General features: G+C 66.6%; 53 protein-coding genes, 1 tRNA gene and 1 rRNA gene (2 of these 55 cut by a window edge). 21 read left to right on the top strand and 34 right to left on the bottom strand.

Annotation, left to right across the window (positions count from 1 at the left end; all coding sequences use genetic code 11):
• From G9465_RS01915 to G9465_RS01875, 9 genes are all read right to left on the bottom strand, one after another.
• A protein-coding gene (locus G9465_RS01915) for a non-canonical purine NTP pyrophosphatase (RefSeq protein WP_166967020.1) crosses the window boundary here: on the bottom strand, nt 1-551 show its 5' portion. 100 nt of this gene lie to the left of the window's left edge; the window shows 551 of its 651 coding nt (coding positions 1-551); its start codon is at nt 549-551; the stop codon falls past the left edge of the window.
• A gap of 71 nt (nt 552-622) precedes the next feature.
• Nucleotides 623-901, bottom strand: a complete 279-nt coding sequence (locus G9465_RS01910) for a DUF5808 domain-containing protein (protein ID WP_166967018.1) — start codon at nt 899-901, stop codon at nt 623-625.
• A gap of 241 nt (nt 902-1,142) precedes the next feature.
• On the bottom strand, nt 1,143-1,559 hold the full coding sequence (locus tag G9465_RS01905; RefSeq protein WP_166967016.1) for an EamA family transporter: 417 nt from the start codon (nt 1,557-1,559) through the stop codon (nt 1,143-1,145).
• A 38-nt stretch (nt 1,560-1,597) separates the two neighbouring features.
• Complete coding sequence (locus G9465_RS01900) at nt 1,598-3,229, bottom strand: bifunctional N(6)-L-threonylcarbamoyladenine synthase/serine/threonine protein kinase (protein ID WP_166967014.1); 1,632 nt, start codon at nt 3,227-3,229, stop codon at nt 1,598-1,600.
• Nucleotides 3,230-3,238: 9 nt separating this feature from the next.
• Nucleotides 3,239-3,370 (bottom strand): 30S ribosomal protein S27ae, encoded by a 132-nt coding sequence (locus G9465_RS01895; RefSeq protein ID WP_135303338.1) that lies wholly within the window; start codon nt 3,368-3,370, stop codon nt 3,239-3,241.
• The gene (locus G9465_RS01890) at nt 3,371-3,679 is read right to left on the bottom strand and encodes a 30S ribosomal protein S24e (RefSeq protein ID WP_166967012.1); all 309 of its coding nucleotides are present in this window, start codon (nt 3,677-3,679) and stop codon (nt 3,371-3,373) included.
• 97 nt (nt 3,680-3,776) lie between these two features.
• On the bottom strand, nt 3,777-4,781 hold the full coding sequence (locus tag G9465_RS01885; protein WP_166967010.1) for an AAA family ATPase: 1,005 nt from the start codon (nt 4,779-4,781) through the stop codon (nt 3,777-3,779).
• A 202-nt stretch (nt 4,782-4,983) separates the two neighbouring features.
• Entirely contained in the window at nt 4,984-7,398 is a 2,415-nt protein-coding gene (locus tag G9465_RS01880) for a bacterio-opsin activator domain-containing protein (RefSeq protein ID WP_193571727.1), read from the bottom strand.
• A gap of 223 nt (nt 7,399-7,621) precedes the next feature.
• Nucleotides 7,622-7,692: transfer RNA gene (locus tag G9465_RS01875), tRNA-Gly, on the bottom strand.
• 274 nt (nt 7,693-7,966) lie between these two features.
• Between G9465_RS01875 and G9465_RS01870 the strand changes: the two genes are divergently transcribed.
• The 3 genes from G9465_RS01870 to thsB all read left to right on the top strand — a co-directional run bounded on the left by G9465_RS01870 (nt 7,967) and on the right by thsB (nt 11,108).
• On the top strand, nt 7,967-8,800 hold the full coding sequence (locus tag G9465_RS01870) for an NAD+ synthase (RefSeq protein WP_166967008.1): 834 nt from the start codon (nt 7,967-7,969) through the stop codon (nt 8,798-8,800).
• A gap of 73 nt (nt 8,801-8,873) precedes the next feature.
• Nucleotides 8,874-9,263 carry a hypothetical protein gene (locus tag G9465_RS01865; protein ID WP_166967006.1) on the top strand — a complete coding sequence of 130 codons (390 nt, stop codon included), beginning with the start codon at nt 8,874-8,876 and terminating at the stop codon, nt 9,261-9,263.
• Between the two features lie 174 nt (nt 9,264-9,437).
• A complete protein-coding gene (gene thsB, locus G9465_RS01860; protein WP_394353974.1) occupies nt 9,438-11,108 on the top strand; it encodes a thermosome subunit beta in 1,671 nt (556 codons plus the stop codon).
• A 219-nt stretch (nt 11,109-11,327) separates the two neighbouring features.
• Here thsB and chrA read toward each other — a convergent pair whose 3' ends face one another.
• Both chrA and G9465_RS01850 read right to left on the bottom strand, forming a co-directional pair.
• Nucleotides 11,328-12,710, bottom strand: coding sequence for a chromate efflux transporter (gene chrA, locus G9465_RS01855; protein ID WP_166967004.1), 1,383 nt, complete (start codon nt 12,708-12,710; stop codon nt 11,328-11,330).
• Nucleotides 12,711-12,785: 75 nt separating this feature from the next.
• Nucleotides 12,786-13,358 (bottom strand): hypothetical protein, encoded by a 573-nt coding sequence (locus G9465_RS01850; RefSeq protein ID WP_166967002.1) that lies wholly within the window; start codon nt 13,356-13,358, stop codon nt 12,786-12,788.
• A gap of 397 nt (nt 13,359-13,755) precedes the next feature.
• On the opposite strand from G9465_RS01850, the gene G9465_RS01845 reads away from it, so the two are divergent.
• Nucleotides 13,756-15,153 (top strand): selenium-binding protein SBP56-related protein, encoded by a 1,398-nt coding sequence (locus tag G9465_RS01845; protein WP_166967000.1) that lies wholly within the window; start codon nt 13,756-13,758, stop codon nt 15,151-15,153.
• Nucleotides 15,150-15,467, top strand: coding sequence for a 2Fe-2S iron-sulfur cluster binding domain-containing protein (locus tag G9465_RS01840; protein ID WP_166966997.1), 318 nt, complete (start codon nt 15,150-15,152; stop codon nt 15,465-15,467). Before G9465_RS01845 ends, G9465_RS01840 begins: the two co-directional genes overlap by 4 nt.
• 1 nt (nt 15,468) lies before the next feature.
• Here the strand turns inward: G9465_RS01840 and G9465_RS01835 are convergent, their stop codons facing one another.
• Nucleotides 15,469-16,293, bottom strand: coding sequence for a hypothetical protein (locus G9465_RS01835; protein ID WP_166966995.1), 825 nt, complete (start codon nt 16,291-16,293; stop codon nt 15,469-15,471).
• Between the two features lie 105 nt (nt 16,294-16,398).
• Here G9465_RS01835 and G9465_RS01830 point away from each other — a divergent pair, with 105 nt between their 5' ends.
• Nucleotides 16,399-17,394: an ornithine cyclodeaminase family protein gene (locus tag G9465_RS01830; protein ID WP_166966993.1), complete on the top strand. Its 996-nt coding sequence runs from the start codon at nt 16,399-16,401 to the stop codon at nt 17,392-17,394.
• On the opposite strand, the gene G9465_RS01825 is transcribed toward G9465_RS01830, so the two are convergent.
• Complete coding sequence (locus tag G9465_RS01825; RefSeq protein WP_193571726.1) at nt 17,391-17,606, bottom strand: hypothetical protein; 216 nt, start codon at nt 17,604-17,606, stop codon at nt 17,391-17,393. The two genes, G9465_RS01830 and G9465_RS01825, sit on opposite strands and share 4 nt — an antisense overlap.
• Before the next feature lie 112 nt (nt 17,607-17,718).
• Here G9465_RS01825 and leuS point away from each other — a divergent pair, with 112 nt between their 5' ends.
• Nucleotides 17,719-20,424, top strand: coding sequence for a leucine--tRNA ligase (gene leuS, locus G9465_RS01820; RefSeq protein ID WP_166966989.1), 2,706 nt, complete (start codon nt 17,719-17,721; stop codon nt 20,422-20,424).
• A gap of 22 nt (nt 20,425-20,446) precedes the next feature.
• Here the strand turns inward: leuS and G9465_RS01815 are convergent, their stop codons facing one another.
• From G9465_RS01815 to lpdA, 7 genes are all read right to left on the bottom strand, one after another.
• Nucleotides 20,447-20,905, bottom strand: coding sequence for a peroxiredoxin (locus G9465_RS01815; protein WP_166966987.1), 459 nt, complete (start codon nt 20,903-20,905; stop codon nt 20,447-20,449).
• Between the two features lies 1 nt (nt 20,906).
• Nucleotides 20,907-21,311 carry an Hsp20/alpha crystallin family protein gene (locus tag G9465_RS01810; RefSeq protein ID WP_166966985.1) on the bottom strand — a complete coding sequence of 135 codons (405 nt, stop codon included), beginning with the start codon at nt 21,309-21,311 and terminating at the stop codon, nt 20,907-20,909.
• 49 nt (nt 21,312-21,360) lie between these two features.
• Nucleotides 21,361-22,176 (bottom strand): prephenate dehydratase, encoded by an 816-nt coding sequence (pheA, locus tag G9465_RS01805; protein ID WP_166972847.1) that lies wholly within the window; start codon nt 22,174-22,176, stop codon nt 21,361-21,363.
• 20 nt (nt 22,177-22,196) lie between these two features.
• Entirely contained in the window at nt 22,197-22,688 is a 492-nt protein-coding gene (locus G9465_RS01800) for a hypothetical protein (protein WP_166966983.1), read from the bottom strand.
• A gap of 55 nt (nt 22,689-22,743) precedes the next feature.
• Complete coding sequence (locus tag G9465_RS01795; protein ID WP_166966981.1) at nt 22,744-23,583, bottom strand: aldo/keto reductase; 840 nt, start codon at nt 23,581-23,583, stop codon at nt 22,744-22,746.
• A gap of 42 nt (nt 23,584-23,625) precedes the next feature.
• A complete protein-coding gene (locus tag G9465_RS01790; RefSeq protein WP_166966979.1) occupies nt 23,626-24,267 on the bottom strand; it encodes a hypothetical protein in 642 nt (213 codons plus the stop codon).
• Between the two features lie 88 nt (nt 24,268-24,355).
• Entirely contained in the window at nt 24,356-25,774 is a 1,419-nt protein-coding gene (gene lpdA / locus G9465_RS01785; protein WP_166966977.1) for a dihydrolipoyl dehydrogenase, read from the bottom strand.
• A gap of 130 nt (nt 25,775-25,904) precedes the next feature.
• Between lpdA and G9465_RS01780 the strand changes: the two genes are divergently transcribed.
• Nucleotides 25,905-26,234, top strand: a complete 330-nt coding sequence (locus G9465_RS01780; protein WP_166966975.1) for a carboxymuconolactone decarboxylase family protein — start codon at nt 25,905-25,907, stop codon at nt 26,232-26,234.
• Here G9465_RS01780 and G9465_RS01775 read toward each other — a convergent pair whose 3' ends face one another.
• From G9465_RS01775 to G9465_RS01740, 8 genes are all read right to left on the bottom strand, one after another.
• A complete protein-coding gene (locus tag G9465_RS01775; RefSeq protein ID WP_166966972.1) occupies nt 26,235-27,863 on the bottom strand; it encodes a 2-oxo acid dehydrogenase subunit E2 in 1,629 nt (542 codons plus the stop codon).
• A gap of 3 nt (nt 27,864-27,866) precedes the next feature.
• The gene (locus G9465_RS01770; RefSeq protein ID WP_166966970.1) at nt 27,867-28,850 is read right to left on the bottom strand and encodes an alpha-ketoacid dehydrogenase subunit beta; all 984 of its coding nucleotides are present in this window, start codon (nt 28,848-28,850) and stop codon (nt 27,867-27,869) included.
• Nucleotides 28,847-29,953, bottom strand: a complete 1,107-nt coding sequence (pdhA, locus tag G9465_RS01765) for a pyruvate dehydrogenase (acetyl-transferring) E1 component subunit alpha (protein ID WP_166972845.1) — start codon at nt 29,951-29,953, stop codon at nt 28,847-28,849. The genes G9465_RS01770 and pdhA overlap by 4 nt, the downstream gene beginning before the upstream one ends.
• 131 nt (nt 29,954-30,084) lie before the next feature.
• Nucleotides 30,085-30,855, bottom strand: coding sequence for a PHP domain-containing protein (locus G9465_RS01760; RefSeq protein WP_166966968.1), 771 nt, complete (start codon nt 30,853-30,855; stop codon nt 30,085-30,087).
• A gap of 3 nt (nt 30,856-30,858) precedes the next feature.
• Nucleotides 30,859-31,608: a 2-phosphosulfolactate phosphatase gene (locus G9465_RS01755; protein ID WP_166966966.1), complete on the bottom strand. Its 750-nt coding sequence runs from the start codon at nt 31,606-31,608 to the stop codon at nt 30,859-30,861.
• Nucleotides 31,609-31,755: 147 nt separating this feature from the next.
• A complete protein-coding gene (locus tag G9465_RS01750) occupies nt 31,756-32,565 on the bottom strand; it encodes an energy-coupling factor transporter transmembrane protein EcfT (RefSeq protein ID WP_166966964.1) in 810 nt (269 codons plus the stop codon).
• On the bottom strand, nt 32,562-34,295 hold the full coding sequence (locus G9465_RS01745; protein ID WP_166966962.1) for an ABC transporter ATP-binding protein: 1,734 nt from the start codon (nt 34,293-34,295) through the stop codon (nt 32,562-32,564). Before G9465_RS01745 ends, G9465_RS01750 begins: the two co-directional genes overlap by 4 nt.
• 6 nt (nt 34,296-34,301) lie before the next feature.
• Nucleotides 34,302-35,159 (bottom strand): hypothetical protein, encoded by an 858-nt coding sequence (locus G9465_RS01740; RefSeq protein ID WP_166966960.1) that lies wholly within the window; start codon nt 35,157-35,159, stop codon nt 34,302-34,304.
• Nucleotides 35,160-35,403: 244 nt separating this feature from the next.
• Between G9465_RS01740 and G9465_RS01735 the strand changes: the two genes are divergently transcribed.
• The 3 genes from G9465_RS01735 (at nt 35,404) to G9465_RS01725 (ending at nt 39,292) form a co-directional block, all read left to right on the top strand.
• Complete coding sequence (locus G9465_RS01735) at nt 35,404-36,525, top strand: sensor histidine kinase KdpD (RefSeq protein WP_166966958.1); 1,122 nt, start codon at nt 35,404-35,406, stop codon at nt 36,523-36,525.
• 33 nt (nt 36,526-36,558) lie between these two features.
• A complete protein-coding gene (gene rdfA / locus G9465_RS01730) occupies nt 36,559-37,194 on the top strand; it encodes a rod-determining factor RdfA (RefSeq protein WP_166966956.1) in 636 nt (211 codons plus the stop codon).
• 196 nt (nt 37,195-37,390) lie between these two features.
• Complete coding sequence (locus tag G9465_RS01725; protein ID WP_166966954.1) at nt 37,391-39,292, top strand: archaea-specific SMC-related protein; 1,902 nt, start codon at nt 37,391-37,393, stop codon at nt 39,290-39,292.
• Nucleotides 39,293-39,315: 23 nt separating this feature from the next.
• Here the strand turns inward: G9465_RS01725 and lipA are convergent, their stop codons facing one another.
• From lipA to G9465_RS01710, 3 genes are all read right to left on the bottom strand, one after another.
• Complete coding sequence (gene lipA / locus G9465_RS01720; protein WP_227015674.1) at nt 39,316-40,266, bottom strand: lipoyl synthase; 951 nt, start codon at nt 40,264-40,266, stop codon at nt 39,316-39,318.
• Nucleotides 40,267-40,294: 28 nt separating this feature from the next.
• The gene (locus G9465_RS01715; protein ID WP_166966950.1) at nt 40,295-40,462 is read right to left on the bottom strand and encodes a hydrogenase maturation nickel metallochaperone HypA; all 168 of its coding nucleotides are present in this window, start codon (nt 40,460-40,462) and stop codon (nt 40,295-40,297) included.
• A 245-nt stretch (nt 40,463-40,707) separates the two neighbouring features.
• Entirely contained in the window at nt 40,708-41,070 is a 363-nt protein-coding gene (locus G9465_RS01710) for a winged helix-turn-helix domain-containing protein (protein ID WP_166966948.1), read from the bottom strand.
• Nucleotides 41,071-41,223: 153 nt separating this feature from the next.
• On the opposite strand from G9465_RS01710, the gene G9465_RS01705 reads away from it, so the two are divergent.
• The gene (locus tag G9465_RS01705; protein WP_166972843.1) at nt 41,224-43,593 is read left to right on the top strand and encodes a DEAD/DEAH box helicase; all 2,370 of its coding nucleotides are present in this window, start codon (nt 41,224-41,226) and stop codon (nt 43,591-43,593) included.
• 198 nt (nt 43,594-43,791) lie between these two features.
• Complete coding sequence (locus G9465_RS01700) at nt 43,792-44,040, top strand: hypothetical protein (RefSeq protein WP_166966946.1); 249 nt, start codon at nt 43,792-43,794, stop codon at nt 44,038-44,040.
• Nucleotides 44,041-44,118: 78 nt separating this feature from the next.
• Here the strand turns inward: G9465_RS01700 and G9465_RS01695 are convergent, their stop codons facing one another.
• Nucleotides 44,119-44,772 (bottom strand): HAD family phosphatase, encoded by a 654-nt coding sequence (locus G9465_RS01695; protein WP_166966943.1) that lies wholly within the window; start codon nt 44,770-44,772, stop codon nt 44,119-44,121.
• A 77-nt stretch (nt 44,773-44,849) separates the two neighbouring features.
• Between G9465_RS01695 and G9465_RS01690 the strand changes: the two genes are divergently transcribed.
• The 6 genes from G9465_RS01690 to pheT all read left to right on the top strand — a co-directional run bounded on the left by G9465_RS01690 (nt 44,850) and on the right by pheT (nt 53,472).
• Nucleotides 44,850-45,584: an endonuclease NucS domain-containing protein gene (locus G9465_RS01690; protein WP_166966941.1), complete on the top strand. Its 735-nt coding sequence runs from the start codon at nt 44,850-44,852 to the stop codon at nt 45,582-45,584.
• 146 nt (nt 45,585-45,730) lie between these two features.
• Complete coding sequence (endA, locus tag G9465_RS01685) at nt 45,731-46,729, top strand: tRNA-intron lyase (RefSeq protein ID WP_166966939.1); 999 nt, start codon at nt 45,731-45,733, stop codon at nt 46,727-46,729.
• A gap of 221 nt (nt 46,730-46,950) precedes the next feature.
• The gene (locus G9465_RS01680; RefSeq protein ID WP_193571725.1) at nt 46,951-48,582 is read left to right on the top strand and encodes a tryptophan--tRNA ligase; all 1,632 of its coding nucleotides are present in this window, start codon (nt 46,951-46,953) and stop codon (nt 48,580-48,582) included.
• A 159-nt stretch (nt 48,583-48,741) separates the two neighbouring features.
• On the top strand, nt 48,742-49,974 hold the full coding sequence (locus G9465_RS01675; protein ID WP_166966935.1) for a hypothetical protein: 1,233 nt from the start codon (nt 48,742-48,744) through the stop codon (nt 49,972-49,974).
• Nucleotides 49,975-50,227: 253 nt separating this feature from the next.
• On the top strand, nt 50,228-51,739 hold the full coding sequence (locus tag G9465_RS01670; RefSeq protein ID WP_166966933.1) for a phenylalanine--tRNA ligase subunit alpha: 1,512 nt from the start codon (nt 50,228-50,230) through the stop codon (nt 51,737-51,739).
• Nucleotides 51,739-53,472 (top strand): phenylalanine--tRNA ligase subunit beta, encoded by a 1,734-nt coding sequence (gene pheT, locus G9465_RS01665; protein WP_166966931.1) that lies wholly within the window; start codon nt 51,739-51,741, stop codon nt 53,470-53,472. Before G9465_RS01670 ends, pheT begins: the two co-directional genes overlap by 1 nt.
• 43 nt (nt 53,473-53,515) lie before the next feature.
• On the opposite strand, the gene G9465_RS01660 is transcribed toward pheT, so the two are convergent.
• Nucleotides 53,516-54,568 carry a quinone-dependent dihydroorotate dehydrogenase gene (locus G9465_RS01660; RefSeq protein ID WP_166966928.1) on the bottom strand — a complete coding sequence of 351 codons (1,053 nt, stop codon included), beginning with the start codon at nt 54,566-54,568 and terminating at the stop codon, nt 53,516-53,518.
• Nucleotides 54,569-54,619: 51 nt separating this feature from the next.
• Complete coding sequence (locus tag G9465_RS01655; protein WP_004516407.1) at nt 54,620-54,817, bottom strand: hypothetical protein; 198 nt, start codon at nt 54,815-54,817, stop codon at nt 54,620-54,622.
• Between the two features lie 249 nt (nt 54,818-55,066).
• Between G9465_RS01655 and G9465_RS01650 the strand changes: the two genes are divergently transcribed.
• A complete protein-coding gene (locus G9465_RS01650; RefSeq protein WP_166966927.1) occupies nt 55,067-55,375 on the top strand; it encodes a non-histone chromosomal MC1 family protein in 309 nt (102 codons plus the stop codon).
• A 641-nt stretch (nt 55,376-56,016) separates the two neighbouring features.
• A 16S ribosomal RNA gene (locus G9465_RS01645) occupies nt 56,017-57,451 on the top strand; it runs 35 nt beyond the window's last position.

The raw sequence follows: 57,451 nt of genomic DNA, 5'->3' as shown, positions 1-57,451 counted from the left end.
TCGTGTTCGAAGATGGGGTCGAACCCGAACCCGCCGTCACCGCGCGGCGCGACGATTTCGCCGGGGACACGCCCCTCGAACAACTTGACCGGGAGCGACTCCTCGCCGCCTTGTACCTGTTCGTCGGTGGTCGCGGCCCCGCGTTCGTCGCTGGCGAGGTCCTGTCCCCGTCGCTCGTCCCTATCGACCGGTTCCGGCGTCGCCGCGAAGTCCTCGCCGTCGCAGTAGGCGATGACCGTCTTGAACGCGGCGGCGTGGTCGTCTTCGGGTTCGGTCATCCGCCAGACGCCCTCGACGCCGACGGTGTCCTCGACGTACGAGGAGTACGGACCGGGGAAGCCGTCGAAGGTATCGATGAACAGGCCGGCGTCGTCGACGATGACCGGCCCGTCGGCGGCCCGGTAGGCCGACCGTGCGCCGTGGGCCGCGACCGCCCCCAGATCGTCGGCCTGAATCTCGGGGTAGTCGAAGTCGAACTGAACCACCTCGTCGTCCAGATACTCGGTCGCCTCCCGGACCTTCCCGGGGTTGGTCGTCACGAAATTGAGCATACCGAGACAGGGCGGGCGGCGACAAAAGAAGCGTCGGTCCGTCGTGTGGACCGCTCTCGGTCGACTCTGTCTCAGTCGACGACGACTTCGACGGGTTCGTCCTTCTCGTCTCCGTCCTCGAAGCCCTCGGACCCGCTGTTGCGTTCCAGATACAGCATGGCGCCGGCGACGAGGAGGACGACCCACGACCGCCAGTTGGCGAGGTTCAGCGTGTAGCCGATGCCGAACGGTTTCTCGACGAGCATCCCGTCACCGGGCTGCCAGTACGACGACACTAACCGCTTGAGACTCGGTCGCTCGAAGTTGTACGGCACGCCAAACAAGGTCCCTGACTGCGGTTTGTCTGCCATACGCCCGTGTACTCACCCCGACGTTAAGTCGTTTGTCACTACCCACTTTTTACTGCGGTGGATGTCCTCGCTCACTCCGTTCGCTGCGGGCACCCCCCTTGCAAAAACATGGGAAAAACGGCCGGCCGCTCACTCCGTTCGCGGCCGGTGAACCGCCTCGCTTCGCTCGGCGGACTGTTCGATGGCACGCCTCCCCCGTCTTCGCGGCACTGAGACCGCTCCCGGCCACCGTCCGGCGTGTTCACTCGACGGACGTGAGATACACGGCGAGCACCGCCATCCCGATGCCGGCGGCCTTCCGCGCTGTCAGGGACTCCTCCAGAAAGAGGATGCCGATGACGGAACTGGTCGCGATGAACATTCCGAAGATGGGGACGACGACGCTGACCGGGCCGGCCGCCAGCGCCCGGTAGTACGCGATGATGCCGACGGTCAGTGCGATGCCGGCGCCGTAGGCGTACACCGCGTCCTCGTGGCTGAGGTACTTCGCCACCGAGAGGTCGGTGGCGACGACGAGGCCGATGGCGGCGACGATTAGTATCCCGTTGGAGATGAGGAGGACGACGTCGCTGGGAATCTCGGCCGTCGCCAGTTTCGCCAGCGGCGGGACGAGCGTGTAGCCGACGAGCGCGAGCACCGCCCACGCGATGTAGTTCATACGCTGGGTGACAACTGGGAGGCCCGTGTGCGTTCCGGTTACTGGTACCGGCCGCGCCCCTCGATGTCCTCGAGGCTGGCGAAGACCGACTCGGCGTGGTCGCTCTCTGCCCGGTAGGCGTCCTCGGCCGCGGCGAGCAGCGTCTCGGGGTCGTCGGCGGTGCCCGAGAGCGACTGGGCGAGGACGTGGAGGTCCATCGCGTGGTCCTCGGGTTCGTCGGTGTAGTAGCCCAGACCGAAGTCGATGAGGAAGACGCGGCCGTCCTCGCCGGCGTCGACGCGGACGTTTCTGGTCGTCGGGTCGCCGTGGACGAACCCGGCGTCGTGGATGCGGGCGAGGTGGCGGCCGACGGCGGCCACGCGCTCCTCGGTCAACGCCTCCCGCAGGTCCGACTCGCCGACTCGCTGGAACACGAGTCGGGCCTCGTCGGGGTCGGTGTCCAGTACCAGCGGCGTCGGGACGCCGTGTCGTCGGGCCTCGCTGGTGAGACGGGCTTCCTGTCGGGTCCGTTCGATTCGCAACCGTTCGTCGAGCGCCGGATGGCGGTAGCTTCGAGGGACCCGGTCCTTGACGACGCGGTCGGCCTCGATGGTGACCGTCGCCTCGGCGCCCTGTACCTCGGTCTCCGTCTCGACCACGCGGTCGACGGATTCCTCGGGACCGCGCCACGACACCGCGACTTCGTCGGGTCGGAAGTTCGAGTCGATACCCGATTCCTCGATAGCGAGGGTGTCGCCTGCGGCGTACATCTTCGCGCCGAGGATGGCTATCATCCCAGCGTTGTCCCGCAGGAAGCGGTCCTCCGGCGCGAAGAAGTCGGCGCCGCGCTGCTCGCACATCTCGCGGAGCATCCGCTGGAGGCGGTCGTTCTGGCCGACGCCGCCGCCCAGCACCAGTTCGTCAGCGCCGGTCAGCGACAGCGCTCGCTCCGAGACCTCGGTCAACATGGCGAAGATGGTCTCCTCCAGTCCGCGACAGACGTCCTCGACCGGCACGTCGTCGTCGTACGCCTGCTTCGCGGCGCTCATGATGCCCGAAAACGAGAAGTCCATCCCCTTGACGACGTAGGGAAGCGGGTGAAAGTCGCCGTCGCGGGCGTGTCGTTCGACCTTCGGACCGCCGGGGTGTTGCCAGCCGACGTGCCGGGTGAACTTGTCGATGGCGTTGCCGACGCCGGTGTCCATCGTCTCGCCCAGCACGCGGTAGCGGCCGTTCCGGTAGCCCAGCAAGTGGGCGTTCGCGCCGGAGGCGTTCAGACAGACCGGCGACTCGAACCCGGAGCGGTGGCGTCCGACTTCGAGGTGGGCGACCATGTGGTTCACACCCACGAGGGGGACGTCGAACCGCTGGGCGACGGCGCGGGCGGCGGTGCCGACGATGCGGAGACAGGGACCGAGACCGGGCCCGCGTGAGAAGGCCACGGCGTCGATCGGTGGGTCGTCGCCACCTGCCCGTTCGCGGGCGTGGGCGATGGCCGTCTGGACGACCTCGGGAATCGCCTCGCCCATGTGTTCGGCGGCTTCGCGCGGGTGGATGCCGCCGCTCTCGGGTTGGTAGGCGTCGCTCTCGATGAAGACGTGTTCCTCGTCGGTTGCCCGGGTAGGGTCGTCAGTCTCGAACAGCGCAGCACTGGCTGCCCAGGCGGTACCTTCGATACCGAGAACGCGCATGGAGTGGCCTTACTTCCACTCGGTGTAGCCGCACTTGCCGCAGTGCTTGCGGTCGTCGTGGTCGGCCAGCACCGTGTCACCGCAGCGCGGGCAGTTCTCCTTGACCAGTTCGCCGTCCTCGTAGTACTCGTTGCGGGCCATCTATGCTTCCTCCGCCTCTTCCTCGCCGTCGGCGACGATCTTGTTGCGTTCGAGCATGTGGTCCTGCTCGACGTCACGGGCGTACTCGGGGCTGTCGTAGACCTTCGCGTAGCCGACCGTCTTGCGCATGCCGAACTTCGTGTCGAGTTCGTGGATGACGACTTCCTCGGCGTCCTTGTTCAGCGTCGCCGCCAGAGAGTCACGCACAGAGAGACGGGACGGCGTCGCTTCGTCGTGGACGACCTCGAATCGGACGTCCGTTCGGTGCAACATGGGATTCGTTTCTTCCTCGATGATGTCGATATCCATGGTTCGTTGTCCATAGATTCCCGCCGAAGCGCCTAAAAGGATTTCGAAGCCGCAACTCTCGGTTCTCGGGGATGTCACTGGTGTGCAGTTCACACGGCTACGTCTGTAGCTGAGCCAGCAGCCGCGAGAGGTGAATTCGCTCGTTGGCCGCGTCGGTCAGCGCCATGTCCGTCTCGCCGGCCAGTCGGTGGACTTCGGCGAGCCGCTGGCCGGAGTACCGCGACCGGGCGACGCCGAGCAGTTCCTCCAGTACGTCGTCGGCGCCGTACCCCTCGTCGACGAGCAGGTCGTCCAGCGTCGAGCGCGCGTCCGAGAAGCGCCCCTCCTCGGCGGCCTCGACCATGTCTTCGACCGCGTCGTCGGCCTCGACGTCGGCCAGCACCTCGTAGGCCGTCTCCATCGTCACCTCGCCGGCCTCCTCGTAGGTGGTCTGTGTGGCGAGGATGGCCTGCCGGAGGTCGCCCTCGGCGTACCCGGCGACGTACTCCAGTCCGTCGTCGTCGTGGTCGGCGTCCTCGGCCGTGACGACGTCTCGAAGCACCGACACCGTCTCCTCGTGGGTCGGCGCCCGCATCACGACGGGGAAACACCGCGAGCGGATGGGCGGAATCAGTGCCGAGGGCTGGCGGGTGGCGATGACGAACTGCGTGGCCTCGTAGTACTGCTCCATCACCCGGCGCAGGGCCTGCTGGAAGTCCTCGCGCATCCCCTCGGCGTTGTCGAGCAGGATGGTCTTGTAGGTGCCCGACATCGGCGTGTAGCTGGCCGACTCCTTCAGGACGTGGTTGATGAGGTCGGCCTTCGAGGACTCGCGCCGGCGCTTACTGTCGATAAAGGACGAGAAGCGCGGGTCGTTGGCCACCTCCTTCTTCGTCATGTCGAAGACGTCGGCGACGTTGAGTTCGGTGAAGTCGGCGTCGGGGTTGTCGTGGACCGTCTCGGCGAAGGCACGGACGCCGGCCGTCTTGCCGGCCCCCTTCGGCCCGTGGACCAGCAGGTTCATCGGCTCCTCGACGGCGCCCTGCAGGTGCTCGCGGGCCTTCTGCTGGGGGATGTCTTCGAGTGCCGGCGCGTGGGTCTCGGTCCACAACGGGGCGTCCATCTGTCGGCCGTGGGTAGGCGAGGCCCCGACAAGTATCCCGCGGTTGCGAGGATAGCGAGGGACCGAACACAGTGCAGTCCCTCGACAAAGCGCAGCGGCGAGTCCTGCGAGCCACGAGCAGTAGCGGGGGTCACGCTACTGCTCACGGGTCACTTCGTTCCCCGTTCGCTTCGAGGGCCGCTCACTTCGTTCGCGCCGCTCGCTAGCCCTCGAACAACTCCTCGAACACCTTCTGCTGGGCCGCACGGAGGTGCTGGTGGTACGTCGGCCGGGAGATGTCCATCGCCGTGGCGAGTTCGTCGCCGTCCACCTCGCGGGGCCACTCGAAGAACCCGCCGAGGAACGCGGTTCGGAGCGCCGTCTCCTGCCGGTCGGTGAACCGCTCGGCGAGCGACGCGCGGAACTCCTGTTGGGTCTGGACCGGCCGTTCGTGTTCGTGGTAGCCGACGAGGTCGGTGTTGCCGTAGTTGTCCTCGACCAGCGAGAACACCTCCCGGGCCTCGGTCTCGTAGGGGAGTTCGATGGCGTACCGGACGATGCCGCTCTCGCCGGAGATGGCCTTCGGTACCGCGCCGTGGTCGACAAGCGTCGCCAGCAGCGACTGCCCGACGGTGACGTCGAACAGGGCGCTGCCCCCGTGTTCGGCCACACAGGTGGCGCTGACGACGGCGTCGTCGTCGGTCAGTTCGGCGAGAATCGCCTCGCTGTCTCCGCCCTCGACCGTGAGGTACAGGCGGATGGCCCCGTCGTCCTGCGTGACCGCGCCGGCCGAAGTGAACGTCGCGCCCGTCGAAGCAGACAGTCTGCTCAGGAGGAGGTCGCGGTCGTCGACGGTGAACTCCAGTTCGACGACCTTGTCCGCCGAGAGAATCTTCCCGCTCTCGATGGCGTTGATGGCGTTGGCGACGGCCCGGCCCAACGCTTCGAGGACGACCTGCTCGCGGTCGTCGAAGGCGTCGGGTTCGTCGGCACAGACGTACAGGACGCCGTAGGTCGAATCGGTGTACGACAGCGGGATGGCCATCACCGAGGCGACGCCGGCCTCGCGGACGCGGTCGACCCACTCACGGTCGGCGGCCGCGAGGTCGTCCAGTATCTCGGTGGTGTGGTCGCTAAAGGCGACGCTGCCGGGTGTACCGTCGCCGATCGGGACCGAGAGGTCGTCCATCGCTATCGCGGCTTCGCCGCCCCACTCGCTGGGCAGCAGCGCGTTCCCGCGGACGTCGGGACGACCGACCCACGCGAAGGTGTAGGGGTCGGTCGCGGCCAGTTGCTCGCAGACGCCGACCTCGATGGCTTCGCGGGTGGTCGCCTCGACCAGCACCTCGACGGTGTTCTCGATGAGGCCGTTGATGCGGTCGAGGATGGTCGCGATGCGCTCTCGGGTCTCTCGGACTTCCTGTTCGCGCTTGGCGCGGTTGCACGCCGCCGCGGCGTTGGTCGCGAGCAGTGCGACGACCTGCCGGTCGATGTCGTCGAAGGCGTCGGGTTTCATCGACACGACGCTCAGCGTACCGTGAACGCCGATAGGGAAGTACAGTCCGGACTGGACCGCCGGGTCGGCGTCGTCGAGTTCGTGGGCCTCGCTCTGTGTCGTGGCTTCCCCGGACGCGAACACTTCTCCCGGTCGCCCCTCGTCGAGTGCGTAGACCGGGCGCTCGCCGAGTCGCTCGACCACTGCGTCCGTTGTCGCCGTCGGTCGCAACACCCGCTCGTCGGCGTCGTACAGCCGGACGACGGCCATATCGAGTCCGAGGACGCGTTCGGCCGCGCCCGCGACGATGGTCGCGACCTCCTCTCTACTGGGGGCTTGCATCAGCGCCCGGGAGGTCTCCTGTAGCGCAGAGAGCATCTCCTCGCGGCGCTTTCGTTCGGTGATGTCACGGATGACGCCCGCGGTGCCGCGAAACTCCCCGTCCGGTCCGTACAGCACCGTCATGTGGTCCTCGCAGGGCACCGTCTCGTCGTCCGCCCGCCGGAGTTCCAGTTCGAACGTCGTCCCCACGTCGTCGGGGCCGTCCGAGGAGAGCAACGCGGCGAGTTTCGACTCGGCCAGTTCGACCGTCTCGCGGTCCTTGATGACGCCCGTGTGTTCGCCGAGCAGTTCGTCGGCGTCGTAGCCGGTCAGGTCCGCCATCCCGCCGTTGACGAAGACGAATCGCCCCTCGTCGTCGAGCGCGTACACCCCGTCGTCCAGCGCTTCGATGACCTCGCCGTGGCGGTCGAACTCCCCGGCACCGACGGCCCCGGACCTGCGGTCGGCGGCCGCGACCGCTTGCTCGATGCGGTGGGCGAGGACGACGTACTGCCCGTCGGTCCCTCGCTGGACGTAGTCGGTCGTGCTATCTTCGAGGACGCCGTCGACGGCGTCGGCTGACCCAGTCCCGAAGACGACGACCGGGACGTCGGGACGGGTCTCCCGTAGCCCCGCCACCAGCGGTGGCACGTCGACACCGTCGCTCACGATACAGTCGACTGCGCCGACGGAACTCGCCGTCGCCTCGCCGTCGGCCGTCACCAGTTCGAAGTCGTCCCCCACCCGAGCCAGTGCGCGTGCCGTCTCCGCGACGGCGGCCTCGTCGCTCCCGCAGACGAGGACGGTAACCCCGCTATGCATACCTAACTGGTTAGCCCCTTCCACACAAGAATGTGTAGGTCCCGAAACGCCGACGCGCTCTCGTTACGGAGTGTGTCGCTCATCACCGGATGACACCGCGCACCGGGCCGCTCGACTGTCCGGTGTGTCTCCGCCGGTCGCCGGTTTCCAGACGTGTACCGCGTCTTCTTTGCCGTTGGAGCACTCCGCCAGCGGCGCCGCTCACGGGCCCGTCGTAACAGAATGCGCCGACCGGGAATTGAACCCGGGCTAGAGCCTTGGGAAGGCTCTGTCCTACCACTGGACCACCGGCGCGCTCACTTCGTTCGCGCTCCGTGGCTCGCAAACCCGGCGAGTTTGCTCACCACCGACGCACTGCACTCGCGCGGCGTGTCGCGATTCCTGCGGAACCGCTCGTCACCGACGCGTTCACTAACAGTTTCTACGACCGTCGCACTTGAACGTAGCGCTTCCGGCGGGACGTCCACAGGGTGGACACTGTCTCCGGATGTAGTCCGATCGCTGGACGCACGTCCGAAAATACCGCGTCGATGGATGGCTATTTGTTCGGTTAGGCCTACCGATAGGTATGGCCGAAGCCGACACCGTCGTGCGGGCGGATGACCCGCTCGACCTCACATTCTCGGAGGCCGAACTCGAAGCGCACCGCGAGCACATCACCGACTTCGTCGAGGGCCAACTCGACGCCGCGGGCGTCGACCGGGCGGTAATCGGCCTCTCGGGTGGCATCGACAGTACGCTGACCAGCCACCTCGCGGTCGAGGCACTCGGTCCCGACGCCGTCCACGGCCTCGTCATGCCCAGCGAGGTCAACCGCGCGGACAACATGAGCGACGCCGAACGGGTCGCCGACGAGTTGCTGGGCATCGAGTACGACGTCGTCGAAATCAACCCGCTGGTCGACGCGTTCCTCGACGCCTACCCCGGCGCCGAGGGCGACCAGTTGGCGGTGGGGAACCTCCGCGTGCGCTGTCGCGCCGTGCTGAACTACCTCGTCGGCAACCACGAGACGGCCCTCGTACTGGGCACCGGCAACCGGAGCGAGGCGCTGGTGGGCTACTACACGAAGTACGGCGACGGTGCCGTCGACTGCCACCCCATCGCGCCGCTGTACAAACAGCAGGTCCGCCAACTCGCGAAACACGTCGGCGTCCCCGACGACCTCGCCGAGAAGACGGCGAGCGCCGAGATGTGGAGCGGCCAGACCGACGCCACGGAGATGGGGATGGACTACGACACGCTCGACTCGATACTCGCGCTCCACGTCGACGGCGGCGTCCCGAAGGCCGCCACCGCCGACCACATCGGCGTCCCCGAATCCGTCGTCGAACGGGTCCGCGAGATGTACGAGTCCAGCGCCCACAAGCGCGCGATGCCGCCGGGGCCGGACCCGCTTTACTGACCACGTCTGCGCTCCGGACGTCGCCGTGCCGACTCGCACCCTGCTTTATTTGGGTGCCGACCGTCGGTCCGGTATGACGCGACGCGCGAACTACGCACGGTGTACGTTCCAGCAGCATCTCGGCCCGGACGAGGATTCCCTCGACGTTCCGTGGGCCGAGTTCTCCGGTGACAGCACCGATCCTGTCACCTTCGAGGTGCCGACCGACGTGCCGGCCGAACCGTACATCGAGATGCAGGTGTACGACGTCGACGCGTTCACGCACGAGATCTGCCTCAACGACGAGCCACTGTCGGGGTTCGACATCGCGCCGGGGTCCGGGTGGCAGTACTGGATGGACACCGTCGGCGCCGACCAACTCCACGCCGGGGCGAACACGCTCCAGTTCGAACGTGATCGGGACAGCGACGACGCCTTCGTCGTCGGGACGGCTATCGTCCACTGGAAAGAGCCCGCCGAGTAGATATATAAACCGGCGGCACGGGTGGGCAGACGATGTGCCAACCCGTCACACGATATTCTATGGTTTCGGTCGCAGTGTGGCGGTTTCACCGGTGGTCTGTGGATTCATATTGTCCCCGTGGTTCGCTCCTATCCTGTACTTTTATATAGAACCACATGCAATCTTTCGCTGACTATGAGCCAGCGCCAAATGCAGGGCCAGCCGATGATCATTCTCGGTGAAGACGCCCAGCGGATGAAGGATAAGTCCGCACAGGAGCACAACATCTCGGCCGCCCGCGCGGTCGCCGAGTCCGTACGCTCGACACTCGGACCGAAGGGGATGGACAAGATGCTCGTCTCCTCGATGGGTGACGTCACCGTCACGAACGACGGCGTCACCATCCTCACGGAGATGGACATCGACAACCCGACGGCCTCGATGATCGTCGAGGTCGCCGAGACGCAGGAAGACGAGGCCGGTGACGGCACCACCTCCGCCGTCGCCATCGCCGGGGAACTCCTGAAGAACGCCGAGGACCTCCTCGAACAGGATATCCACCCGACGGCCATCATCAAGGGCTTCGACATGGCCGCAAAGGAAGCCAAGGCCGAGATCAACGACATCGCGACCGACGTCGACCCCGACGACGAAGAACTCCTGAAGAAGGTCGCCGAGACGTCGATGACCGGCAAGGGCGCGGAACTCAACAAGGAACTGCTCGCCCAGATCATCGTCGATGCCGTCAACGCGGTCACCGTCGAAGCCGAGGACGGCTCCGTCGTCGCCGACCTCGAGTACCTCAACATCGAGACCCAGACCGGCAGCTCCGCCGGCGACTCCGAACTGCTCGAAGGCGCCGTCGTGGACAAGGACCCGGTCCACGAGGAGATGCCCACCTCGGTCGACGACGCGAAGGTGCTCCTGATGGACACCGCCATCGAACTGGACGAGACGGAAGTCGACGCCCAGCTTTCGGTCGACGACCCGAGCCAGCTCCAGAACTTCCTCGATAAGGAGGAACAACAGCTCAAGGACCTCGTCGACAAAGTCGAGGCCACCGGTGCCAACGTCCTGTTCTGCCAGAAGAACATCGACGACATGGCCCAGCACTACCTCGCCCAGAAGGGCATCCTCGCGGTCAAGCGCGCGAAGAAGTCCGACATCGAGTTCCTGAAGGAGGTCCTCGGCGCGAGCATCGTCTCGGACCTCGACTCGGCCAGCGAGGACGACCTCGGCCACGGCACCGTCTCCCGTGACGAGAACGAGGGGCTGTTCTACGTCGAGGGCGGCGAGGACGCACACGGCGTCACGCTCCTCCTGCGTGGCTCGACCGACCACGTCGTCGACGAACTCGAACGCGGCGTCACTGACGCGCTGGACGTCGTCGCCGCCACCGTCGCCAACGGCGCGGTGCTGGGCGGCGGCGGCGCACCCGAAATCGAGGTCGCCGCTCGCCTGCGTGACTTCGCCGACAGCGTCGAGGGCCGCGAACAGCTCGCCGTCGAGGCCTTCGCCGACGCGCTCGAAATCATCCCGCGCACGCTCGCGGAGAACGCCGGTCTCGACTCCATCGACACGCTGGTCGACCTGCGCGCCGCCCACGAAGAGGGCGACGTCAGCGCCGGCCTGAACGTCTTCACCGGCGACGTCGAGAACACGCTCGACACCGGCGTCGTCGAGCCGTCCCACGCGAAGACCCAGGCCGTCTCCTCGGCTGCAGAGGCCGCGAACCTCGTGCTCAAAATCGACGACATCATCGCTGCCGGCGACCTCTCGACGTCCGGCGACGGTGACGAAGGCGGCCCCGGCGGTCCCGGTGGCGCCCCCGGCGGCATGGGCGGCGGCATGGGCGGCATGATGTAAGCCACCTTTTTCGGCGTCACCTTTCCTCGCTCGCTTCGCTCGCTGCGGGAAGGCTCCTTGAAAAACGTGGGCGAAAAAGGCGGGACCTCGCTGCTCACGGCTCCGCCGTTCGCTTCGCGGTCGCAAGCGACCGCACACCTCTCGGTCCCGTGAACCGGCGCGCTGCGCGCGCCGGATGCTCACTGCGGTCCGTTTCTGCGAGACGCTGTCGGCGGTAGCTCACATCAAGAAGAACACGCCCGCACCGACCAGCCCACCGCCCAGAATCAGGTACATCGCGTCCACGTCCCGGGTGAAGAGGCCGAACGTCACCACTGCGAGGCTCACCCGGAACGGGTCGACGCCGGTCACGCCGAACGGTGACCCACCGACGACGGCGAAGGCGTCGACGGCGAGCGTCACCGTCGCGCCCACGATAGCGCCGACGACGGCGGCGTTGATGCCGTACAGCGCGGCCTGTACCGTCTCGTCGTCCCGGACGCGAGCGACGTAGGGGAACGCGCCGGTGATGAAGAGGAAGGAGGGGGCGAACGCGCCGAGCATGGCGACGAACGCGCCCAGCACGGCCCACCCGACCGACCCGTAGGCGTCGAGCATCAGTTTGTAGCCGACGAACGCCGTGGTCATCACGACCGGGCCGGGCGTCAACTGGCCGATGGCGATGCCGTCGACGAACTGCGTGGCGGTGAGCCACCCGAAGACGCCGACGACGTACTTCTCGATGAAGGGGATGAGGACGAGGCCGCCGCCGAAGATAAAGGACCCCGTGTACAGCATGAACAGGAACAGTTTGACCCAGAGGTTGCCCCAGACGGCCGCACCGACGGCGGTGAGCGCCGCCGGGAGCGGGAGTGTGTCACCGAGAACGGTCGCGGCGCGGGCGCGAAACGCGTAGAGGGTTCCGATTGCGACGGCGACGAGCGTTCCTAGCGAGGCGCGCCGCCAGTTGGCCCGGACCCAGTCGGGTCGGAACAGGAAGACGGCGACGGCTCCGGCGACGGCGAACTCGACGACCGGGTTCGGGTTCACGAGGACGGTGGCGACCAGCGCACCCGCGAGCAACCCGAACAGACGGAGGTCTATCGTCCACTCGTCGCCGCCGAGCGTGACCGTGAGGTCGGGTCGCCCCTCCCGCAGCGAACTCCGCCCCATCGAGTACGCCGCGCCGCCGATGAGGCCGATGACGACGGGGTTCACGCCGTAGAAGAACGCCTGCACCGACGGGAGTTGCCCGAACGCGAAGTAGACGTACGAGAGGGCGACGACGACGACGAACGTGGGCGCCATGAACGTCGCGCCGGCGACGAGCGCCCCCAGATTCCCGCCCCGGACCCACCCCATGAAGATGCCCAGTTGGGTCGAGGCCGGCCCCGGGAGCATGTTGCAGATGGCCAGCCCCTCCATGAACGTCGACTCGTCGGTCCACTCGCCGACGAGTTCGTCCTCCATCATCGCGATGTGGACCAGCGGCCCGCCGAATCCGACCAGCCCGAGTTTCAGGAAGAAGCGGGCGATGCCGGCGAGGCGTGACCGGGAGGCCGACCCCTTGTACTCGCTCGCGGCGTCCGCCGTCGCATCGGTGGTCGCGGGGTCGCCGGCCATACGCGATGTGACGGGGCATTGAACCAAAAATCTCGTCCACGGAGCGGTCCGGAGCACTCCGTATCCGTCCGGAGACTACGACTCGGTGACGGTCCCCCGGGGACACGCGAGCAGCGTCGAGGACACCGTCGACGTAATCGGTCCGACGCCGGGCACTCTGATTCGGTGACTGGCGCTGTTGCAGTCGAACCAGTTCCGGTCGACGCCGACCGTCGTCTGCCGGCCGTCGACGGGGACGCGAATCTCGACGGTGTAGGGTGCGGGCGTCAGCAGTTCGAACCGGCGGGCCGTGTCGGCGGCGTACTCGTCGCGGCGCTCCAGCGACGGGCCGTCGTCGGCCGCTCGCACACTGACCGCTATCTCGCGGGCGCTCGACCCGGCGTTCCACACCGCCACGTCGTGTGGCAGGTTGTCGCCCGGGTTCTCGACGCCCTCTCGTGTCCCGACCGCTATCGTCTCGACGACTCGCGTGGGGCCGGACGCGTCGTCGGCGTCGGTGGACCGCTCGGCGCTCGACGGTGACGCTGGCGTCGCTTCGGTCCCGGTTCCGTCTGGCTGTCGCCCGTCCGGCCCGGTGCTGTCGAGCGGCGAGACACAGCCAGCACCGAGAGCGGTACTCAGGAGGGCGAGATACGAGCGGCGCTTCATACCCTGTGCTGTCGGCCGAACGCAAAGTGCTTCGTGGTCGCTCAAACGGTCGCTGAACGACCGGCGCGTGCCGAATGCGGTTGGTCCGGCCACGCTACGGGGTCTCCTGTGCGGAGACTGTCCGACCGACCTTGCACGTGCCACGGTACCATGCAATAATTACCGCCACCTGGGAGCCGACAGGAGCGTGAAGTCGCCGGGAGAGGGCCTCTCGCCGGGCCGGATTCGGCGCTATAAATAACGGATAATTTATATCTCTGCACGCGGCGATTCGCTCGCCGACCCAGAAGAAGCTCAATTTTGCTGTCACAAACTCTCGGACGTCGAATCTCACACGTAGCGGCGACATCGGCCGGGACGCGACGAGCAAGGAGCGTGTCACTCGTTGGCACTACGTATGAGCGACGCCGAACAGCCGACCGAGGCGGGCGGACACGGCCACCACGAACACCACGACCACGAGGGGCCGGGCTACCTGACGCCACAGGCGGCCATCGAGGAGTCCGAACCGGAGGAGACGGCCTACGTGATGGGCCTGCACGTCGGGCAGGACGTCGACGCGCCGGATTTTCTGGCCGTCGTCGACGTCGACCCGGACTCGGACACCTACGGCGACATCGTCGAGCGCGTCCAGATGCCAAACCGCGGCGACGAACTCCACCACTTCGGGTGGAACGCCTGCTCGTCGTCCTGTCACGTCGAGGGGCTGGAGCGCCGCCATCTTATCATCCCGGGCCAGCGCTCCTCGCGCATCCACGTCGTCGACACGAAAGACCGGCGGGACCCGGAGATAACGACGGTCATCGAACCTGACGCGGTGTACGAACACGACCTCTCGGCACCCCACACCGTCCACTGCATCCCCGACGGGGAGATACTCATCAGCATGCTCGGGGACGCCGACGGCGACCTCCCCGGTGGCTTCCTCGAACTGAACGACGACTTCGAGGTCGAGGGCCGCTGGGACCCGCCCGGCGAAATCGAGATGAACTACGACTTCTGGTACCAGCCACGCCACAACGTGATGCTCTCGACGGAGTGGGCCGCGCCGAAGACCTACTACCCGGGGTTCGACTTAGAAGACGTCGAGAACGGCAAGTACGGCCAGCGGCTCAACTTCTGGGACTGGGAGGCCGGCACCGTCGAGCAGACCATCGACCTCGGCGAGGACGGGCTGATTCCACTGGAGGCACGATTCCTCCACACGCCCGAGAGCACGCACGGCTACGTCGGGGCTGCGCTGTCCTCGAACATCATCCACTTCTGGGCGGACGGGGGCGAGTACCACGCCGAACCGGTCATCGAGTTCGAGGACAGAGAGCACGAGGACTGGGACATGCCGATGCCGGCATTGCCGACGGACATCCTCGTCTCGATGGACGACCGCTACCTCTTCGGGTCGAACTGGCTCCACGGCGAGGTGTGGATGTACGACATCTCGGACCCGTCGAACCCGCGCAAGGCGGACTCCATCTCCATCGGCGGGTACTTCGGCGACATCCAAGAAGTACAGGGGCGCGACCTCGTCGCCGGGCCGCAGATGATCCAGCTATCGCTGGACGGCGAGCGCCTCTACTGGACGACCTCGCTGTTTTCCACGTGGGACAACCAGTTCTTCCCCGAGGAAGGCGAGAAGGGGTCGGTGATGCTCAAAGCCGACGTGGACCCGCGACGCGGGACGCTCTCGCTTGACGAGGAGTTCCTCGTCGACTTCGGCGACCTGCCCGAGGGGCCGGCCCGCGCCCACGAGATTCGCTGGCCCGACGGCGACTGTACCAGCGACGTCTGGCAGTGACCCGCGTCCGTCTGGTCTGGCGCGACGCCGACCGCGTGGCGACGGTCGACGTCCTCGCCGGACAGACCGTCCTCGATGCGGCCGAGTCCGCCGACGTCGCGCTCCCCTTTGGCTGTCGGACCGGCGCGTGTGGCACCTGTACGGCCCGGTTACTCGACGGCGAGGTGTCTCACCGGCGACCGCCACGTGCGCTCAAGGAGCGCCACCTCGACGACGGCTACGTCCTGCCCTGTATCGCCGTGCCCGAGACAGACGCCCGACTGGAGGTGGGGGCGGCGGTGCAGGCCGACCTCGTCCCGAACCCGTGGAAGTAGTTCACTCGCCGAGGTCCGGTGTCGTCGTCCCGAGGTCGCTGTACCGCATGGACTCGGTCACCCGAAGTCTCGTCCCGTTCCGGACGACGGTGTACTGCGTGCCGTAGCCGTAGACGACGCCGCTGGGGCCGACGACGGCGGTGAAGCGCACGTGGCCGACTCGCTCGGCGGGGACGACGGGGAACTGCGAGCGGTCGGTCGCCCCGTCGGCGACGACGCGGGAGACCGGCGCCCGGTAGGTCTGCATGACCTCCTCGCCGGTCCGGGTGACGGCGGTGACGTTCGCGCCCGAAAACAGCGAAGCGATGCGGCCGTTGTACGTCGGGTCGAAGAACAGCGCCGCTCGGGGCGACAGTGGTGGTGCGCCGATACCCCGGCCGTCGGCGACGATGGCCCGCCGGGTCGTCCCGTTCACCGTCGTCCACTGGACTGCACGCCCCTCGACCCACCGGGTCCGAATCTCCGTGTCCGGGACGCCGGTGCCGGTAATCGTGCGCGTGGCGACGTACTCGCGATAGTTCGCGCCGAACTCGCCGGTGGTGACCTGCCGCAGACGGACGGTGCCGTTCGCCGTCTCGACGGTGCGGGTGTGCCGGAGCGTGTAGGAGACGTTTCCGAGCGTCGTCACGTGGGCCCGTGCGAGCGCCTCCGTGTCGGTGACGCCGGCCTCCGTGAGTCCCGGGGCGACCCGTGCCGGCGGTTGTGCGGGCACCGGTGCCGGCGTCACCGTCTGGCCGGGCGACGGTGACCCGGACCCGACGAGGCCGGTACACCCCGCGGTGACGAGACAGAGTGCCAGCGCGACGACGGTGGCCCCCCGGTGCATGTCCCGAGCGATGGACTGTGGACGGATAACGACTCGGGGTGCCGAAATTTCTTTCGTGGGCAGAGACGCGGGCAGTATAAGTGCCGCGGCGTGCGACGTTTTCGCATGCAGACGCTGCTGCTCGGTCCCGACGACGTGGCGGAACACGCCGACCTGCCCGCGGTCATCGACGCCGTCTCGGCGGCGTTCGCGGCCGACGCTCGCGGGGACACCATCATGCCCGCGAAGTCCTACATCGACCTCCCGAAGTACAACGGCGACTTCCGCTCGATGCCGGCGTACGTCCACGCCGGCGAGTGGGACGCCGCCGCGGTCAAGTGGGTCAACGTCCACCCGGACAACCCCGCTGACCACGGCCTCCCGACGGTGCTGGGGACGCTCATCTACTCGGACCCGGAGACGGCGTTCCCGCTGGCGGTGATGGACGGCACCGTCCTCACGCGCCTGCGGACCGGCGCGGCGGCGGCCGTCGCCACCGACCACCTCGCCGTTCCCGACGCCGACTCGCTGGGACTGGTCGGCGCGGGCGTCCAGTCGTACACGCAACTGGAGGCCATCGCGAGCGTCCGGGACGTCGAAACGGTGGTCATCGCCGACCGCGACGCGAAGAAACAGCAGGCGTTCGTCGACCACTTCTCGGACCGCTTTGCGGTGCGCGCCGGGTCCATCGAGGAGGCCGCCCGATGTGACGTGCTCTCGACGATAACGCCCGTCGAGTCGCCTATCGTGGACCGCGAGTGGCTGGGCGAGCGCACCCACGTCAACGCTATCGGGGCCGACGCCGCCGGCAAGCACGAACACGCCGACCAGACCCTACTGGACGCGAAACTCGTCATCGACGACTACGAGCAGTGTACCCACTCCGGCGAAATCAACGTCCCGTGGAGCGAGGGGGTTCTCTCGGACGGGGACATCTACGGCGAACTCGGCAGCGTCGTCGCCGGGGAGATACCGGGCCGTGAACCCGAGGACGGCATCACCGTCTTCGACTCGACGGGGTTGGCGATTCAGGACGTAGCCGCCGCGCACGTCGCCTATCAGGGCGCACAGATTGCGGGTGACGGCCTGTCGTTCGGACTGGTCGGCACCGAGTCGCCCTAGTTCGACGGCGCCACGGCCTCGGTCACCTTCGAGATGAGCCAGACGATGAGGATGAACGGCAACAGCGGCATCAACAGGACCAACAGGCCGAGGAACACCCCCCACCCGATGACGTCCATGCTCTCGTCGTGGTGCGGGCCAGTCAGCGGCGTGACGGTTCGCAACGGTTCCGGCAAGATGGAGTCGGTCGACTCGTCGGCGTCGTCTGTCATACTGACTGATAGGTTCGGCGTGAGCATAAGGCTACGGCTGGCACTCCGTATCGCCGCTCGGGTCCCGTGAAGGGAAAGGTATAGCACCGTCCGTGTCCGAAATCACGGTATCATGACCACGACTGGCGAGGAACGCGAGCGTGGGTTCGACCACACCGCCATCGAATCCCACTGGCAGGCGGCGTGGGAGGACGCCGACGTGTTCCGCATCGACGACGACGCCGAGGACCCCGAGTACGTGCTGGCGATGTTCCCGTACACGTCGGGCAGTCTCCACATGGGCCACGTCCGGAACTACACCATCACGGACGCCTTCGCCCGCTTCGAGCGGATGCGCGGGGAGAACGTGCTGCACCCGATGGGGTGGGACTCCTTTGGCCTGCCCGCCGAGAACGCCGCCGAGGAGCGGGACACGAACCCCCGCGACTGGACGATGCAGTGCATCGACTCGATGCGCGAGCAGTTGACCGAGATGGGCTTCGGCTACGACTGGGAGCGCGAGATAGCGACCTGCGAACCGGAGTACTACCAGTGGAACCAGTGGCTGTTCAAGCGCTTCCGCGAGGAGGGTCTCGTGGAGCGACAGGGCGCCGAACTGAACTGGTGTCCGTCCTGCGAGACGGTACTGGCGGACGAACAGGTCGAGGAGGGGGAGGCTCCGGAGGGGCCTCACGGCGACGGCGGCGCCGTCGAAGTCTGCTGGCGCTGTGACACCCCTATCGAACACCGCGAGATGGACCAGTGGTTCTTTACCATCACCGACTACGCCGAGGAACTGCTGGCGGCGCTTGACGACCTCGACGGGTGGCCCAACAACGTCCGGGAGATGCAGCGCAACTGGATCGGCAAGCAGGAGGGCGCGAGCGTCGCCTTCGAGATTCCCGGCTACGACGAGGTGGACATCTTCACGACGCGACTGGACACCATCTACGGGGCGACCTACTTCTCGCTGGCCCCCGGCCACCCCGTCGCACAGGAGATCGCCGAGGACAACGACGAGGTCGCCGAGTACATCGAGATGGCCGAACAGGCCGACGAGGACGACCTCGACGTGACCTCCGGCGTCTTCACCGGCGAGTACGCGGTCAACCCCGCCACCGGCGAGGAGATTCCCGTCTACGTCGCCGACTACGTCCTGACCGACGTTGGGACCGGGGCGCTCTACGCCGTGCCGGCCCACGACGACCGGGACCACGAGTTCGCCGAAGCCCACGACATCGACATCGTACAGGTCGTCGAACCCACCGAGGACGCCGACGTGGACCCCGACGATATCGACGTGCAAGAAGCGGCCTACACCGAGGACGGCGTCCTCGTCAACAGCGGCGAGTACGACGGCCTCCACAGCGAGGACGCCCGCGAGACGTTCGTCGACGTGTTCGACGGCGACCACCGCACGGAGTACAACCTGCGGGACTGGGGCATCTCCCGACAGCGCTACTGGGGAACCCCCATCCCGATGATTCACTGTGACGACTGTGGCTTCGTCGAGGTGCCCGACGAGGACCTGCCGGTCGAACTGCCGGAGTTCGTCCACACGACGGGCAATCCGCTGGACGCCGCCGAGGAGTGGAAGCACGTCGAGTGCCCCGACTGCGGGGGCGACGCGGTGCGAGAGACGGACACGATGGACACGTTCGTCGACTCCTCGTGGTACTTCCTGCGCTACACCTCCCCGGACTTCGAAGACGCGCCGTTCGACACAGACCGGGCGAGCGACTGGATGCCGGTCGACCAGTACGTCGGCGGCATCGAACACGCCGTGATGCACCTGCTGTACGCCCGCTTTTTCACGAAAGTGTTAGACGACGGCGACCTGCTCGACGGCGTTCGCGAGCCCTTCACGAACCTGACGAATCAGGGGATGGTGCTGGGCGAGGACGGCCACAAGATGTCGAAGAGCCGCGGTAACGGCGTCTCGCCACAGCGCATCATCGAGGAGTACGGCGCCGACACCGCCCGCCTGTTCATCATGGAGGCCGCCCAGCCGGAGAAGGAACTGGCCTGGAGCGCCGAGGAGGTCCAGTCGGCTCACAGTTTCCTCCAGAACGTCTATCGGCTGGCCGACGACTATGCTGCAGGTGCGGTCGCCACGGACGAGGCAGACGACATCGCCGACTACGTCGCCCGCGAAATCGACGCGACGGCCGCTCGCGCCACCGAGGAGTACGAGGAGTTCCGCTTCAACCACGCCCTGCAGGCCGTGCGCGAACTCGTCTCCTTGCTCCGTCGCTACGAGGACGCGACCACGCCGGACGCCGCGGTGCTCGAACGCGGCATCACCACCGCCGCGAAACTGCTCGCGCCGGTCGCGCCCCACGTCGGCGAGGAGATATGGGAGCGACTGGGTCACGACGGCCTGATGGCCGAGGCCGAGTGGCCAAGCGCCGAGGCGCCCGAGGACTACGCCGTCGCGCGCCGCCTCGTCGAGAACACCCGCGAGGACGTCCGTGACATCGTCGACACCGTGGGTATCGAGAATCCGGAGACTATCACGCTCGCCGTCGCGCCCGAGTGGAAGCACCGAGTAGTCGACGTCGCTCGCGAGGCCGACAACGTCGTCCCCGCGGTGATGCAAAACGAGGACCTCCAGCAGTACGGCGAGGCCGCCGCCGACTTCGCGAAGGACCTCGCGGGCCGCGCCCAGTACGACGAGACGCTCTCGCCCGCGGGCGAACGCGCGGCGCTGGAACGGGCCGCGTGGCTCGTCGAACGCGAGTTCGACGCCGAGGTGGTCGTCCAGTCGGCCGAAGCGGCCGACGAGAGTCTGGCGAAGAAGGCCGAACCCGGTCGTCCGGCTATCGACATCGAGTCGTAGGCCGGCGCGCTCTCTTTCGAGACTACTGTTCTGTGGCGTCGAGTAGTCCCGCCTCGCCGAGGTCACGCAACACGTCGGTCGCGTGGCCCTCCGGGCGGACGCCCTCGTAGACGCCGACGACCTGATTCTGTGCGACGACGAACGTCGTCCGACGGCTTCGCCCGTCGACCAGGTCCACGTCGAACGCCTCGGCGACGTTCCCGTTCGGGTCGGCAAGCAGGTCAAACGAGAGGTCGTGGGCCTCGGCGAACTCGGAGTGGCTGTCGACGTCGTCGGTGGAGACGCCGTAGACGCCGACGCCGACGCTTTCGTACTGCTCGTAGCGTTCTTCGAACTCTTTGGCCTCGGTCGTACATCCCGACGTGTCGTCTTCCGGGTAGAAGTAGACGACCGTCGGGGTCGCAAAGTCCGGTTGTACCCGGTCGCCGTCCTGGTTCTCGGCGACGATGTCGGGCACCGCTGTCCCCGGTTCGAGGACCATCTCAGTTCACCGGGATGTCCATCCCGTCGTCCGCGTCGCCGCTGACCTTCGGGAGGCGGACGGTGAGCACGCCGTCCTCGTAACTCGCGCTGGTCCCCTCCTCGTCGACGGCCTCGGGGAGTCGGACGGTCCGACTGGCCGACTGCCGGCGGCGTTCGCGCTGGACGTAGCGACCGTCGGTCGTCTCGCTCTCCTCGCTGTGGTCGGCGGTGATGGTGAGTTTCCGTTCTTCGACCAACTGGACGTCCAGGTCCGCGCTGTCGAACCCGGGGAGGTCGGCGTGGACGACGAAGGCGTCGCCCTCGTCGAGAATGTCCGTCGGGACGGTGTCTACGTCCACCCCGAACTGTTCGCTCAGGGTGTCGAACGCTCGCTCCAACTCCGCAAGTGGGTCACGGTCGCTCATAGGTGGGGGTACGCGGCCCCGGGACTTAAGCGCTGTACGCGACCACCGCTCAGTTCAGCACCGTCACGCTGTCGTACGACCCGAGATGGCGGACCCAGCCGTTCTCGGCCAGTTCCTCGATGTCTTCGAGGGCGTCCTGCGTGCGCTCCTCGTAGAGGCCGGCGGCCGCGTCGATGTGGAAGACGTAGTCGCCCAGGCGCTCGCCGCTGGGGCGGGACTCGATGCGGGTGAGGTTGATGTCGCGGTCGGCGAAGGCCTCCAGCAGCTCCAGCAGCAGTCCGGGGTAATCGGCGTTCGGGTAGACGATGAAGGAGGTCTTGCTCCCCGCCTCGGTCCGTTCGCTCGCCGGTGCAACGGCGACGAACCGGGTGGCGTTCGAGGACTGGTCCTGAATGTCCTCGGCCAGCAACTCCAGTTCGGTGCCGTTGGTGGCGTTCTCCGGGTGGCCGATGGCGGCGACGCTCGGGTCCTCACGGGCGCGTTCGACGCCGCGAGCGGTCGAGGCGACGGCCTCCACCTCGACGTCGGGGTAGTGTTCGTCCAGCCAGCCGCGGCACTGGGCCAGCGCCTGTGCGTGGCTACAGACGAGGTCGAACGACTCGCCCTGTGCCAGCAGCGCGTGGCGGATGGGCGTGATTATCTCCTTGACGACGGCGACGTCGTACTCCGAGAAGGCGTCAAGCGACTCCGTCACCGACCCTTCGATGCTGTTCTCGACGGGGACGACGCCACGGTCGGCCTCGCCCTCGGCGACGGCCTCGACGATGGCGGTCATCGACTCCGCGAACTCGATGTCGCCGTCCTCGACCGCCTTCGCGGCCCGGTGGGAGTAGGTGCCGGCGGGCCCCAGCGTGATGGTCGTCATACCGTCGGGTAGTTCGCTCGTCATGAAAAGAACCCCGGTCGTCGCTCGTCGGTGCGGTCGCTGCCACGGGTGACGGACAGTTCGGTGAGTGTCCGGAGCAAACCGCCGAGGAGGACGAGCAGGCCGAGGCCGACCACCAGCAGGAACACGCCGACTGCGCCCGGTCCTGCCATCGGCCCGGCGGGGATACTGGCGATGAGGACGACCACCGCGGCGACTGCGACGACGGCCGTGCCGAGTTCGACGGCGCGGACGAACGCGTAGCCCGGACGTTCCGTGAGCGCCTCGACCACGGGGCCGTCGGTCCGGGCGGCCCGGTAGCCCGCGTACAGCGACTCGCCGATGACGGTCAGCGCGAGCGCGAGCGCCATCAGCGGGACGAGAAGAAGGGTCGTGATGCGCTCGCTGGGGACGATTCGGAGGTAGACGCCAGTCGAGTACAGGAGCGTCAGGACGATGGCGGTGAGCTTGGCGGCTTGGAGGGGCTTTGCACGATGGAACTGACGGAGCATGGGCTCACGACACCCACCACACCGCCCGGCAAACCTCTTGTGGTGCCAGCGGGGCTCAGGACAGCCGCGCCAGTTCCTCGTCGGAGAGGTCGATGGCGCTCGCGGCGACGTTCTGCTCCAGATGGTCGACGCTCGACGTGCCCGGAATCGGCAGGGTCACGTCCGAGTGCTGGAGCAACCACGCGAGCGCGATCTGGTAGCGCGTGGCGTCGTGGCGCTCGGCTATCTCGTCGATACCGTCGACGTCGTCCAGTTCGCCGGCCGCCAGCGGGAACCACGGGATGAAGCCGACGCCGTCGGTCTCACAGACTTCGAGGACGGCCTCGTCGTCGCGGTTGGCGACGTTGTACTGGTTCTGGACCGTCGCTATCTCGACGATGTCCTGGGCCTGCTCTAGTTGCTCGACGCTGACGTTCGAGAGACCGACGTGGCGGAGCAGCCCCTCGTCTTTCATCTCGGCGAGCGCGTGGACCGCGTCCTCGAACGGCGTGTCGGGGTCCGGGCGGTGGTACTGGTAGAGGTCGATGGGGTCCATCCGCAGTCGGTCACGCGAGCACAGCAGGGCGTTGCGGAGGTAGTCCGGGTCGCCGTGGGGGAGCCAGTCGGCGTCGGTGTTGCGCAGGAGGCCACCCTTCGTCCCGATGATCAGGTCGTCGCGCTCGGTGTCGAGCGTCTCACCGATGAGCCGTTCGGAGACGCCGGGGCCGTACGAATCGGCGGTGTCGATGAAGTCGACGCCGAGTTCGACGGCCCGCTCTAACACGGCGCGGGCGTTCGCCACGTCGTCGGGTTCGCCGATGATACCCTCGCCGGTGATGCGCATCGCGCCGAAGCCGAGCCGACGCACCGTGAGGTCGCCGCCGATGTCGAACGTATCACTCTCGTTGTGAACCATCGCCAGAGGTTCGTGTCCCACCCTGAAAGGGAGTCGGGTGGGTCAGACGTCGGTGCCGCGTTGTCGGATGCGCTCTAGGGCGATGCGGACGGCGAAGTAGCTCCCGGCATAGAAGACGAGAACGCTGGCGACGAACCCGGCCAGCGAGACGGTGCCCACCGAGAGGCCGTAGCCGGAGGGTGCGTACGGGTTAGCGCCGGCCGTCGCGATGTAGGACGCGACGGTGCCCTCGCCACCCAGCCCTATCGCGAACAGACAGACGGTGAGCAGGATGGCGAGGCCGCCGGTCCCGAGGCCGACGTATCGCGCGAAGTCCTCCACGTCGAGGACGGCGTGGGCCTGTGCTTCGGTGAGCGGTGCGAGGCGGACCCGGTAGGCCGCCGCGCCGACGAGCAAGGCGGCACCGAGGGCCTCCAGTAGCCCGCCGAACACGCCCAGTAGCAACACCTTCGGAGAGGCGATCTCCGGGTCGGCCGCCGGGAGGAACTGACCGACGCTCTCCGGGAAGAGGCCGTACATCGGGAGCAGTATCGCGAGCAGTCCGAGGAAGGCACTCTGGAGTGCGAGCGTTCGGGGGACGGTCTGTCTGAAGTAGGAGTGACGCTCGTACCGGACGCGTTCGTACGTCGTTCCGGAGAGCATCGTGTCGGTGATGTGGTCGTCTCGAAGTGGGTCGGAAGCCATGATTCTTGCCGGTTCTGCGCCTGGAGATATTTTCCGAAACGGCAATATAATCCTTTTGGACGGTACCGGCCCCGATCCGAGACGCGCCTCAGCGCGTGTGGATGGCCTCGCCGCGGGCGGCTTTCGCGGCCTCGTGGACCGCCTCCGAGAGCGTCGGGTGGGTGTGGACGGTGCCGACGACGTCTTCTAGGCGGGCGCCCATCTCGATGCCGAGACCGACTTCGGCTATCAGTTCGGAGGCCTCCGGCCCGACGATTTGGGCGCCAAGCAGGAACTCCGTGTCGGCGTCGGCGACGACACGGACGAACCCCGCTTTCTCGTCGAGTGTGAGCGCCCGCCCGTTCGCTCGCAGGGGCATCTCGCCGACGACGGGGTCGAACCCGGCGTCGTCGGCCTCGGCCTCGGTCATCCCGACGGTGCCGATTTCGGGGTCGGTGAAGACGGCGGCGGGAATCGCCTGCTGGTCCAGCGCCGCGGGTTCGCCGGCGGCGACTTCGGCGGCCACCTCGCCCTCGGCCATCCCCTTGTGGGCCAGCATCGGTTCGCCGGCCACGTCGCCGACGGCGAAGATGTGCTCGACGTCGGTGCGGGCCTGATCGTCCGTCGCGAGGAAGCCGTCGTCGTTCGGTTCGAGGTCGATGGCGTCGAGTCCCAGCGTGTCGGTGACCGGCGTCCGGCCGACGGCGACGAGACAGCGGTCCGTGTTGTACTCCTCGACGGTGTCGTCGGCGTCGGTCGTGCGCACCCGGATGCCGTCGTCGAGTTCCTCCCAGTCGCGGGCGGCCTCGCCGAACGCGAAGTCGATGCCCAGCGATTCGGCACGTTCCCGGACGACGTCGGCCACGTCCGACTCGTAGCCCGGGAGTACGTCGTCCAGCATCTCGACGACGGTGACGTCCGCGCCCAGTTTCGCGAACACCGTCGAGAGTTCCATGCCGATGTAGCCCGCGCCGACCACGAGCAAGTCCTCGGGCACCGACTCCAGTGCGAGGGCGTCCCGCGAGGAGAGGATGCGGTCGCCGTCGAACTCGAAGCCCGGCACCTCGATGGGTCGGCTACCGGTGGCGACGACGGCGTGTTCGAAGGCGATGGACTCCGAGCCCTGTCCCTCGCCGCCGTGGGCGACCCGAACCGTCTCCTCGTCGGCGAACTCGGCGGTGCCCGAGACGAGGTTGACGCCCGCGCTCTTACACAGCGACTCGACGCCCTTCGTCAGGCGCGTGACGACGCCGTCTTTCCACTCGGTCATCCCCGCCATGTCTACCGCGGGGTCGGCGAAGACGCCCATGTCCTCGGCGTGCTTGGCGTCGTGGGCGACGTCCGCCGCCGAGATGAGCGCCTTCGAGGGGATACAGCCGTGGTTGAGACAGGTCCCGCCGTAGGCGTCCTTCTCGACAAGTGTCGTGTCCAGTCCCAGTTGTGCGCCCCGGATTGCGGCGACGTAGCCGCCCGGCCCGCCGCCGATGACCAGCAGTTCCGTGCCCGTGGTGACGTCTCCTACGACCATAGCGACCACTCGACCGGCCGGGTGAAAAACTACGTGCCCTCGCCGTCGGCCGCCGTAGGGTCGTCCGCCGACGTGTGGCCCGTGTTATAGAGGGCCAAGCTATGTTACACCGGCGACCCAACACCCCAGTATGGCAGACCAGATCAGCGAGACGGAGGACCTACCCGCGACGCCGGGCCAGTTCGCCAAGGAGAACCCGGCGGTCTGGGAGGCGTACAGCGACCTCGGCGAGGCCTGTTCGGACGCGGGGCCGCTAGACGACGAGACGAAGCGCCTCGTGAAACTCGCGCTCGCGGTCGGCGCACAGTCCGAAGGTGCGGTCCACTCACACGTCCGGCGCGGACTGGACGAGGGATTGACCGCCGAGGAACTCCAGCACGTCGCCGCGCTGTCGATTCCGACCATCGGGTTCCCGAAGGCGATGGCCGCCAGAAGCTGGATCGACGACCTGACGGAGTAGCTACTCCAGCATCAGCCGCGTCGGGTCCGCGAGGTACTCTTTCAGCGTGTTGACGAACCGGGCGGCGTCGGCGCCGTCGATGACCCGGTGGTCGATAGCCAACGAGAGCGTGAGCGTCGGTTTCGCGACGACCTCGCCGTCGTTCGCGGTTTCACCGCTCACGTTGTCCGAGGAGCGAGACAGCTCGCTCCTCGCTATCGGCCGCTGTTTCAGTGCCCCGACGCCGAGAATCGCCGTCTCCGGGACGTTGATCACCGGGTCGGCGTACTCGCCGCCGATGGCCCCGAAGTTCGTCACGGTGAAGCTCCCGCCCTGCATCTCTTCGCGGGCGATGTCGCGGCTTCGCGCCCGGTCGACGAGGTCGTTGACTTCCGTCGCGAGTTCCAGCAGCCCCTTCTCGTCGACGTCCTCGACGACGGGGACCACGAGGCCGTGGTCGGTCGCGGCCGCCACGCCGACGTTCCGGTCGGCCTTGTAGACGATCTCCTCGTTCTCCGCGTCGAGTTGGCTTGCGAGGATGGGATGGTCGTCCAGCGCGGCGGCGACGCACTTCAGCAGGAACGGCGTGTAGGTGAGGTGGACGCCGCGTTCCTCGGCGAGTGGCTGGAGTCGGTCGCGGGCCTCGACGAGGCCGGGGACGGCCACTTTGTCGTGGTGCGTCGCGTGGGGGACCTCCCGACGGGAGCGGGTCATCTGCTCGCCGATGGCCCGACGGACGCCGCGGTACGGTTCCCGGCGGTCGCCCTCGGCCGCTTCGACCGCCGTGGTCGACTCGGCGGCCTCGTCGGCAATCGACTGCATCTCCGAGACGACCGTCTCGGTCACCTCGCGAACGTCTTCGTCGGTGACTTCGGCGGCTTCGGCCTCGGCGAAGGAGCGGACGGCAGCCTCGTCGACGTACGGTTCACCGTCGCGAGTCTCGTCGGTCGGCACCGCGTCGATGTCGACGTCCAGTTCGCGAGCGAGGCGGCGAGTCGCCGGCGTCGCCAGCGTCCGGTCGCGCCGTTCGGCCATCGGTTCCGCGGCCGACACCTTCCTGACGGCCGATTTGACCGCTTGGGCCTCGTCGTCTGTGGCCGATTCGCCGTCGCCGCCGACCCGCGAGACGACGCTGGTGGGGCCGTCGTCCTCGTCGCCGACTTTCGAGACGACGCTGGTGGGGCCGTCGTCGCTCTCGGTCGCCTCGGCCGCGGCCTCCACGTCGGCCTCCGTGACTCGGCCGCCGGGACCGGACCCCTCGACGGCGGTGATGTCGACCCCTTCTTCGCGGGCGAGGCGGCGGACGCTCGGCGCGGCGAACACCCGTCCGTCGGCGGTCGTGACGTCCGTCTCGCCGTCGGTGGCCGCGCCCTCGCTCGCCGGCGTCTCGGCGGCCTCGCTCTCGGCGGCGTCGCCGTCCTCCTCGATACTGATCAGCACGTCTCCGGTCTGTACCACGTCGCCCACCTCGGCGTGCAGTTCGCGGACGACGCCGTCGACGGGTGAGGGGACGTCGACGGCGGCCTTGTCCGTCTCCACCTCGGCCAGCACCTGGTCCTCGGTGACGGTGTCGCCGACGGCGACGTGCCACTCCAGCACTTCCCCCTCGGCGACGCCCTCGCCGAGGTCCGGGAGTTCGAACTCGAACATGCGCTAAAACTCCGCGGCCTCTCTGATACCGTCTTTGATGCGGGCAGGTTCGGGGAGGTAGTAGTCCTCCAGCGCATAGAGCGGGAAGGGCACGTCGAAGCCCGTGATTCGCGTGATGGGGGCCTCCTGATACAGGAGGACCTCCTCCTGAATCGTGGCGATTATCTCTCCCGCGAGGCCGCCGGTCTTCGGGGCCTCGTGGACGACGGCCGCTCGGCCGGTCTTCTTGAACGACTCGACGATGGCGTCGGTGTCCATCGGTTTCAGCGTCCGCAAATCGACCACTTCGACGTCGATGCCCTCCTCGGCGAGGGCCTCGGCGGCCTCCATCGTCGGGCGGGTCATCGCGCCCCACGTGAACACGGAGACGTCCTCACCCTCGCGGCGGACGTTCGCTGTGCCCAACTCGACGGTGTAGGCCTCGTCGGGCACTTCTTCGCGGAACGCCCGGTAGATGAGTTTCGGTTCGAGGAAGACGACGGGGTCCGGGTCACGAATCGAGGCGGCGAGCAGGCCCTTCGTGTCTCGCGGCGTCGACGGGACGACCACCTTGAGGCCGGGTTCGTGGGTGTAGAACGCCTCTTTGGACTCGGAGTGGTGCTCCGGGGCGCGGATGCCGCCGCCGTAGGGCGCTCGTATCGTCATCGGGCAGGTGTAGCGGCCCCTGCTTCGGGTGCGCAGGCGGGCGGCGTGACTCACTATCTGGTCGAAGGCGGGGTACATGAACCCGGAGAACTGCATCTCCGGGACCGGGCGCATCCCGTAGGCCGCCATCCCGACGGCGGTGCCGATGATGCCCGACTCCGCCAGTGGGGTGTCGACGACCCGGTCCTCGCCGAACTCCTCGTAGAGGCCCTGCGTCGCCCGGAAGACGCCGCCGTTCTTGCCGACGTCCTCGCCCATGACGAGGACGTCTTCGTCCCGTTCCATCTCGCCGTAGAGACCGTCTCGGACCGCCTGTACCAGCGTGAGACTCTGTGCGCTCATTCCAGTAGCACCTCGTCACCGTGTCGCTCCCGCAACGCCTGCAGATAGTCGAGTTGCTGTTCGAGTCGCTTCGGCATCTCCGCGTACACGTTCGCGAACATCTCCTCCGGGGTGGGTCGCTCCGTCGACTCGGCGGCGTCGATTGCGTCGGCCACCTCCTCCTTGATGGACTCGTCGATGGCCGCGACCCGTTCGTCGTCCAGCAGGCCCCGGTCGCGGAGGAACGTCTCCATCCGCGGGATGGGGTCTTTCTGTTTCCAGCGTTCGACCTCCTCGTCGTCGCGGTACACCGAGGGGTCGTCGGCGGTGGTGTGGGCACCGAAACGGTACTGTACGGCCTCTATCATCGTGGGGCGGCGTTCGCCCTCGCCGGGGTCACGGGCCTTCGCGACGGCCTCGCTGGTCGCCTGATACACCGCGAGTGGGTCCATCCCGTCGACCTGCACGCCGTCGAAGCCGTAGGCGTTTGCCTTCTGAGCTAACGTCTCGCTGGCCGTCTGTCGCTTTCGAGGGACCGAGATGGCCCACTGGTTGTTGTTACAGAAAAACACCGCGGGCACGTCGAAGACGCCGGCGAAGTTCAGCCCCTCGTGGAAGTCCCCCTCGGAGGTGGCACCGTCGCCGAAGTAGGTGAGGAACACCTTGTCCTCGCCCTTGAGCTTCGAGGCCCACGCCGCCCCCGTCGCGTGAGGTATCTGGGTGGCGATGGGGACGGCAAGCGAAAACACCTGCACGTCTTCGGGGGGTGCGTTCCCACGCTCGCTGCCCATCCAGTACAGCAGGTCCTCGGCGAGGGCCCAGCCCCGGACGTACAGCGCGAGGTGTTCGCGGTAACTGGGGAACGTCCAGTCGTCCCTGCCGAGCGCCATCGCGCTCCCGACCTGCGAGGCCTCCTGTCCGGACATCGGCGGGTAGGTCCCCATCCGACCCTGCCGCTGGAGACTCACCGCTCGCTGGTCGAAGTGCCGTCCCAGTTTGACGTTGCGGTACATCTCGACGAGCGTGTCGTCGGACAGGTCCGGCACCGTCGCGCCGTCGACGACCTGCCCGTCTTCGTCGAGTACCTGTACTCTGTCCGTGGGGTCGCGCTGGAGGACACTCAGAGAGACCACCTACCCTGGTGTGACATGTGGTACATCTTGACTCGCGACGGGCTTAGCGTTTGTGTGGTGTTATATCCGGACGAAAAACATTACTGCAGGGCATCTCCCACGTGGGTCGGAAACGACCGCTCTCAGTCCGCGAGCGTCGCTAGTTCGACCGGTTCCAGTCCCGCGTCGTCGAGGACGTCCCGGAGGACTGGGACTCGCTCTCTGAGTTCGGTTGGCGTGTGGCTGTCCGTGCCGAGGACGAACCCGACGTCCTTCTCGCGGAACACGTCGACGATGGCGGGGTCGGGGTGGACCCGGCCCAGCGAGCGATGGACGCGGCCGGCGTTGAGTTCGGGGACTGTCCGCGAGTCGGCCAGCGCCGCCGCGACGCGTTCGTAGTCCCGTCGAGTGGTGTGCCGACGGAGCGCGTCCATCCGCTCCGGCAGGTCGAGGTGGCCCAGCACGTCGAACAGGTCCGACTCCACGAGCGAGACGACGGCGTCGTAGTAGCGCTCGACGGCCGCCCGCCGGACGGCGCTGCCGGTCTCGGCGTACTGGCTGGCGCTGGTGTAGTCGTACGGCCCCGCGAAGTGGACGCTCCCGATGGTGTAGGCGAACTCGGCGTCGTCGAGAAACGCCGCCAGACGGTCCTCGTCGCCCTCGACGTAGCTCACTTCCGCGGCGTCGTACAGTCGCAGGTCGGTCTCTGCACGCGCCTCGTCGATGACCGCTCGTCGCTCCTCGTAGGTCTCGACGAGGTCGTACTGGTCGCGGCGACCGAACTCGTCCTCGGTCACGATGCAGTGGTCTGTGAGTCCGAGGCCGTCGAGACCGACGGTCTCGGCGGCGGCGACCATCGCACCGAGTGCAGACCCGTCCGAGAACGTCGTGTGGGCGTGCCCGTCCGTGTCCATCGCTCACTCGGCCCCGTCGCCGACGTCGACCAACCGCTGGTCGACCAGTTTCGGGACGACGTCACGGCTGTCGAACGCGAGGGTGTACTCGTAGAGGTCGGTCCGCTTGACCTGTGGCTTGCGTTCGTACTTCGGCCCTTTCCCGAACGTGACCATCTCGCGGAAGACCGCCCGCTGTTCCGCCGTCGGCGGTCGCTCGTGGAGGTGCCGTGCGATGTACAGCGCGCCCGCGAGGTCCTCGGGCGAGGGCTTGCCGTTCGACCCTGCTCCGACGAAGTACGTCCGCTGGTCGCTCTGCTTGAGGTGTTCGGCCACGGCTTTGCCGTTGGTCAGACCACCGACGTAGACGTCGACGTCGTCGCCGCCCGCCAGTCGGAGGTCGGTGACCGCGTTGCCGCCGTTAGTCGAGGTCATCGCCGTCGGTCGGCCCGCCACGTCCACGTCCTGGACGAAACTCGGGGAGTTAAAGAAGTCATAGCCCTCCTCGCCCTCGTAGTTCGGCCCGGAACTGCCGCCTATCTTCGCACGGGGATGCTCGGCCTTGAAATCTGGCTCGTTGCCCCGCTCCTCCGTGATGTAGATGTACTCCGCCCCGTTGGCGAACAGTTCCGGGACCGTCGTCGAGAACTGCGCGACGTCGACGACCACGTAGTTCCCGGGGTCGGGGTCGTCGGGAATCTGTGCCCGCGCCGGAATCATCGTCTCTAGCAGTTCCGCTTCGAGGTCGTCTTCGTCGTCGGTAACCAAGCGCATATGTGCCAGTTTTCTGCCTTATATATAACGCAGACTAAGATTGATATAATACAGTGCGTATCTCTATATAGTCAGTTCCGGTCCAGCCAACCGGGCGTCGACGTCGAATGGGGGTCGTCGGTCCGGAATGTGTCCGGGCCGTGGCCCTCACAGCGTGACGGCGATGACTGCGACGACGGCAAGCGACCCGATGAAGAAGCCGCCGTCGAGCGGGCGGATCTGCAAGTTGGCCAACTGCAAGTCCTTGCTCGCCGCATCGTGCAGGGAGTGAGAGAACCCCCGCGTCTCCATGGCTTCGACGGTGACGCGACTGCGCTTTGCGACGTTGAATATCATCGGGTAGAACGCCCGCATCGAGATCCGTAGGATGTACGCGTAGTGCCGCCACCGGAAGCGACCGGGCGAGTCCGGCGCGGCGCTTCGCAACCGATAGGCGTTGACGAGGTCGTGATACTCCTCAAAGAGCACCGGCAACATCCGGTAGCCGTAGGTGATGAGGAAGGTGAACTGCCGCGGGATGCCGAGGCTCCGAAGCCCCTGTGCGAGCGTCTTCGGACCCATGCTGGAGAACACGGCCAGACTCGACACCGAGATGATGGTCAACTTCAGCGTAAACGGTATCAACGCCTGAATCGCGGCGACCGGGTCCCCCGTGAAGGCGGTCACGACGGCGTACGACGCTAGCGTCGAGGCTACCGTAAACGCCATCAGCGCGACCAGAAAGAGGCTCACCCGGGACACGTACGCGAGCAGCGAGACGAACGCCAGCAACCCTAACAGGACGCCCGTGTCGTAGAACAGCCACGGGACGAACAGGAAGACGAAGTACCACAGCAACAGTACCCGAGGGTCGAGGCGGTGCAGGAACGACCCCTCGTTCTCGTAGGCCGTCTTCAGCAGGTCGTTCTTGATGGCGTCGACGGACGCCGCGTCCCGGAGTCCATCGAGGTACGTCACCGCTCGGCCTCCACGGGGGCGTCGCTAGCGAGACGACTCGCCAACCCATCGACGGTCAGCGGTGCGGGCGACAGTCCGAGTCGCTCGCTCAGTCGGACGACCTGTGGTGGTCGCAGATTCGCCCGCTCTAGGGCCTCGGTGTCCGAGAAGACGGCGTCCGGCGGACCGTCGGCGATGACGCGACCGCCGTCGAGGACGACGATGCGCGTCGCCCACGCCGCCGCCAGTTCGAGATCGTGGGTCGCGATGACGACCGTCTCGACGCGCTGTCCGGCGCGGTCGATGGTCCGACCGACCTCCTCCCGACTCGCCAAGTCGAGGCTCCCCGTCGGTTCGTCGAGCAGGACGATCGATGGGTCGGTCGCCAGTCCGATGGCGAGCGAGGCGCGTCGCTGCTGGCCGACACTCAGCAGGCGACCGTCTCGGTGCTGTAGGTCGCCGAGGTTCAGGTACTCGATGACGTCGTCGACACGCTCTTCGACGTCTGGGTACCCGCGGTCCCGGAGGTAGTGGGCGACGTCGGCACGCACCTCGTCTTCGATGAACATCTCCTCGGGGTTCTGGTGGACGTACACCACGTCGTCGGCGAGCGTCTCAGGGAGTGTGGACCCGGCGTCGACGCCGTCGACCGTCACGTGCCCTTCGTCGGGGCTCTCGATCCCGGTGACGAGTCGCAGCAGCGTCGACTTTCCGGCACCGTTGCTCCCGACCAGCACGACACGTTCGTCCGGGTAGAGGTCGAGCGAGAGGCCGTCGAGCGCTTGTCGGCTCCCGTCTCGGAGCGTCTCGTAGCTGTGAGAGACGTCGTCTATCTCGATGACCGGGGACTGCCCGTCGGCGGCAGTCGGAGACGCTTCGATAGCGCCGTCGGTACGCACGCCGCCCGCGGCCGCTCGGTCTGTGAACTGTGCCACGCCGTCGGCGACGGTCACCGGTAGCCGCCGCCCGTCGTCGTACACCTGCTCTGCGACGCGGGTCACTTGCGGCGGATGGACGTCCTGTGCCCGGAGGTCGTCGAGCCTGTTCAGTGCCTCTTCGACGGGGCGCTTCCAACTGACCGCCCCGTCTTCCACCAGCACGACGCTCTCGCAGTACTCCGCGATGAACTCGGTGTGGTGTTCGATAGTGACCACCGTCTTCCCGTGGTCGGCGTTGAGTTCGGTGAGGTGCTCGTACGTCGCCCGGGCGTTGACGGGGTCTAACTGGGCCGCCGGCTCGTCGACGACGAGGATTTCGGGGTCGAGCGACAGCGCCGCTGCGAGAGCGACGAGGTGTTTCTGGCCACCTGACAGTTCCCAGATGAATCGGTCTTCGAGGCCGTCGAGGTCCAGCAAGTCGAGCGTCTGATGGACGCGCTCGCGGTAGTCCTCGTGACCGTAGTTCAGCGGCGCGAACGCGACTTCCTCGAACACGGTGGGGTTGACCAGTTGGTTGTCGAACTCCTGGAACACGTAGCCGACGTGCTGTGAGAGTTCGGCGACCGAACTCGTCGCGGTGTCCAGTCCGGCGACGGTGACTGATCCCTCGAAGGTTCCTTCGTAGAAGTGGGGGATGATGCCGTTGAACGACTTACAGAGCGTCGTCTTCCCGGAGCCGTTCCCGCCGACGACGGCCACGAACTCGCCCGGCGCTATCGACACGTCGGCCCCGTCGAGGACGTTCGTGTCTGTCCCGGGGTACCGAAACGAGAGGTCGTCGACGACGATATCGGCGTCGTGAGTCGAATCCATCGGTGTTCAGGAGGTCTGTCGGGTCGCTCGGTACCAGACGACGACGGCGACGATGGCGGCGACCACGATGGGCACCGCGATGAAGCTCTGGCCGTACATCTCGAGGAACTCGGGTTCCCAGACGACGTTGATGGCGCCCCCGACCTCGCTGGCCGCTTCGGCGACGAACGCCAGCGGGAAGGCGACCAGAATCGCGAGGAACGCCTTGAGCGAGAAGCCGCCCCACATGGAGGCGCCGCGCTCGCCCTGATAGGGCTCCATGCCCAGCAACGGTTCGACCTTGCCGTGGAGCTTCGGATAGAGGTACAGCGCGGGAATCACGCCGAAGACGATGCCCGTGATGACCATCTGGGTGACGAGGTCGACGGCCTCTAGGACGAAGATGCTCTCGGGGAGACCCGGGACGGCCTCCAGTTCCTCGACGCCGACGTACACTTTCCCGATGTCGATGAACATCGCGAAGAACTCCTCCAGCCCTTCCGCGATGAACACGACGAGCGCGAGTTGGGTGGTGTTCTCCGGGTCCTGCAGGAGTTTCGCGGCGAAGTAGTAACAGACCGGAATCAGGAGGAGCCCCTCCATCGCGCCCAGTCCGTCGAACTCGCCCAGCAGGATTTCGCCGAACACGATTTCGCCCACCGGAACGGCCAACGCCGCCCAGTAGGTCCGGAAGAGAAGGACCAGCACGATGGGGATGAAGACGAACTCACCCACGCCTAGTTCCAGCGGTCCCAGCGTGAACTCCGGGAGTATCTCCGTCACGGCGTTTTGCAACCCCGTGAGGGACATGACGAGGATGAACACCATCATGTCCTGTTTGTCGAACGCGAACCACCCCTCTGATGCAGTCGACGTTGTGCTCATGCTACAGCCGAACCGATACCGAGCCCCTATTTGAGCGCTTATAATATTTCTATGACGGCCAATACTACGAGACGAGTGCTTGATACGACTATATGCGTGTACGTACGAACAATTCCTCTCCGTATCAGACGTTCGGCCCTCGGAACCGCCTGAACGGTCGGTGTGGGCCGACCTATGTAACACAATTTCTTCGATAGAGTGTTCATAGTCACCCTTAGATGGGCCCTTCGACGACGATACGACGATGCGCCCGCTCAGGTTCCGGAGTGACTGGCGGACACTCGCTGCCACGTACTGGCCCGCCGGCGCAGTTCTCGGGGGCTCGTTGCTGTACGTGCTCGTCCAACTGCTCGTCTGGCCCGGGGATACGACCTACGCCGTCCCGGACATCGTCGGCGAGGGCGCGGTCGTTCTCGCGCTCCTCGCGGCCGTCTTCGTCGTCCAGCGCGTGCCAGCGCGCCGACTGTACCGTCCGCTGATGGGTGGTCTCACCGTCTTCTATCTGTTCGCGCTGACGGACTTCTTAGACGAGTTCGTCCAACTCCCCGACGTCTACGCGCTCTTGTTCGAGAACGGCGCGGAGGCGGTCGGAACCGTCCTGCTGGTCGTCGGCATCTATCGCTGGACGGCCGCCCGACAGGAACGGGAACACGAACTCCAGTCCCGAAGTGACCAGCTAGAGGTGCTGAACCGTCTCCTCAGAAACGACATCCGGAACGACACGATGGTCATCCGGGGCTGGGCGTCGGTGCTACAACGCGAGACGGGACCGGACGCCGACGAGCGTCTCGGTCGAATCGTCTCCGTGGCGAACGGCATCATCGATCTGACCGAAACCACCGAGGAGTTCACCGACGTGCTGACGACGGCCGAGACGGTCGACCTCGAACGGCGCTCGCTGGCACCGACTATCGAGGGCGAAGTAGAGAAACTGCGGGCCCGCTACGAGGATGCACGCGTAGACGTCGACGGGTCCCTCCCGCAGGTCGATGTCGTCGCACACAGTATGCTTCCCGCCGTCTTCAGGAACCTGCTCACCAACGCCGTCGAACACAACGACGCCCCGACGCCGACGGTTCGAGTCAGTGCGGAACGCGTCGACGACACCGTTCGGGTCCACGTCGCGGACAACGGCCCGGGGATTCCGGACGAGCGGAAAGATGCCATCTTCACCAGAGCCGAGTCCGCACACGGCGGGTCCGGGTTCGGTCTCTACCTCGTCAAGACCCTCGTCGCGGAGTTCGGTGGCGACGTTCGAGTCGCCGACGCCGACACCGGCGGTGCCGTGTTCACCGTCGTGTTGCGGGTCGCCAGCAGCGGTCGGCTTCCCGACCTCGATCAGATGGACGTCCGCTCCCCTCGCTAAACGGTTTTGTGTGCGCTCTCCCTACGGCCAGCCGTGACCGACACCGACGGGACGACCGGGTCGAAACGGGGGCCGGAGAACAAGGTCAGTAGACTCATCGACCAGTACGACCTGACCGGGATAGGGGCGGAACTCGAACGCCGCTGGACTGCCGAGGGTGACGCGAGGGCGAGTCTCCGAGAACTGGCGACCGAGTTCAACCACCGACTCGTCGAGGCCGCACTCGCCGCAGAGAACGAGAGCCTGTTGGACGGCGAAGCGGCGAACCTGTACCGTCTGCTCACCGACGAGGACACCTCTACCGGAGCGCGCACCAAAGCCCGCCACCGGTTTCGCCGGAGCGGACTCGACGTCGAGGACCTCCGCGCGGACTTCGTCTCCCACCGCGCGATTCACACCTATCTCACGACCTGTCGGGAGGTGACGCCGCCGTCGGACCGCGACGACGACGACGAGGACCCGACCGCCCGTCGAAAGCGAACGCTCGACCGCCTCACGAGTCGGGTCGAACGGGTCACTGCGGGAACCCTCCGCGACCTCTCGGCGGCCGGCGAACTGACCGTCGACGACGTCGACGTGTACGTCGACGTGCAGGTACACTGTCCGACGTGTGGCGCCCAGTACGGACTCCACGACCTCCTCTCGCGCGGCGGGTGTGACTGTCAGTAAGCCGTCGACGGACGACTCGTCGGTCGGAGCACAACTCGTAACGCGAGTACGGCTGTAACGGGTTTCTCGGAGCGTAGACCGGCCGTCGAACGCCGTCTCGTCCGACGACTCTCGAAACCCGTAACGTGAGTATAGCTGTAACGAGTTTCGGTACCGGATGGCAACGGCTTTCATCGGTTCACGCTTGGACCGACACATGGCCCCGTCGACTGAGATGGCAGCACTGCACGTCGAGAACGTCGGCGGCATCGAGTCGACCGACGTCTCGCTGGCCCCCGGCGTCTCGGTTCTCACGGGACGGAACGCGACCAATCGGACGTCGCTCCTCCAGGGGTTGATGGCCGCACTGGGGAGCGAAGCGCCGTCGCTGAAGAGCGACACGGCCACGGGGTCGGTCGAACTGGCTCTCGACGGCGAGACCTACACGCGCACGCTCATCCGCGAGGGCGGGACGGTCACGTTCGACGGGTCGCCGTATCTCGGCGAGGACGTGACCGTCGCGGACCTCTTTGCGTTCTTGCTGGAGTCGAACGAGGCGCGGCAGGCCGTCGCCGACGATGCGGACCTCCGTGAACTCCTCATGCGCCCGGTCGACACCGACTCCATACAGCGCGAAATCGCGTCCCTGCGCTCGGAACGCCGGGAGATAGACCAGCGACTCGACGACCTCTCGACGCTGGAGGCGGACCTGCCGGACCTGCAGGCACGTCGGGACGAACTCGATGCGGAGATAGACTCGGTCGAGTCCGAACTGGAGGCGGCGCGCCAAGAACTCGAACAGGCTACCGAGACGGCGACGACAGACGGCGAACTGACCGACCGACTGGAGGCGCTTCAGGAGCGAACGTCGGAACTCGACGAGGTCCGCTTCGAACTCGAAGCGGAGCGTGACAGCCTCGACGCCGTCCGAGCGGAGTGTGCGGACCTCGAACGCTCGCTGTCGACGTTTCCGGAGGCCCCGGACGAGGAACTGGCCGGGGTGGCGTCGGAACTGGCCGACTGCCGCGAGCGGAAACAGCGACTCGACTCCGAGATTACCGAGCTACAACAGACGATACAGTTCAACGAACGGATGCTCGACGGTGGCGACCTCTCGGTCGCCCAGACGTCGACTGCGGACCGGACCGAGGCCGACGGGGTCGTCTGCTGGACCTGCGGGTCGGCCGTCGACCCGGCCGACGTCGAACGGACGGTCGAACAGCTACGAACGCTCCAGTCGGAACGCCGCGAGGAGCGAGCCACGGTTCAGGAGCGAATCGACGCCTTGCTCGACCGACAGGCCGAACTCGAGGAGAGCAAACGCCAGCGCGAGGAACTCCGCCAGCGACTCGACGACCTGCTGGCCGAACGCGCGGAACGCGCCCGTCGCGTCGAGACACTCGAACGGCGCCGTGCGGACCTCCAGACCGCCGTGGAGGACGCCCGAGACGCGGTCGGAAGCCGCGAGTCCCCGGACCAGTCGGACACGCTCGACCGTCACCGCGCCGTCAATCGCGCCGAGTTCGAACTCGAACAGCTCCGGGCCGACCGGTCGGCCGTCGTCGAGGAAATCGACGACCTGCAGCGTGAACTCGACCAGCGAGCGGACCTCCTCGCTCGACGGGAGGACATCGACGCGGAGATAGAGTCGCTCCGAGGCCGTATCGAACGCCTCGAACGGACCGCGGTCGCGGAGTTCAACGACCACATGAGTCAGGTGCTCGACATCCTCGACTACTCCCGACTCGCCCGAATCTGGATAGAGCGTCAACCCGAGTCGGCCGACTCGACGGGAACGGCGCTCTCCGAGAGCCGATTCGTCCTCCACATCGTTCGCCGGACCGACGACGGGACGACCTACGAGGACGTCATCGACCACCTGAGCGAGTCCGAGCGTGAGGTCACGGGCCTCGTGTTCGCGCTCGCGGGCTACCTCGTCCACGAGGTCTACGAGACGGTCCCGTTCATGTTACTCGACTCGCTGGAAGCCATCGACTCGGAACGAATCAGCAAACTGGTCGGCTACGTCAGGCCCTACACCGACTTCCTCGTCGTCGCGCTCCTCCCCGAGGACGCGCGGGCGCTCCCGGACTCGTATCACCGAATCCGGAACGTCTGAACGGACGAGCGAGGACCCGCGCTTTACGCGCTCCGCGCTCGCTCGCGGGCGTCGGCCACGTCCTCGCCGCGCCGAACCGCCTCGACGAACAGTTCGCCGGCGCGGTACGACGACCGGACCATCGGCCCCGAGGCGCAGTAGAGAAAGCCAAGTTCCTCCTCGGCGACCTGCCGCCACGTCTCGAAGGCGTCGGGGTGGACGTACTCCGAGACTTCCAGATGCGAACGGGAGGGCTGGAGGTACTGGCCGAGTGTCACCACGTCGACACCGATCTGCCGGAGGTCCGAGAGGGTCTGGTACACCTCGTGTGCGTACTCGCCGACGCCGAGCATCAGACTCGTCTTGGTGTAGATATCGCTCTCGCGGTCGGCCTGTCGCAAGACCGAAAGCGACTGCTCGTAGCCCGCCCGACGGTCCCGGACCGGCCACTGGAGGCGGTCGACCGTCTCGACGTTGTGCGCCAGCACGTCCGGTTCGGCGTCGATAATCTGCCGGACGAGTCGCTCCTCGCCGCGGAAGTCCGGAATCAGGCACTCGACGAGGATGTCCGAGTCCCGCCGCTTTATCTCCCGGATCGTCTCGGCGAAGTGGCCCGCGCCCTGATCGGGCAGGTCGTCGCGGTCGACGCTCGTCAGGACGACGTAGTCCAGTCCGATGTCGGCGACGGCCTCGGCCACCCGCTCGGGTTCGTCGGGGTCGAGCGGGTCCATCCCGCCGGTCTCGACGTCACAGAAGTTACAGCCCCGCGAACAGCGGTCGCCCATCAGCATGAACGTCGCCGTCCCCGGTCCGTTCCGGCCGCTCCAGCACTCCCCGAGGTTCGGACAGTTGGCCTCCTCACAGACCGTGTTGAGGTTCCGGTCGCGGAGGCTCTGTTTGATGTCGGTGAACCGCTCGCCCGACGGTGGCCGCATCTTCAGCCAGTCGGGCTTGCGCGCACGACTCATTGCCCGACGCTTGGTGCGTGCGCGCAAAAGAGATTGGGTTCCGGGACGTCCGTCGTCACTTCTCCAGACTCGTCAGGTCTTCACTGCTGCACTCCGGGCACTGGAACCAGTACGACCCGGGGTCGGCGTCGGACTGAAACTCGTTGCCACAGTCTTCGCACTCGTAGGACGGTTTCTCGTCGGCGATTCCGACCTTCTGCTTGACGGTTTGGAGTACGGACATAGTATCCAGTCGACGTATAACCGGGTGAGAGTGTTATAACCCTGCCGGGCGCTTCAGACTCTGAAACGCCCGATATCGACATCCCGGGCCGCTCCGGGGCGTCCTGCGGACGAATCTATCCGTTCGCCACGGTGAACGCCGAGAACTATCTCACTCTGGGGCCGTTTCAGACCGCGAAGCTCCGCGAGAGAACCGCCGTACCGCGTCGATATTCGTTCGACGCATCTCGACCCGCTCCCGGCGGTTCACTCCGGTTCTTCGGGCGACGCTTCGTCGTGGTCGATGTCTTCTATCTGGTCGACCGTCTCCCGCCGGAGCTGCAGGTCGACCTCGAATCCCCCGCCGGCCAGTTCGAAGCACACCCGCTCCAGCGTCGTCTCGTACACCTTGTAGTGGTTCCCGTCGTCGTCGACCCGGTCGGCCTCCCGCAGGAGGTCGTACTCCTGACAGACGTTCACCCGGCGGTACACCGTCGGCTCGGAGGCGTCCAGTCCCTCGGCGAGGTCCGGCACCGAGACGGGGTCGACGTTGGCGACGGCGAGGATGCGGCGGACCTCCTCGCTCCCCAGCACCTCGAAAATCGTCTCCGGCTCCCAGTCCTTGCTCACAGCCACGCTCATCGGTGCCAGCTACATAAATTCGCGGTCGCCGTCGGCCGAACAACGCCGCAAACGAGTCACCGCGTGGCCGCCATAGAAACGCCTTTGAGGTCCCGGACCCGCCTGTCTGACGTGTCACGCCGAGCCGAGAGTGAGCCGACGGTGGCGGTCGAGGAGGTGGTGCCCGACTTCGCCGACGCGTTCCCCTTCGAGCGGTTCAACGAGATGCAGTCGGCGGCGTTGCCCGCCCTGCTGAACCGCGAGGACAACGTCGTCGTCAGCGCGCCGACCGCCAGCGGGAAGACGGCGCTCGCGGAACTGGCCATCTGCAAGACGCTGGCCGAGGGCGGGACGGCCCTCTTTCTGGCCCCGCTTCGCGCGCTCACAAACGAGAAAGAAAGCGAGTGGGAGCGCTTCGAGGACATGGGCTACTCGGTGTACGTCGTCACCGGCGAACGGGACCTCTCCCCCCGCCGGGCCGAACGCGCCGACGTCCTCGTGATGACCCCCGAGAAGGCCGACTCGGCGACTCGCAAACACGATACGGCCCGCTACTCCTTTATCACGGACGTGGACTGCTGTGTCATCGACGAGGTCCACCTGCTGGACTCCGAGCGACGCGGCGCGGTGCTAGAAGTCACCGTCTCGCGGCTTCGCCGCCTCTGTGGCCCGCGCGTGGTCGCGCTGTCGGCGACGATGCCCAACATCGAGGACGTGGCCGACTGGCTGGACGCCCCCGACGAGACCACCTTCGCCTTCGGCGACGACTACCGTCCGGTGCCGTTGAACGCCGACGTGAAGACCTACTCCCACGGCGAGAACGCCTTCGCCGACAAGTACCGCCGGCTCTACCGCGCGCTCGACCTTGCGGAACCACACATCCGCGACGAGGGGCAGGCGCTCGTCTTCGTCTCCTCGCGACAGGACACCGTGCAGGCGGCGAAGAAGGCCCGCGACGAACTCACCGAGCGAGACATCCCGATGGGCGCCCGCGGGGACTACGACTTTCACACCGACGCCGCCGAACTCCAGAACGACACGCTCCGGCAGTCCGTCCTCGACGGCGTCGGCTTCCACCACGCCGGCCTCGCACGCGAGGACAAGAACCGCGTCGAGCAGTGGTTCAAGGAGGGGAAGATTCAGCTCCTGTTCTCGACGTCGACGCTAGCGTGGGGCGTGAACCTCCCGGCCCGGTGTGTCGTCATCCGGGACACGAAACTGCACGACCCACTGGAAGGCGAGGTGGACATGAGTCCGCTCGACGTCCTCCAGATGCTCGGCCGGGCCGGGCGGCCGGGCTACGACGACATGGGGTACGCGTGGGTCGTCTGTGACCGCTCGGACGCCGACAAGTACCGCCGTCTCCTCCGGGACGGCAAGGAGATAGAGTCCCGACTGGCCGCGGAACTGGACGCCCACCTCAACGCCGAAATCGCGCTGGGGACGATTCGGGACGTCGACGACGTGATGGACTGGCTAGGGACCACATTCTATTATGCCCGCGCACAGTCGGCCCCCGACGCGTACGACGCGGGCAGTGACCTCCGCGAACGGGTGAGCAACACCCTCTCGGAACTGGTCGCCGACGGCTTCGTCGAACAGGACGGCCTCCGCGTCGAGTCCACTCGACTCGGCCAACTCGCCTCGAAGTTCTACCTTCGGCTGGACACCGCCCGCCGCTTTGCCGACCTCGCGGAACGTTGTGCGGCGGCCGCCGAGAGCGGTGACGTGGACGCTATCGACGCCGACGACCTGCTGACGACGCTGGCCGGTGCGACGGAGTTCGACAGCGTCAGCGCCCGGTCGGACGAACAGGACGCGGTCCACGCTGTCATCGGCGACGGCGTCCCCGACCACCTCGATGCGGGCCAGCGGAAGGTGCTCGCCATCCTCCGGTCGGGGATGACCGGGACGACGCCGACGGAACTCAAGAGCGACGCGTGGGTCATCCGACAGAACGCGCTCCGACTGCTCGCCGCCCTGCGGGAGTTTCTCGACAATCTCGCGCCGGGCCGCTACGCCAACCTCGCCTGCCGCGTGGAGGCCCGCGTCGAACACGGCATCAGCGCCGACGCGGTGGGCCTGACCGCCATCGACGGCGTCGGGTCGGGACGCGCGAAGAAACTCGCCGCCGCCGGCCTCTCGACCCCCGCCGACGTGGTCCGAGAGGGCGTCTCGGGCCTCGTCTCCGCCGGTCTCTCGGAGGGCGTCGCCGAACAGGTGGTCTCGAACGCACGGGACCTGCCGGTGGTCGTCGTCGACTGGGGCGAGTTCCCCGAATCCGTCGCGCCCGGTGACCACGAGATGTGCGAGGTAACCGTAGCGAACAACGCCGGCGGCACTCGCGCGGGCCTGCGCGTGACGGTCAACGGTCGCGAGATGACCGCGAAACCGGCGTATCTCGGCCAGACGAACCTGCCCGTCGCCGTCTTCGGGGCCGACGCCGACGAACTGGAGTACACCGTCGAAGTGTCGTATCCTAACCTGCCACTCCCGCCGGTGACGTCCTCGCGAACGGTCGACGTCCGCTGACTACCGGCGGCACGAAGAAACGACTCCATAACCGAGAATAAAACTTCTAAAGCCCTCTCAAATCGTCGTATCTGCCCGCAAAAACGACGGTAAAACCGGATAAAATCGGACAGGTTCCGTGTAACCTCGCGAACTGTCCGTAAGCGTCTGACGTTTATATGGCGGTGCGGGTCGTCCCATACGACGAGGAGGAATCAGATGTCCAGTGCCTCGCCCTTCCAGTCCCCGTCCGAAGCGCTCCCAGACAGGAGTGTCGACTTTCGAACGCTCGCTTTCCGACCTATCCAGTTCCTCGGGTTCTGGACCGCGGTTCTGGCACCGCTTGCGTACCCGACAGTTCTGTTGAGCGGCCTCGACGGACAGTCGCTCCTGTTCCTCCTCGCAGGCGTGTTCCTCGCGAACGTCCTCGGCCTCGTCCTCGGCCGTGACTATCGTACGGACGCCTGAGTGACTATCGTACGGACGCCTGAGACACTCCCCACGCGCTCCGCTGTGGCCACCGGTCCCCGTTTTCCTCTCACCGACTCACTCGCCGAGCCACAGCGCCCGCAGGTCGTCGGCGTCGTCGGCCAGATGGTGGACCATCGAGAGGTCCGTCTCGTCGCCGTCGCCGCGGAAGCCGACGGTGGTCATGCCCGCACGTACGGCCGCCCGTGCGCCGGCAGTGGAGTCCTCGACGGCCCAGCACGCCGCCGGGTCGACGCCCAACTCGGACGCGCCGCGCTCGTAGATGCCGGGTTCGGGTTTGCCCGGGCCGTCGACGTCCTGTGCGCTGACCGCCGCGTCGAAGTGGGCGAGTAGGTCGAACCGCTCGTCGATGACATCTATCCAGTCCCACGGGGCCGAGGTGGTGAGCGCGAGCGGTACCCCGGCCGCACTGAGGTCGGCCAGCAGGTCGTGCGCGCCCGACAGCAGCGTCGCGTGGTCACGGTAGATGCGCTCGCCGGCTTCCTCGAACAGACGCTCGTACTCCTCGCGGGAGACGTCGACGTCGTACTCGGCGGCGATGTCCGGGTACACCTCGGTGTAGTCGCGGCCGGTGATGGCCGACAGCGGGATGTCGTCGTCGGGCGCGACGGTCGGGAGGATGTGGTCGCGCTGGACGCTCACCCAGTGGTCTTCGGACTGGACGAGGACGCCGTCCATGTCGAAGCAGATGGCGGTCGGTGCGTCGCTCATTGTCCGTCCTCAATCGCCCGAGGGTTTTGCGTGTTGTGGGCGAGGGTTTAGATACCGGGAGGGGGCCATCCCCGTCCATGCACGACGGAACGCGCGTGATGGCCGGCGAGTGTACGACTGTCTTCGAAGGGTCCCGGGAACGCGAACAGCGCGGTGACGTGCTGGTGGTGGTCAAACCCGACAACACCGTCCTCGTCCACGACGCCACCGGCTACCAACCGGTGGCGTGGCTCACCCGTGCGGAGAGCGTCACCGTCGAGGACGGCGTCGTCACCGCCAGCGACGGCGAGGAACTGCTCCGCGTCGTCGCCCACGAGGAACACGGCAGCGCCCGGTTCCCGGCCTCCCACGCCGGCGTCCCGGTGGCCGACTGCCCGGACTGTCCCGGCACACTCGTCCGGGCGCGGGGGAGCGTCACCTGTACCGACTGCGAGGGCGAGTACGGCCTGCCCTCGAACGCCACCGTCACGGGCGGGCGCTGTGCCGACTGCGGCCTCCCGACGATGCGCGTCGAACGCGGCGAGGTGTTCGAACTCTGTCTGGACCGGGACTGCGAGTCGCTGGACGACCGGGTGACCGACGCCTTCGACCGCGCGTGGTCGTGTCCGGACTGCGATGGCGACCTGCGAATCATCCGCCGCGGCGGCCTGCTGGCTGGCTGTGAGCACTACCCCGACTGCGACACCGGGTTCTCGTTCCCCTCCGGCGTCGTCGTCGACGAGTGCCCGTGTGGTCTCCCGGTGTTCGAGACGGCCGGCGGCCGTCGGTGTCTGGACAGCACCTGCGAGGCGGGACTCGTCGGCACGCTGTGACTGGTCCGCCGCGCAAGCTGATGAAACAGACGACCGGGTGGGGCTTTCGTAGCGTTCACGGTGGCAGTCGTAGTGACGACGGACTTCCAAACGACTGCTAGCCCCAACCCACAGAGGATTTGTCCACGCACGAACCACCCAGAGGCATGGACCTCACACTCGACGGCGACGTCGTCCGGGCGGGGCAACGCGCCCGGGAGCGGTTCTACGACTCGCGCGGCTACGGCCACGCACGGAACGGCGACCTCGACCTCGCGCCGGTGGAGGCGGCTCACCTCCTCTATCGGGGGGACATCGAGGCCGTCGACGGGATGGACTTCCGTGAACTGCTGGGGTCGTCGGCCGTCCCGATGGTCGACTTCCTCGTCTACAAGGACCTGCGCGACCGCGGGTTCTACCTCACGCCCGCCCGCGAGAGTTGGGTCGACGACCCCGACGGGGTGGACTTCGTGGTGTACCCGCGCGGGAAGGGGCCGTGGGACGACGAGATCGCATACCGGGTACGCGTCGTCGGCGAACGGGACGACGTGCCGGCGTCGTCGCTCGGCGACTGTGTGCTGGCCGTCGTCGACGAGGAGAGCGAGATAACGTATCTCGACACGACTGACCGCGAGGTCAGTGGGACCAGCGACGCCGACCTCTCGGTGGTCGACGGCGAGTTGCTGGCCGAGCGAGTCCTCTGCTGGGACCCGCCAGGCGCGCTGTACGAACGGGCGTTCTACGGGCAGCGGATCGACGACGATGCGGTCCAGTTGTCGCTGGTCGAGGCCGCCTACCTCGCCCGAGCGAGCGTTCTCTCTATCGCGGGCGGGGCCGACGCCGTCGTCGAACGCGGCCGTGCGGTCGAAGGTGAACGGTTCGACCGCCGACTGGCCGTCTACGCCGCGCTCCGCGAAGCAGGGGTCGTCCCCAAGACCGGCTTCAAGTTCGGCGCGGACTTCCGGACCTACGCCGACGTCGAGAGCGTCGACGACCTCGGGCACTCGGAACTGCTCGTGCGGGCGTTGCCGGCCGCTCACGCGTTCGAACCGCGGGACCTCGCGCTGGACGTGCGACTGGCCCACGGCGTTCGGAAGACGATGGTGTTCGCGCTGGTCGGCGGCGACGCTGTCGAGTGGGTCGAAGTACAGCGGCTGACGCCGTAACCGGCCCTGCTCGTTCGTACGGACCCGGAAGGCATAAGACCGTGTTCGCGCATGTCCCCCACATGGTGTCCACTCCCGTCGACGGTTGGCGCTGGCGCGTCCGGGAAGTGGACAGTCTCGCGGTTCCCGTCCGACGGGCGTAACCCGCCGACGGGTCCGGCGATGCTCCCTCCGCTTTCTCGGCCGTGGCTTCGACCGCATACCGACACGATACACGACACATGATGCGCGACTCACACACTGACGACGAATCGATAGACGGGCAGACGCGGACCGACGGCGGCGAGCCGAGCGAGGCGAGGCGAGCCTCGTCGGACCTCCGGACCGACGGCGGCACCGACGCTGCCGGCGCCGACGAGGTCAAACTCGACCCGTGGGGCTCCTCGACCATCGCGGACTACCGCAAACTGTTCGAGCAGTTCGGCATCGAGGAGTTCGACGCGGTGTTACCCGACGTGCCGAACCCCCATTACCTGATGCGCCGGGGCGTCATCTTCGGCCACCGCGACTACGGCCCCGTCGCCGAGGCGATGCGCGAGGGCGAGGAGTTCGCCGCGCTCTCGGGGTTCATGCCGACCGGTGACCCCCACATCGGCCACAAGATGGTGTTCGACGAGATAATCTGGCACCAACAGCAGGGCGCCGACGCCTACGGCCTCATCGCCGACCTCGAAGCCCACGCCGCCCGCGGCCTGACGTGGGCGGAGATAGACGAACACGCCCGGAGCTACGTCCTCTCGCTACTGGCGCTCGGGTTCGACCCCGAGGAGGGCGAACTGTATCGCCAGTCCGAGAACCGCGAACTGCAGGACCTCGCCTTCGAACTCGGCGCCGAGGCAAACGCCTCCGAGTTGCAGGCCATCTACGACTTCGACGGCGAGACGAACATCTCCTACATGCAGTCGGTCGTCACGCAGATGGCCGACATCCTCTACCCACAACTGGACGAGCCGAAACCGACGGTCATCCCCGTCGGCCCGGACCAGGACCCGCACATGCGGCTCGCAAGGGACCTCGCGGCGCGGATGCGCTACTTCGGGGTGACAGAGGCGTTCGCCAGTTTCGAGGCCCAACCGGAAGAGCGGCCACTGCTCCGGCAGGCCTACGACGCCCGCGAAGAGTACGCCGAGGACCCCGAGATGCCCCGCTGTGGCGAGGCCGCCGACTGGCTTCGGGACCACGAGCCAGCCCCGGCCGACGCCCGCGAATCGGCCGTCGAGAAACTCGAAAACGCCGGGAAGGAACCGCTCCGGCCCCGGACACGAATCTTCGACCGGCGGGCGACTGACGCGGCGTTCGAGGCGCTCATCGAGGCCGTCGACGGCGAGAAACGGGTGTACGACGAACACGTCGACGCCTTCGACCTCTCGCAGTCCGAGGCCGAGGAACTCGCCCGGCAGGTGGAACTAGACAACGGCGGCTACGGCTTCCTCCCGCCGTCGTCTATCTACCACCGCTTCATGACCGGCCTCACCGGCGGGAAGATGTCCTCGTCGGTTCCGGCCTCGCACATCTCCCTGCTCGACGACCCGGAGGACGGCTACGACAAGGTGAAGTCGGCCACGACCGGCGGCCGCGCGACGGCCGAGGAGCAGCGAGAGAAGGGCGGGAAAGCCGACGAGTGCCCCGTCTACGAACTGTACGCCTACCTCCTCTCGGGCGACGACGACGAGTTCGCGACCGAGGTGTACGAGGAGTGTGTCGGCGGCGAGCGCCTCTGTGGCGGCTGTAAGGAACAGGCTGCCGAGTTGATGGCGCAGTTCCTCGAAGACCACCAGGAGAAACGCGCCGAGTGGGAGGAGAAACTGGACGAACTGGACATCGACCTCGATACGGACCGCAAACGGTCGTGAACAGTTGGTAAGCCGACACAACGTCCCTTCGAGGTGGAGCCGTCCGTTCGACGGCGGCTTTCGGTCGGCTTACACCTGCGGTAAGGCGCTCTTCCGCCCTCACGAGTGCGTAAACGATGCTCTGTCGTTTTACTGTCGACGTTCTAACTATTGGGCGCCATGCAGCGACGGGACTACCTCCAGTACACCGGTGCAACGCTCGGTGGCACCGCCCTCGCCGGCGGCGCGGCGTCCGAGGCCGCGGCCATCCCCCTCCCCCTCGAGGACCTGCCCGACGGGCCGACGGCCGTCGCGTGGGGTGACGCCGACGACGACGGCCGTGCAGAAGTTGCCGTTGCGCTTCGGACTGACGACGGGCCGCGGTTCTGGGTCCTCGACGACGAGGATGCGGAGTTCGAGGTGCTGTTCTCCGGTGGTGACGAGTGGGGTGACAACGCCTTCGCGACGGCGCTCGCTTTCGGTGACTTCGACGACGACGGGGCCGACGAACTGGCGGTGGGTCGTCGGGCCGGCGGGAACGCCCGCTTTTTCGTTTACGACGACGCCGACGAGGACTTCGACCGCCTCCTCGCGGCGGGCCGAGACTGGGGCGACGACGCGAACACGACGGCGCTGGCGGCGGGAGACTTCGACGACGACGGAGTGGACGAACTCGCAGTCGGACGGTCCGCCCGGCGGAACGCCCGCTTCTTCGTCGTCGACTACGAGGACGAGGACGTACTGCTCCGCGGCGGCCGGGACTGGGGACGTGGTATCGCCACCTCGGCGCTGGCGGCCGGTGACGTGGACGACGACGGCGTCGACGAACTAGCGGTGGGGCGGCGGGCCGGCGGGAACGCCCGCTTTTTCGTCCACGACGACGCCGACGAGGACTTCGAGGTGCTGTTCCGCGGCGGCCGCGAGTGGGGGTCGGACAGCTATCCGACGGACCTCGCCTTCGGGGACGTGGACGACGACGGCTACGAGGAACTGGGCGTCACCAGACGCGCCCGCTCGAACGCCCGTTTTTTCGTCTTCGAGGACGCCGACGCCGACTTCGAACGGACGCTGGCCGCCGGCCGCAACTGGGGACGGGACGCCTACGCCACCAGTATCGACTTCGGCGACATCGACGACGACGGCTACGAGGAACTCGTCGTCACTCGGCGGGCCGAGTCGAACGCCCGCTACTTCGTCCACGAGGACGAGGACGCCGACTTCGAGTTGCGGTTTACCGACGGCGACGACTGGGACGACGACGGCTACGCCATCGACGCCGCTTTCGGCGATATGGACGGTGACGACTTCGCCGAACTCGCCGTTGCCCGCACCGGACAGGGACCACGTGTCACCCTCCGCGAAGACGAAGAGGCCGACTTCGAGTTCCGCGGGTTCGTCCTGTTCCCGGTGTGACCGAGCCGGCCGTCGGTGGCACAACGCTTTTTATCGCCCATTGCCACCGGACGGATATGGCACCCGAATCCCACCGTGCCGGCGCCGCTCGTCAGCCAGTCCGCGCTCCGGGATTCGGTTTCTTCTTCGCTTCCGGCCGGTAGTGGACTCGGGCCGCACCGAGAGGTAGCGGCCCGACGAAACCGCTGGCAGGAAGTGAGAACCGTTAACTGAGCGACCCGCGCTACTTCCCGACAACGACCGAGACACCCGTATGAAACGACCACAGGCACAGGTGGCCATCTTACAGGCCGCCGACGCACAGGAGGACAGACGAATCGACGAGGTGGCCGAGGAGGCTGGCCTCGTACCCGAAGCGGCGACGCGGGCCGCCTTCGAACTGGAAGCCGACGGTCTGGTGACCGTCTCCGAGGAGACGCTCGAACACTACGACCTGACCGAGGAGGGCGATCGGTACGTCCGCGAGAGTCTCCCGGAGCAGGACCTCTACGAGGCCGCACTCGACGCCGGGGCCGACGAGTCCCCGGTCCAGATGGGCGAGGTCATCGGTGCCTCCGGCCTCGAAGGTGGGGCCGTCGACATCGCGCTCTCGAACTTCGCCCGGAAGGGGTACGGCCAGATAGACAGCGGCGAGATAACCGCCGACCCCGACGCGGCGCCCGGCCGGGACCCGGAGATGCACGCGCTGGAAGCCGTCGCCGACGGCCGGGCCGAGGACGCCGACGCCGACGCTCTCGACCAACTCGAACGCCGCGGTCTGCTGGACCGCAGCGAGGAGACCGTCCGCTCGGTCCGACTCACCGACGACGGCGTCACGGCGCTGATGGAGGGCGTCGAGGTCGCCGAGACGGTCGACCAGCTCACCCCCGAACTGCTCACCAGCGGCGAGTGGGAAAGCGTCGAGTTCACCGAGTACAACGTCGAGGCCGACGCCGAGGACGTGCCCCACGGCAGGGAGCACATCCTCCGCCAGACGGCCAACCGCGTGAAGGACACGCTCGTCGGCATGGGCTTTCAGGAGATGGAAGGCCCCCACGTCGACGCCCAGTTCTGGATAAACGACTGCCTGTTCATGCCACAGGACCACCCCGCCAGAACCCACTGGGACCAGTTCGCACTGGAGCGACCGGACGAGATTCACGACCTCCCCGCGGACCTCGTCGAACGCGTCCGCTCGGCCCACAAGAACGGCGTCGGCCCCGACGGCGAGGGGTACCACTCGCCGTGGGAGGAAGACGTCGCCCGAGGACTGGACCTCCGTGGCCACACCACGTCGCTGTCGATGCGGTACCTCTCGGGCCACGAGATCGGCGAGTTGGAGCCACCGCAGCGGTTCTTCAGCGTCGAGAAGGTGTACCGAAACGACACGCTTGACCCGACCCACCTACTGGAGTTCTTCCAGATAGAGGGCTGGGTGATGGCCGAGGACCTCTCGGTGCGGGACCTGATGGGGACGTTCACGGAGTTCTACGAGCAGTTCGGCATCACCGACCTGGAGTTCAAACCGCACTACAACCCTTACACCGAACCGAGCTTCGAACTGTTCGGGACCCACCCCGAGACCGGCGAGGTCGTCGAGGTGGGCAACTCGGGCATCTTCCGCGACGAGGTGCTTTCCCCGCTGGGCGTCGACTGCGACGTGATGGCGTGGGGCCTCTCGCTCGAACGACTACTCATGCTCATGTACGGCTTCGAGGACATCCGCGACGTACACGGGACGCTCTGTGACTTGGAACTGCTTCGCGAGACGGAGGTGATGCACTGATGCCCGTCGTCGACGTCGACCCCGACGAACTGCGCCACCTGACCGGCCACGAGGAGAAGGACGACGAGGAACTCAAGTCGGACCTGTTCGACCTCGGACTGGAATTCGAGGGCCGCACCGAGGACGACGAGTTCCAACTGGAGTTCGCCCCGGACCGCCTCGATCGGCTCTCAGTAGAGGGCGTCGCCCGGTCGCTGCGCTACCACTACGGCGACGACCGCGGCGTCTACGTCCCGGCCACGAACAGCGCCGAGTGGACCATCGAAGTCACGGACCAACCCGAGGGACGCCCCTACGTCACTGGGGCCGTCGTCCGCGGCCTCGACATGAGCGAGGACGCACTGGAGTCTCTGATCCAGTTGCAGGAGAAACTCCACGCGACGATGGGCCGCAAGCGAGCGAAGGGCGCTATCGGCGTCCACGACCTGACGATGCTGAAAGGCGAGGCCGCCACCGACGGCACCGGCAAGTCCATCACCTACACGAGCGCCGACCCCGACGAGGCGACGTTCGTACCGCTGGACGCCGACCGGGAGATGACGCCCAACGAGGTCGTCGCCGACCACGAGACCGGCCAGACCTACGGCGACCTCGTGGCAGAGTTCGACCGCGTGCCGGCCATCTACGACGCTATCGGCCTGTTCTCGTTCCCGCCGGTCATCAACGGCCGCCGGACCGAGGTGACCGAGGACTCCCGGGACCTGTTCATCGAGATGACCGGGACCGACCAGTGGACCATCGACCGTATGTGTAACATCGTCTGCTACGCGCTGGAAGCGCGCGGCGGCAAAGTCGAACGCGTCGAGGTAGCGTACGCCGACGACGCGCCCGGCGAGTACCCCGGCCGGACGCTCTCGCGCCCGGACTTCGAGGTCCGCACCAAGACGGTCACGCTGGACCGCATCGAGAGCATCCTCGGCGTCGACCTCGAACCGCGCGAGGTAGTCGACTACGCCGAGCGTGCCGGACTGGACGCCACCGAGATACGAAGCGAGGACGGCGTCTCGTTCGAGGTGGAGGTCCCGCCCTACCGCGTCGACGTCATTCACCCGCTGGACATCATCGACGACATCGGGCGCGCGCTCGGGTTCAACAGTCTCGAACCGACCTACCCCGACGTCTCGACGGTCGGCGGCCGCCACGAGCGCTCCCGGTTGGAGGACGCCGCCCGCGACACGCTCGTTGGTCTGGGCTTCGAGGACCTGCTCAACTTCCACATGACCAACGAGGCCGAGAATTTCGGCCGCATGAACGTCTCCCCGGACGACGACTGTCTCGGGGCGGCCGACCCGGTGACCATCCAGGAACCGTACAGCGAGGACTACACGATTCTCCGGACGTGGGCGCTGCCCTCCCTGCTGATGGTGCTTGAGAACAACACCCACCGTCGCTACCCACAGGACCTCGCGGAGATCGGTCTCGCCGCCGGACTCGACGATTCCCAGAACACGGGCGTCGCCGAACACCGCACCGTTGCGGGCGCCCTCGCGCGCACGGACGCTTCCTACGAGGACGCGAAGGCCCGCCTGCAAGCCATCGCCGAAGCGTTCGGTACGGATCTCCGGACGCCGCCGACGACCCATCCCTCGTTCATCGATGGGCGGGCGGCCGAAATCGTCCTCGACGGCGACTCGGTCGGCGTCGTCGGCGAGATACACCCGAAGGTGCTCGTCGACCACGACCTGGAACTGCCGGTGGCGGCGTTCGAGTTCCGACTGGACGCGTTAGAATAGCCCGCGCCTTCGCTTACTACTCGGGCAGACGTACTCGACGTCGCTACAAATCGGCACCGACGGCGTCTTCGACGCTGTCGAACCCGTCCGCTTCGAGCAGTTCGAGCAGGCCTTCGTTGATGTCTCGGGCGGTAGACGGCCCGTTGTACACCAGTCCGGTGTACAACTGGACGAGGGAGGCGCCGGCACGAATCTTCCGGTAGGCCCCTTCGGCACTGGAGACGCCGCCGACGCCGACCACCGGCACGTCCACCCGTTCCGCGACGAAGCGGACCATCCGGGTCGACTGTCCCTCGATTGGCTTCCCGGAGAGGCCGCCCTGCTCGCTGGCGTTGGGCGAGCGGAGGCTGGCCGGCCGCTCTGTCGAGGTGTTGGTCGCGACGACGCCGTCCAGTCCCAGTTCCGTCACGAGGTCGAGGGTGTCCTCGACGGCCGGTTCGGGAAGGTCGGGCGAGAGTTTCACGAGCAGCGGTGACGCACCGGCGTCTTGCAGTTCTGAGAAGATGGCTGTCATCGCGTCGCGGTTCTGCAGTTCCTCGAAGCCCTGTGAGTTCGGACAAGAGACGTTGACGACGAAGAAGTCCCCGCCTTCGGCCACCCGTTCGTACGTGTACCGGTAGTCTTCGGGCGCGTCGGCGGTCCCGACGTGCTCGCTCTTGGCGATGTTGACTCCCACGGGAATCGGGGCGTCGGTCGCGGCCAGTCGGTCGCCGACGACGTCCGCACCGTCGTTGTTCAGTCCCATCCGGTTGATGATCCCCTCGTCCTCGCGCAGGCGGAACATCCGAGGTCGTGCGTTCCCCGTCTGCGGTTCGGCGGTGACGCCGCCGACCTCGGCGAACCCGAAGCCCAGGGCCGCGAGCACCGACGGGATTGTCGCGTTCTTGTCGAACCCCGCGGCGACACCGACGGGGTTGTCGAACGATTGGCCGAAGGCATCGACCGACAGACGATCGTCGGAGACGGTGTACCGTCGAGCCATGGCGCTGGCGATTGGCGTCCCCTGCACTGCTTCGAGCAGCGTGTGGACGCCGTTGTTAGCTGTCTCTGCTGGTAGTGAGAACAACGCCGGTTTCGCGATATCGTAGAGTCTCATGAGCGTTCTCGAACGCCGTCTCGGTGGCGCCGTGACACCGGTGACGGTCGATTAGAAGTCGTGTTCGACCTCTTCGGGGTCGGCCTTCTGGATGATAATCTTGTTGTCCCGCACCCGTACGAACACCTCGTCGCCGATCTCCATCCCGGCGACGGCGAGTTCGTCTTCGTGAATGTTGATATGTACGTTGTGGTACTCGCCGTCCTCATCCTTGGCGCCACTCGGGCTGAGCTTCTTTTTTCGCACCATCGCGCTATCCTATTCCGTGCATCGCCGTAGGATACACTTAAGTCTACCGTGCCGCAGGTCGGCAGACGGCGCGTGGTCCGGGTGCGCGCGCGCAGTCACGGCCGCTTTTTCGCCCGATTTCGGCGTGGATTCCGACCGATACCCACCGGAATAGCTCTTAGTATATAAATATACCCCGGGACGGGAGCCGGATTGGGGGGTATATTTATAATGTGCCATGTGCTGAATTGACATGGAGCGGTGAAAACCATGGCACGCGACAGTGACAAGCGCAACTTTGCGCTCCGTGAGGATGGCGATGAATCGAGCGTCTTCTCAGGCGGGACTCCCCGACAGGCTGCACTGAAGGCAGCCCGCCGGCTCGATCCGGCCGACAGCGAAGACGATGCCGACCGACAGGAGATACGACTCCGGGAGAAAGGGACTCACAAAGTCCACATCTACGAGGCGTGGGCGTGGGTCGAGGAGGCCCCCGACGACAAACCAGACTGGATGCCCGGCGACATTACCAAAGGGAACGTCTCGAAACAGGGTGTCGAACACCTCGACGACATCTGAGTCCCTGACCAGTCCGGGATTTTTCGACGAGTTACAATGACGCTCGTGTGAGCGCGCGCGAGCGCGAGCCATCGGGTTCCACCGCGTTTTCTGTTCCCGTGTGGCCGGCCCGTATGAGGCTCTCTCACCCGTGTAACCGCCTGACGCACTCGATTCGGTCCGACGGGGTTAAGTGTGGACCTCCCATCGGAGTTGATGTGAACGCGGTACGGGGCGACGCGCCCCGGTCAGGCCAGCTCCCGATCGTTCCACTTAAGTATAACAGTGGAATCGAATGGGACTCGAAGGTCGCTCATGTCGTGCGATTGGATGCGACCGAACACCGATGCCCTTATGTGATACAGGGCACTCGGATAGAACGCGAATGAGGCCTGGCCGGGGCCGACGAAACCCGGCCGAACTGGACTGCGGCGAGGTCACTCGCCATCGCAACTCGAAGCCTTTAAGGTGGCTTCGAGATAACATACAGGTCCGGAGAAATGAGGATTCCACACCTGCGGTCCGCCGTACAGATGGGATCTGATGTTAGCCCTGATAGTTCGGTGACACCCGGTCGACGGGTGTCCTCGAACACCCTTCGATAGCGACCACACCCTTACGGGTGTGATCCCGCCTAACCCCCCGGCATTGTGCCGGGATACATTCCGGTTGATCCTGCCGGAGGCCATTGCTATTGGAGTCCGATTTAGCCATGCTAGTCGCACGAACTTAGATTCGTGGCGTATAGCTCAGTAACACGTGGCCAAACTACCCTACAGACCGCGATAACCTCGGGAAACTGAGGCCAATAGCGGATATCACTCTCAGACTGGAGTGTCGAGAGTGAGAAACGTTCCGGCGCTGTAGGATGTGGCTGCGGCCGATTAGGTAGATGGTGGGGTAACGGCCCACCATGCCAATAATCGGTACGGGTTGTGAGAGCAAGAGCCCGGAGACGGAATCTGAGACAAGATTCCGGGCCCTACGGGGCGCAGCAGGCGCGAAACCTTTACACTGCACGAGAGTGCGATAAGGGGACTCCGAGTGCGAGGGCATATAGTCCTCGCTTTTCTGTACTGTAGGGAGGTACAGGAACAAGTGCTGGGCAAGACCGGTGCCAGCCGCCGCGGTAATACCGGCAGCACGAGTGATGGCCGATATTATTGGGCCTAAAGCGTCCGTAGCCGGCCGTGCAAGTCCGTTGGGAAATCGACGCGCTCAACGCGTCGGCGTCCAGCGGAAACTGTTCGGCTTGGGGCCGGAAGACCTGGGGGGTACGTCCGGGGTAGGAGTGAAATCCTGTAATCCTGGACGGACCACCAATGGCGAAAGCACCTCAGGAGGACGGACCCGACGGTGAGGGACGAAAGCTAGGGTCTCGAACCGGATTAGATACCCGGGTAGTCCTAGCTGTAAACGATGCTCGCTAGGTGTGCCACAGGCTACGAGCCTGTGCTGCGCCCTAGGGAAGCCGAGAAGCGAGCCGCCTGGGAAGTACGTCTGCAAGGATGAAACTTAAAGGAATTGGCGGGGGAGCACCACAACCGGAGGAGCCTGCGGTTTAATTGGACTCAACGCCGGACATCTCACCGGTCCCGACAGTAGTAACGACAGTCAGCTTGACGAGCTTACTCGAGCTACTGAGAGGAGGTGCATGGCCGCCGTCAGCTCGTACCGTGAGGCGTCCTGTTAAGTCAGGCAACGAGCGAGACCCGCACTTCTAGTTGCCAGCAATACCCTCGAGGTAGTTGGGTACACTAGGAGGACTGCCGCTGCTAAAGCGGAGGAAGGAACGGGCAACGGTAGGTCAGTATGCCCCGAATGGACCGGGCAACACGCGGGCTACAATGGCTACGACAGTGGGATGCCACACCGAGAGGTGGAGCTAATCTCCAAACGTAGTCGTAGTTCGGATTGCGGGCTGAAACTCGCCCGCATGAAGCTGGATTCGGTAGTAATCGCGTGTCATAAGCGCGCGGTGAATACGTCCCTGCTCCTTGCACACACCGCCGTCAAAGCACCCGAGTGGGGTCCGGATGAGGCCAGCATGCGCTGGTCGAATCTGGGCTCCGCAAGGGGGCTTAAGTCGTAACAAGG

The organism is Haloarcula sp. JP-L23 (genome assembly GCF_011602445.1).
Classification (GTDB): domain Archaea; phylum Halobacteriota; class Halobacteria; order Halobacteriales; family Haloarculaceae; genus Haloarcula; species Haloarcula pellucida.
Note: the sequence above shows the minus strand (reverse complement) of the source record. Positions and strands in the feature narration are given on the sequence as shown.

Bases quoted from the DNA above. Each gene is read 5' to 3' on its own strand.
- G9465_RS01910 (WP_166967018.1), bottom strand. From the start codon at position 901: ATGGCAGACAAACCGCAGTCAGGGACCTTGTTTGGCGTGCCGTACAAC.
- G9465_RS01905 (WP_166967016.1), bottom strand. From the start codon at position 1,559: ATGAACTACATCGCGTGGGCGGTGCTCGCGCTCGTCGGCTACACGCTC.
- G9465_RS01900 (WP_166967014.1), bottom strand. From the start codon at position 3,229: ATGCGCGTTCTCGGTATCGAAGGTACCGCCTGGGCAGCCAGTGCTGCG.
- G9465_RS01895 (WP_135303338.1), bottom strand. From the start codon at position 3,370: ATGGCCCGCAACGAGTACTACGAGGACGGCGAACTGGTCAAGGAGAAC.
- G9465_RS01890 (WP_166967012.1), bottom strand. From the start codon at position 3,679: ATGGATATCGACATCATCGAGGAAGAAACGAATCCCATGTTGCACCGA.
- G9465_RS01885 (WP_166967010.1), bottom strand. From the start codon at position 4,781: ATGGACGCCCCGTTGTGGACCGAGACCCACGCGCCGGCACTCGAAGAC.
- G9465_RS01880 (WP_193571727.1), bottom strand. From the start codon at position 7,398: ATGCATAGCGGGGTTACCGTCCTCGTCTGCGGGAGCGACGAGGCCGCC.
- G9465_RS01870 (WP_166967008.1), top strand. From the start codon at position 7,967: ATGGCCGAAGCCGACACCGTCGTGCGGGCGGATGACCCGCTCGACCTC.
- G9465_RS01865 (WP_166967006.1), top strand. From the start codon at position 8,874: ATGACGCGACGCGCGAACTACGCACGGTGTACGTTCCAGCAGCATCTC.
- thsB (WP_394353974.1), top strand. From the start codon at position 9,438: ATGAGCCAGCGCCAAATGCAGGGCCAGCCGATGATCATTCTCGGTGAA.
- chrA (WP_166967004.1), bottom strand. From the start codon at position 12,710: ATGGCCGGCGACCCCGCGACCACCGATGCGACGGCGGACGCCGCGAGC.
- G9465_RS01850 (WP_166967002.1), bottom strand. From the start codon at position 13,358: ATGAAGCGCCGCTCGTATCTCGCCCTCCTGAGTACCGCTCTCGGTGCT.
- G9465_RS01845 (WP_166967000.1), top strand. From the start codon at position 13,756: ATGAGCGACGCCGAACAGCCGACCGAGGCGGGCGGACACGGCCACCAC.
- G9465_RS01835 (WP_166966995.1), bottom strand. From the start codon at position 16,293: ATGCACCGGGGGGCCACCGTCGTCGCGCTGGCACTCTGTCTCGTCACC.
- G9465_RS01830 (WP_166966993.1), top strand. From the start codon at position 16,399: ATGCAGACGCTGCTGCTCGGTCCCGACGACGTGGCGGAACACGCCGAC.
- G9465_RS01825 (WP_193571726.1), bottom strand. From the start codon at position 17,606: ATGACAGACGACGCCGACGAGTCGACCGACTCCATCTTGCCGGAACCG.
- leuS (WP_166966989.1), top strand. From the start codon at position 17,719: ATGACCACGACTGGCGAGGAACGCGAGCGTGGGTTCGACCACACCGCC.
- G9465_RS01815 (WP_166966987.1), bottom strand. From the start codon at position 20,905: ATGGTCCTCGAACCGGGGACAGCGGTGCCCGACATCGTCGCCGAGAAC.
- G9465_RS01810 (WP_166966985.1), bottom strand. From the start codon at position 21,311: ATGAGCGACCGTGACCCACTTGCGGAGTTGGAGCGAGCGTTCGACACC.
- pheA (WP_166972847.1), bottom strand. From the start codon at position 22,176: ATGACGACCATCACGCTGGGGCCCGCCGGCACCTACTCCCACCGGGCC.
- G9465_RS01800 (WP_166966983.1), bottom strand. From the start codon at position 22,688: ATGCTCCGTCAGTTCCATCGTGCAAAGCCCCTCCAAGCCGCCAAGCTC.
- G9465_RS01795 (WP_166966981.1), bottom strand. From the start codon at position 23,583: ATGGTTCACAACGAGAGTGATACGTTCGACATCGGCGGCGACCTCACG.
- G9465_RS01790 (WP_166966979.1), bottom strand. From the start codon at position 24,267: ATGGCTTCCGACCCACTTCGAGACGACCACATCACCGACACGATGCTC.
- lpdA (WP_166966977.1), bottom strand. From the start codon at position 25,774: ATGGTCGTAGGAGACGTCACCACGGGCACGGAACTGCTGGTCATCGGC.
- G9465_RS01780 (WP_166966975.1), top strand. From the start codon at position 25,905: ATGGCAGACCAGATCAGCGAGACGGAGGACCTACCCGCGACGCCGGGC.
- G9465_RS01775 (WP_166966972.1), bottom strand. From the start codon at position 27,863: ATGTTCGAGTTCGAACTCCCGGACCTCGGCGAGGGCGTCGCCGAGGGG.
- G9465_RS01770 (WP_166966970.1), bottom strand. From the start codon at position 28,850: ATGAGCGCACAGAGTCTCACGCTGGTACAGGCGGTCCGAGACGGTCTC.
- G9465_RS01760 (WP_166966968.1), bottom strand. From the start codon at position 30,855: ATGGACACGGACGGGCACGCCCACACGACGTTCTCGGACGGGTCTGCA.
- G9465_RS01755 (WP_166966966.1), bottom strand. From the start codon at position 31,608: ATGCGCTTGGTTACCGACGACGAAGACGACCTCGAAGCGGAACTGCTA.
- G9465_RS01745 (WP_166966962.1), bottom strand. From the start codon at position 34,295: ATGGATTCGACTCACGACGCCGATATCGTCGTCGACGACCTCTCGTTT.
- G9465_RS01740 (WP_166966960.1), bottom strand. From the start codon at position 35,159: ATGAGCACAACGTCGACTGCATCAGAGGGGTGGTTCGCGTTCGACAAA.
- G9465_RS01735 (WP_166966958.1), top strand. From the start codon at position 35,404: ATGCGCCCGCTCAGGTTCCGGAGTGACTGGCGGACACTCGCTGCCACG.
- G9465_RS01725 (WP_166966954.1), top strand. From the start codon at position 37,391: ATGGCCCCGTCGACTGAGATGGCAGCACTGCACGTCGAGAACGTCGGC.
- G9465_RS01715 (WP_166966950.1), bottom strand. From the start codon at position 40,462: ATGTCCGTACTCCAAACCGTCAAGCAGAAGGTCGGAATCGCCGACGAG.
- G9465_RS01700 (WP_166966946.1), top strand. From the start codon at position 43,792: ATGTCCAGTGCCTCGCCCTTCCAGTCCCCGTCCGAAGCGCTCCCAGAC.
- G9465_RS01695 (WP_166966943.1), bottom strand. From the start codon at position 44,772: ATGAGCGACGCACCGACCGCCATCTGCTTCGACATGGACGGCGTCCTC.
- G9465_RS01690 (WP_166966941.1), top strand. From the start codon at position 44,850: ATGCACGACGGAACGCGCGTGATGGCCGGCGAGTGTACGACTGTCTTC.
- endA (WP_166966939.1), top strand. From the start codon at position 45,731: ATGGACCTCACACTCGACGGCGACGTCGTCCGGGCGGGGCAACGCGCC.
- G9465_RS01680 (WP_193571725.1), top strand. From the start codon at position 46,951: ATGATGCGCGACTCACACACTGACGACGAATCGATAGACGGGCAGACG.
- G9465_RS01675 (WP_166966935.1), top strand. From the start codon at position 48,742: ATGCAGCGACGGGACTACCTCCAGTACACCGGTGCAACGCTCGGTGGC.
- G9465_RS01670 (WP_166966933.1), top strand. From the start codon at position 50,228: ATGAAACGACCACAGGCACAGGTGGCCATCTTACAGGCCGCCGACGCA.
- pheT (WP_166966931.1), top strand. From the start codon at position 51,739: ATGCCCGTCGTCGACGTCGACCCCGACGAACTGCGCCACCTGACCGGC.
- G9465_RS01660 (WP_166966928.1), bottom strand. From the start codon at position 54,568: ATGAGACTCTACGATATCGCGAAACCGGCGTTGTTCTCACTACCAGCA.
- G9465_RS01655 (WP_004516407.1), bottom strand. From the start codon at position 54,817: ATGGTGCGAAAAAAGAAGCTCAGCCCGAGTGGCGCCAAGGATGAGGAC.
- G9465_RS01650 (WP_166966927.1), top strand. From the start codon at position 55,067: ATGGCACGCGACAGTGACAAGCGCAACTTTGCGCTCCGTGAGGATGGC.